The 49,087-nt window shown below is 67.3% G+C and carries 43 protein-coding genes, 1 pseudogene and 1 riboswitch (1 of these 45 cut by a window edge); of the genes and pseudogenes, 19 read left to right on the forward strand and 25 right to left on the reverse strand.

Annotated features, from left to right (window positions below; all coding sequences use genetic code 11):
* The 6 genes from QSJ19_RS05295 to QSJ19_RS05320 form a co-directional block, all read left to right on the forward strand.
* Window positions 1-878, forward strand: the 3' portion of a protein-coding gene (locus QSJ19_RS05295; protein WP_286318793.1) for a wax ester/triacylglycerol synthase domain-containing protein. Its footprint begins 646 nt before the window's first position; 878 of the gene's 1,524 nt are visible here — the last part of the coding sequence; the start codon falls outside the window, past its left edge; its stop codon occupies window positions 876-878.
* 69 nt (window positions 879-947) lie between these two features.
* A complete protein-coding gene (locus tag QSJ19_RS05300) occupies window positions 948-1,514 on the forward strand; it encodes a DUF6912 family protein (protein ID WP_286318795.1) in 567 nt (188 codons plus the stop codon).
* 110 nt (window positions 1,515-1,624) lie between these two features.
* Window positions 1,625-2,755, forward strand: a complete 1,131-nt coding sequence (locus tag QSJ19_RS05305) for a ferredoxin reductase (protein WP_286318797.1) — start codon at window positions 1,625-1,627, stop codon at window positions 2,753-2,755.
* 40 nt (window positions 2,756-2,795) lie between these two features.
* Window positions 2,796-3,872: a GNAT family N-acetyltransferase gene (locus tag QSJ19_RS05310; RefSeq protein WP_286318798.1), complete on the forward strand. Its 1,077-nt coding sequence runs from the start codon at window positions 2,796-2,798 to the stop codon at window positions 3,870-3,872.
* 168 nt (window positions 3,873-4,040) lie between these two features.
* On the forward strand, window positions 4,041-5,354 hold the full coding sequence (locus tag QSJ19_RS05315) for a fatty acid desaturase family protein (protein ID WP_286318800.1): 1,314 nt from the start codon (window positions 4,041-4,043) through the stop codon (window positions 5,352-5,354).
* 70 nt (window positions 5,355-5,424) lie between these two features.
* Window positions 5,425-6,624: a fatty acid desaturase family protein gene (locus QSJ19_RS05320; protein WP_286318802.1), complete on the forward strand. Its 1,200-nt coding sequence runs from the start codon at window positions 5,425-5,427 to the stop codon at window positions 6,622-6,624.
* Window positions 6,625-6,628: 4 nt separating this feature from the next.
* Here QSJ19_RS05320 and QSJ19_RS05325 read toward each other — a convergent pair whose 3' ends face one another.
* Window positions 6,629-7,891 (reverse strand): MFS transporter, encoded by a 1,263-nt coding sequence (locus tag QSJ19_RS05325; protein WP_286318803.1) that lies wholly within the window; start codon window positions 7,889-7,891, stop codon window positions 6,629-6,631.
* Window positions 7,892-8,028: 137 nt separating this feature from the next.
* On the opposite strand from QSJ19_RS05325, the gene QSJ19_RS05330 reads away from it, so the two are divergent.
* Entirely contained in the window at window positions 8,029-8,928 is a 900-nt protein-coding gene (locus tag QSJ19_RS05330; RefSeq protein ID WP_286318805.1) for a LysR family transcriptional regulator, read from the forward strand.
* Here QSJ19_RS05330 and QSJ19_RS05335 read toward each other — a convergent pair.
* Both QSJ19_RS05335 and QSJ19_RS05340 read right to left on the reverse strand, forming a co-directional pair.
* Complete coding sequence (locus QSJ19_RS05335; protein WP_286318806.1) at window positions 8,909-9,691, reverse strand: TIM barrel protein; 783 nt, start codon at window positions 9,689-9,691, stop codon at window positions 8,909-8,911. The two genes, QSJ19_RS05330 and QSJ19_RS05335, sit on opposite strands and share 20 nt — an antisense overlap.
* Window positions 9,691-10,815, reverse strand: coding sequence for a Gfo/Idh/MocA family oxidoreductase (locus QSJ19_RS05340; protein ID WP_286318807.1), 1,125 nt, complete (start codon window positions 10,813-10,815; stop codon window positions 9,691-9,693). The genes QSJ19_RS05335 and QSJ19_RS05340 overlap by 1 nt, the downstream gene beginning before the upstream one ends.
* Before the next feature lie 92 nt (window positions 10,816-10,907).
* On the opposite strand from QSJ19_RS05340, the gene QSJ19_RS05345 reads away from it, so the two are divergent.
* The gene (locus QSJ19_RS05345; RefSeq protein WP_286318808.1) at window positions 10,908-11,912 is read left to right on the forward strand and encodes a LacI family DNA-binding transcriptional regulator; all 1,005 of its coding nucleotides are present in this window, start codon (window positions 10,908-10,910) and stop codon (window positions 11,910-11,912) included.
* A gap of 84 nt (window positions 11,913-11,996) precedes the next feature.
* Here QSJ19_RS05345 and QSJ19_RS05350 read toward each other — a convergent pair whose 3' ends face one another.
* Window positions 11,997-13,463: a sugar porter family MFS transporter gene (locus tag QSJ19_RS05350; protein WP_286318810.1), complete on the reverse strand. Its 1,467-nt coding sequence runs from the start codon at window positions 13,461-13,463 to the stop codon at window positions 11,997-11,999.
* 219 nt (window positions 13,464-13,682) lie between these two features.
* On the opposite strand from QSJ19_RS05350, the gene QSJ19_RS05355 reads away from it, so the two are divergent.
* Window positions 13,683-14,699, forward strand: coding sequence for a Gfo/Idh/MocA family oxidoreductase (locus tag QSJ19_RS05355; RefSeq protein WP_286318812.1), 1,017 nt, complete (start codon window positions 13,683-13,685; stop codon window positions 14,697-14,699).
* A gap of 175 nt (window positions 14,700-14,874) precedes the next feature.
* On the opposite strand, the gene QSJ19_RS05360 is transcribed toward QSJ19_RS05355, so the two are convergent.
* The 6 genes from QSJ19_RS05360 to iolC all read right to left on the reverse strand — a co-directional run bounded on the left by QSJ19_RS05360 (window position 14,875) and on the right by iolC (window position 22,383).
* Window positions 14,875-16,368, reverse strand: coding sequence for a CoA-acylating methylmalonate-semialdehyde dehydrogenase (locus QSJ19_RS05360; RefSeq protein ID WP_286318813.1), 1,494 nt, complete (start codon window positions 16,366-16,368; stop codon window positions 14,875-14,877).
* A gap of 71 nt (window positions 16,369-16,439) precedes the next feature.
* Window positions 16,440-17,537, reverse strand: a complete 1,098-nt coding sequence (locus QSJ19_RS05365; RefSeq protein ID WP_286318814.1) for a Gfo/Idh/MocA family protein — start codon at window positions 17,535-17,537, stop codon at window positions 16,440-16,442.
* A complete protein-coding gene (gene iolD / locus QSJ19_RS05370) occupies window positions 17,534-19,561 on the reverse strand; it encodes a 3D-(3,5/4)-trihydroxycyclohexane-1,2-dione acylhydrolase (decyclizing) (protein ID WP_286318815.1) in 2,028 nt (675 codons plus the stop codon). Before iolD ends, QSJ19_RS05365 begins: the two co-directional genes overlap by 4 nt.
* Window positions 19,562-19,588: 27 nt before the next feature.
* Window positions 19,589-20,458, reverse strand: a complete 870-nt coding sequence (gene iolB / locus QSJ19_RS05375) for a 5-deoxy-glucuronate isomerase (RefSeq protein ID WP_286318816.1) — start codon at window positions 20,456-20,458, stop codon at window positions 19,589-19,591.
* Window positions 20,459-20,462: 4 nt separating this feature from the next.
* Complete coding sequence (locus QSJ19_RS05380; RefSeq protein ID WP_286318817.1) at window positions 20,463-21,404, reverse strand: Cgl0159 family (beta/alpha)8-fold protein; 942 nt, start codon at window positions 21,402-21,404, stop codon at window positions 20,463-20,465.
* Entirely contained in the window at window positions 21,397-22,383 is a 987-nt protein-coding gene (gene iolC / locus QSJ19_RS05385) for a 5-dehydro-2-deoxygluconokinase (RefSeq protein WP_286318818.1), read from the reverse strand. Before iolC ends, QSJ19_RS05380 begins: the two co-directional genes overlap by 8 nt.
* A 193-nt stretch (window positions 22,384-22,576) precedes the next feature.
* Here iolC and QSJ19_RS05390 point away from each other — a divergent pair, with 193 nt between their 5' ends.
* The 6 genes from QSJ19_RS05390 to QSJ19_RS05415 all read left to right on the forward strand — a co-directional run bounded on the left by QSJ19_RS05390 (window position 22,577) and on the right by QSJ19_RS05415 (window position 29,585).
* Window positions 22,577-23,833 (forward strand): Gfo/Idh/MocA family protein, encoded by a 1,257-nt coding sequence (locus QSJ19_RS05390; RefSeq protein ID WP_286318819.1) that lies wholly within the window; start codon window positions 22,577-22,579, stop codon window positions 23,831-23,833.
* A gap of 71 nt (window positions 23,834-23,904) precedes the next feature.
* Window positions 23,905-25,233: an MFS transporter gene (locus QSJ19_RS05395; protein WP_286318875.1), complete on the forward strand. Its 1,329-nt coding sequence runs from the start codon at window positions 23,905-23,907 to the stop codon at window positions 25,231-25,233.
* Between the two features lie 120 nt (window positions 25,234-25,353).
* A complete protein-coding gene (locus QSJ19_RS05400; protein ID WP_286318821.1) occupies window positions 25,354-26,379 on the forward strand; it encodes a substrate-binding domain-containing protein in 1,026 nt (341 codons plus the stop codon).
* A 19-nt stretch (window positions 26,380-26,398) separates the two neighbouring features.
* A complete protein-coding gene (locus QSJ19_RS05405) occupies window positions 26,399-27,457 on the forward strand; it encodes an ABC transporter permease (RefSeq protein ID WP_286318823.1) in 1,059 nt (352 codons plus the stop codon).
* Window positions 27,458-27,465: 8 nt separating this feature from the next.
* On the forward strand, window positions 27,466-28,278 hold the full coding sequence (locus tag QSJ19_RS05410; RefSeq protein ID WP_286318825.1) for an ATP-binding cassette domain-containing protein: 813 nt from the start codon (window positions 27,466-27,468) through the stop codon (window positions 28,276-28,278).
* Between the two features lie 149 nt (window positions 28,279-28,427).
* A complete protein-coding gene (locus QSJ19_RS05415; RefSeq protein WP_286318827.1) occupies window positions 28,428-29,585 on the forward strand; it encodes a LacI family DNA-binding transcriptional regulator in 1,158 nt (385 codons plus the stop codon).
* 9 nt (window positions 29,586-29,594) lie between these two features.
* Here the strand turns inward: QSJ19_RS05415 and QSJ19_RS05420 are convergent, their stop codons facing one another.
* From QSJ19_RS05420 to QSJ19_RS05445, 6 genes are all read right to left on the reverse strand, one after another.
* The gene (locus tag QSJ19_RS05420; RefSeq protein WP_286318829.1) at window positions 29,595-30,986 is read right to left on the reverse strand and encodes an NAD(P)/FAD-dependent oxidoreductase; all 1,392 of its coding nucleotides are present in this window, start codon (window positions 30,984-30,986) and stop codon (window positions 29,595-29,597) included.
* Window positions 30,987-31,011: 25 nt separating this feature from the next.
* Window positions 31,012-31,093: riboswitch (ZMP/ZTP riboswitch) on the reverse strand.
* A gap of 49 nt (window positions 31,094-31,142) precedes the next feature.
* The gene (locus tag QSJ19_RS05425) at window positions 31,143-32,141 is read right to left on the reverse strand and encodes a Gfo/Idh/MocA family protein (RefSeq protein ID WP_286318831.1); all 999 of its coding nucleotides are present in this window, start codon (window positions 32,139-32,141) and stop codon (window positions 31,143-31,145) included.
* Window positions 32,138-33,028: a sugar phosphate isomerase/epimerase family protein gene (locus QSJ19_RS05430; RefSeq protein ID WP_286318832.1), complete on the reverse strand. Its 891-nt coding sequence runs from the start codon at window positions 33,026-33,028 to the stop codon at window positions 32,138-32,140. Before QSJ19_RS05430 ends, QSJ19_RS05425 begins: the two co-directional genes overlap by 4 nt.
* Window positions 33,029-33,057: 29 nt before the next feature.
* Window positions 33,058-34,134 carry a Gfo/Idh/MocA family protein gene (locus tag QSJ19_RS05435; RefSeq protein ID WP_286318833.1) on the reverse strand — a complete coding sequence of 359 codons (1,077 nt, stop codon included), beginning with the start codon at window positions 34,132-34,134 and terminating at the stop codon, window positions 33,058-33,060.
* Window positions 34,134-34,913, reverse strand: a complete 780-nt coding sequence (locus tag QSJ19_RS05440) for an SDR family oxidoreductase (RefSeq protein ID WP_286318834.1) — start codon at window positions 34,911-34,913, stop codon at window positions 34,134-34,136. The genes QSJ19_RS05435 and QSJ19_RS05440 overlap by 1 nt, the downstream gene beginning before the upstream one ends.
* A 19-nt stretch (window positions 34,914-34,932) precedes the next feature.
* Window positions 34,933-36,108, reverse strand: coding sequence for a phytanoyl-CoA dioxygenase family protein (locus QSJ19_RS05445; protein ID WP_286318835.1), 1,176 nt, complete (start codon window positions 36,106-36,108; stop codon window positions 34,933-34,935).
* 143 nt (window positions 36,109-36,251) lie between these two features.
* Between QSJ19_RS05445 and QSJ19_RS05450 the strand changes: the two genes are divergently transcribed.
* Together QSJ19_RS05450 and QSJ19_RS05455 are read left to right on the forward strand one after the other, a co-directional pair.
* Window positions 36,252-37,271 carry a LacI family DNA-binding transcriptional regulator gene (locus QSJ19_RS05450; RefSeq protein ID WP_286318836.1) on the forward strand — a complete coding sequence of 340 codons (1,020 nt, stop codon included), beginning with the start codon at window positions 36,252-36,254 and terminating at the stop codon, window positions 37,269-37,271.
* 65 nt (window positions 37,272-37,336) lie between these two features.
* The gene (locus tag QSJ19_RS05455; protein WP_286318837.1) at window positions 37,337-38,074 is read left to right on the forward strand and encodes a GntR family transcriptional regulator; all 738 of its coding nucleotides are present in this window, start codon (window positions 37,337-37,339) and stop codon (window positions 38,072-38,074) included.
* Between the two features lie 19 nt (window positions 38,075-38,093).
* Here QSJ19_RS05455 and rsgA read toward each other — a convergent pair whose 3' ends face one another.
* From rsgA to QSJ19_RS05480, 5 genes are read right to left on the reverse strand one after another with little or no spacing between them, the layout of a single operon-like run.
* A complete protein-coding gene (rsgA, locus tag QSJ19_RS05460; RefSeq protein WP_286318838.1) occupies window positions 38,094-39,146 on the reverse strand; it encodes a ribosome small subunit-dependent GTPase A in 1,053 nt (350 codons plus the stop codon).
* A gap of 1 nt (window position 39,147) precedes the next feature.
* Window positions 39,148-40,413: a 3-phosphoshikimate 1-carboxyvinyltransferase gene (gene aroA, locus QSJ19_RS05465; protein WP_286318841.1), complete on the reverse strand. Its 1,266-nt coding sequence runs from the start codon at window positions 40,411-40,413 to the stop codon at window positions 39,148-39,150.
* 57 nt (window positions 40,414-40,470) lie between these two features.
* The gene (locus QSJ19_RS05470) at window positions 40,471-40,851 is read right to left on the reverse strand and encodes a VOC family protein (RefSeq protein ID WP_286318842.1); all 381 of its coding nucleotides are present in this window, start codon (window positions 40,849-40,851) and stop codon (window positions 40,471-40,473) included.
* Between the two features lie 2 nt (window positions 40,852-40,853).
* A complete protein-coding gene (locus QSJ19_RS05475) occupies window positions 40,854-41,093 on the reverse strand; it encodes a hypothetical protein (RefSeq protein WP_286318843.1) in 240 nt (79 codons plus the stop codon).
* Window positions 41,094-41,146: 53 nt separating this feature from the next.
* Window positions 41,147-42,850: a nucleobase:cation symporter-2 family protein gene (locus QSJ19_RS05480; RefSeq protein WP_286318845.1), complete on the reverse strand. Its 1,704-nt coding sequence runs from the start codon at window positions 42,848-42,850 to the stop codon at window positions 41,147-41,149.
* 115 nt (window positions 42,851-42,965) lie between these two features.
* Between QSJ19_RS05480 and QSJ19_RS05485 the strand changes: the two genes are divergently transcribed.
* On the forward strand, window positions 42,966-43,475 hold the full coding sequence (locus QSJ19_RS05485; RefSeq protein ID WP_286318847.1) for an NUDIX hydrolase: 510 nt from the start codon (window positions 42,966-42,968) through the stop codon (window positions 43,473-43,475).
* 67 nt (window positions 43,476-43,542) lie between these two features.
* Here QSJ19_RS05485 and QSJ19_RS05490 read toward each other — a convergent pair whose 3' ends face one another.
* Both QSJ19_RS05490 and QSJ19_RS05495 read right to left on the reverse strand, forming a co-directional pair.
* Window positions 43,543-44,172, reverse strand: a complete 630-nt coding sequence (locus QSJ19_RS05490; RefSeq protein ID WP_286318876.1) for a TetR/AcrR family transcriptional regulator — start codon at window positions 44,170-44,172, stop codon at window positions 43,543-43,545.
* Window positions 44,173-44,214: 42 nt separating this feature from the next.
* A pseudogene (locus tag QSJ19_RS05495) lies at window positions 44,215-45,882 on the reverse strand (hydroxysqualene dehydroxylase); the annotation flags it as partial.
* A gap of 81 nt (window positions 45,883-45,963) precedes the next feature.
* On the opposite strand from QSJ19_RS05495, the gene QSJ19_RS05500 reads away from it, so the two are divergent.
* Window positions 45,964-47,019 carry an alcohol dehydrogenase catalytic domain-containing protein gene (locus QSJ19_RS05500; protein WP_286318849.1) on the forward strand — a complete coding sequence of 352 codons (1,056 nt, stop codon included), beginning with the start codon at window positions 45,964-45,966 and terminating at the stop codon, window positions 47,017-47,019.
* On the opposite strand, the gene QSJ19_RS05505 is transcribed toward QSJ19_RS05500, so the two are convergent.
* Window positions 47,003-48,541 carry a PH domain-containing protein gene (locus QSJ19_RS05505; RefSeq protein ID WP_286318850.1) on the reverse strand — a complete coding sequence of 513 codons (1,539 nt, stop codon included), beginning with the start codon at window positions 48,539-48,541 and terminating at the stop codon, window positions 47,003-47,005. The genes QSJ19_RS05500 and QSJ19_RS05505 overlap by 17 nt on opposite strands.
* The gene (locus tag QSJ19_RS05510; RefSeq protein ID WP_286318852.1) at window positions 48,528-49,028 is read right to left on the reverse strand and encodes a PH domain-containing protein; all 501 of its coding nucleotides are present in this window, start codon (window positions 49,026-49,028) and stop codon (window positions 48,528-48,530) included. The genes QSJ19_RS05505 and QSJ19_RS05510 overlap by 14 nt, the downstream gene beginning before the upstream one ends.
* Between the last annotated feature and the right edge of the window lie 59 nt (window positions 49,029-49,087).

The raw sequence follows: 49,087 nt of genomic DNA on the forward strand, positions 1-49,087 counted from the left end.
ATCTGGCGCTCGGTGCCCTCGCCGAGGCGCTGTCGCGGCCCGGCGATCTCGTCGACTCGGTGGTGCACGGCAACTCGATCATCGCCGACATCCGCGGTACAGCAGAGGGTGCACTGCGCCGGGTGGGTAACGTGGTCCAGCAGATCACCGATTCGGCCCCGTCGAGTCCGCTGAACAGCGCCACGACGTCGACGCGCAGCTTCGCGGTGGCATCGGTCCCGCGACGGGGCTGTGCCAAGATCGCCGATCGCTACGACTGCACCGTGAACGACGTCGAGCTCGCGATCATCTCCGGTGTCATGCGCCGCTGGATGCTGTCCTACGACGAGTCGGTCCGTGCCGGCGACACGGTACGTGTGGTCCTGCCGCTGTCGGCGCGCGACCCCGCCGTGGAACGACGAGCCGAGTCCGACGGACGGTGGATCACCGTCGGCAAGCCCAGCTTTGTCACGGATCTTCCTGTGGGGGAGGATAATCCGACTGTGCGGCTGGCCCAGGTCGCCGGACTGGCGAATCGGTATGCGCAGTCGTCGCGGCGACTATCGATGGGACCACAACCGCTGCTGCCCGAGCTGGGTGTGGTGCCGTTCCCGGAGCTGAGTTCGAGGGCGTTCCGCAGTCTCAACCGGCGGAACTACAACGTGCCGGTCGCGATGGGCACTACCCCGGTGGCCGCAAAGTACGTCGGCAGCTGCGTGGTGACTCAGATGTATGCGATCCCGACGCTCATGGCCCAGCGTGCTCTCGCGATCACCATCACCGACTATCACGACAACCTGCAGTTCGCGTTCATCGCCGACCGCGGCGTGATGAGTGATCTCCCCGCGCTCACCGAGTATGTGACCGAGTCGTTCGAGGAACTTCTCGTCACGAAGTGACGTGCGCGGGGCGCGACGGCTGCGGCGGCTAAGGTTGGCGCTGGAGTCGATGGTGAGGGGATGGGTGCGATGAGAGTGTATCTACCGGCGACGCTGGCGATGCTGATGCAACTCACCGAGACGGGTGAGTTCCGGGCGCGCGGTGGCACCGGATTCGCGCTGACGCCGACGCTGCGGGAGTCGTTCCGTTCGGGTGACGACGAGGAACTGTCCGAGGTGGCCATGCGCGAGGCGGCCCGCGCATCACTGCGGTTGCTCGCCGGCGAGGCGCCAGAACCGGGCGACGCCCTCGCCGACGCCGAGCTGGTCGCCGACGAGGCGACCACGAAACCCGGTGACACGCCACGCCTTCCGCCACGTCGGGTGGTCGTCGCCGCTGACGTCGACACCGTGACCCTGCATCCGGAACTCGATGATGCCGTCGTGCGGATCGGGGGGCCCGTGCCGATCGACGACATCGCGTCGGTGCACGTCGACGTCGCCGAGGCCGAGGACAAGGTCCGGGCCGCGGTCGTCGTCATCGACGCCGCAGATCTCGGCGACCAGGACGCCGAACTCGCCGTCGGTGACGTCGAGGACTTCGATCTGGCGTGGTACGCCACCCAGGAACTGCCCTTTCTGCTCGAACTGCTCTGACGAACCGTCCCACTGCCGGGGCGATGTTGCACTCCGCCGACGGTCGCGTAACCTACGGAAGCGTAAGTTGGCTGTCCGCCGCATCCGGCGGTGAGTGAGGTGGTGCTCAAGTGGGTTGGCTCGAGCGTTTCGAAGAACCGGTGGCCGACGTCGCCGCCCGCAGTCGCGCCGCGCACTGGGCGCGAGCGGCGTTCTCGCGCATCACCACCCCGCTCCTGCCCGACGACTACCTGCACCTCGCGAACCCGCTCTGGTCGGCCCGCGAACTGCGCGGCAAGGTCGTCTCGGTCACTCCGGAGACGGAAGACACGGCCACGATCCGTATCCGTCCCGGATGGGGATTCTCGTTCGACTACGAGCCCGGGCAGTACGTCGGCATCGGTGTGCTGATGAAGGGCCGCTGGACCTGGCGCTCGTATTCGCTCACGTCGGCGCCGGGCGTGGAACGCGCCACCGGGGACTCCGCCACGCGAACGATCTCGATCACGGTCAAGGCGATGCCCGAGGGCTTCTTGTCATCCCACCTGGTGAACGGTCTCCGAGAGGGCACCGTGGTACGGCTGGCCGCCCCGCAGGGTGAGTTCGTCCTGCCCGACCCGCTGCCGTCGAAGATCCTCTTCGCCACAGCGGGTAGCGGGATCACCCCGATCATCTCCATGCTGCGCATGATCGAGCACCGTGGGCAGTCGACCGACATCCGCGTGGTGCACTCGACTCCGACGCCCGCGGATCTGATGTTCGCAGAGGAACTCTCGGAGCTGGCGTCGGCCGGGGTCATCGATCTGCACATCCAGTACACGAGGGCAGACGGCAAGATCGGCCCGGACCGCCTCGCGCAGCTCGTCCCCGATTGGCGTGAACGCCAGACCTGGGCCTGTGGCCCCACCGGGTTCCTCGATGCGGTACACGGCATGTACACCGATGCCGATGTGGCGTCGCACCTGCACATCGAGCGGTTCGCCCTCGAACGCGGCGCCGTCGGCGCCCAGGGTGGGACCGTCACCTTCGGCCGGACGGGTCAGGCCGCCGAGGTCGACGGTGCGACCACCCTTCTCGAGGCCGGCGAACAGGCCGGGGTGCTGATGCCGTTCGGGTGCCGGATGGGCATCTGTCAGAGCTGCGTCGTCATGCTGGACAAGGGCTGTGTCCGCGATCTGCGGAGCGGTGTCGAGCACGTCGAGGGTGAACGCATCCAGACATGTATCAGTGCTGCTGCGGGGGATTGCACTCTCGACGTGTGAGTACCGTGCGCCAATCGCGCCTGCCGATAAGCTGTGTCGGATGTGCACCGATGTTCCCGTTCTACGAGATGACGTCGTGACGCTGCGCGGGCACCGCGCCGGCGACGTCGACCGGGTGCTCGAGATGGCCTCGGACCCCGAGATGGGCCGATGGACAACGGTTCCCACGCCCTATACGCGGGCCGATGCCGAGAAGTTCGTGTTCGAGAGCGTCCCGCGGGGATGGTCGGGCGGATCGGCGATGAGCTGGGCGATCGAGTACGACGGTCGCTTCGTCGGCAACGTCGACATCCGTGGTGAAAGCGTGGTCGCCGACATCGGATTCGCGCTGCACCCCGATGCGCGCGGCCGAGGACTGATGCGCCGGGCGGCCGAACTGGCTCTGGCGTACGCGTTCGAGCGGGCGGGCAAGCGGGTTGTGCACTGGAAGGCGCCCGTCGGAAACCTCGCAAGTCTACGGGTGGCCCACGCATGCGGCTTCACCCTCCACGCGCGGGTCCCGGACCTGCTCGACCTGCGCGGCGACCTGCGCGATGCCTGGTGTGGCTCGATCCGTGCGGACGACACCGCTGATCCCAAGAGCGCCTGGTGGGCAACGACATTCGAGACCGAACGATTCCGGCTTCGACCTCTCGCGGAGAAGGACGACGAACGAATCCGCGAGACCCTCGACGATCCGGTGTCTCGCAAGTACCTCTTCGGTCGCCCCTCGCCGCTGACCATCGAGCACGCGGCCGCCGAGCGGACCCGCAAGTGGTGGACCGCCGCGCGCGGGGAGACGTGCACGTGGGCCGTCACCGACCCCGCCGACGACGTGTACCTCGGTGACATCACGCTCCTCGACATCGACGAGGTGACCGGGGCGGAGGCGGGCTTCTACACGCATCCGGACTCGCGGGGGGTCGGAGCGCTCGGCGAGACGTTCCCGGCCGTCGTCGAGCACGCCTTCGATGTGCTCGGTCTCCGGCGGCTCACGCTGTTCGCCGCCGACAGCAACACCGGTAGCAAAGCGCTCGCCGAGGCCGCCGGATTCCGCTGGTTCGGCACCCAACCGCTCGCCGCACGATCGGACGGGGTGTTCGAGGACCTCGTCGGCTACGAACTCCTGCGACCCTGATCGCACTCCGATCTGACCGCTTCGCGAGCGTGTCGACACGCGATCGCGCCCGCTGCAGTGTCATGGGTCACATTCGTCGGTCCGTATCGTCGAAGGGTGGACAGGCGCAGCCCAAGCAACCTACGCTTGCGTAAGTTACGGAATGGTAGGTCGACCCGAGGGAGCTATATGGCCATCACGGACATCCCCGAATACGCGCATCTGTCCCCGGCGGACGTCGAGGCGCTCGGTGCCGAGCTCGACGCCATCCGCGCCGACATCGAGGCGGACCGAGGCGAACGCGACGCGCGATACATCCGGAACACGATCCGGTTCCAGCGCGGTATGGAACTCGCCGGACGTGCCCTGATCTTCGGCTCCACCAAGCGATCGGCCTGGTGGGCCGGTGCCGGCGCCCTCGGCGTCGCGAAGATCGTCGAGAACATGGAACTCGGCCACAACGTGATGCACGGGCAGTGGGACTGGATGAACGATCCCGAGGTGCACTCGACGACCTGGGAGTGGGACAACACCGATCCGTCGGCGCACTGGAAGCACACCCACAACTACATCCATCACAAGTACACGAACGTGCTCGGCATGGACGACGACGTGGGCTACGGCCTGCTGCGGGTCACGCGCGACCAGCGCTGGCGTCCGTTCTATCTGGGTAATCTCGCCTACAACACGATCCTGGCCCTACTCTTCGAATACGGTGTCGCCGCACAGCATCTCGAGCTGGCGAAGAAGAGGAAGACGCCGGAGGCCAAGGAGCAGTTCCGCCGCGACCTCGCCGATGTCGGCAAGAAGGTCGGCAAACAGGTGGCCAAGGACTACGTGGTCTACCCCGCGCTGGTGAGTGCTGCGACCGGCCGTCGGGTCGGGTTCGGCCGGGCCTACCGCAAGGCCGCCACCGCCAACGTCATGGGCAACATCGTCCGCAACCTCTGGACGAACGCGGTCATCTTCTGCGGGCACTTCCCGGACGGCGCGGAGAAGTTCACCAAGCAGGATGTGGACAGCGAGACGCAGGCCGAGTGGTACCTGCGGCAGATGCTGGGCAGCGCCAACTTCCACGCCGGTCCGGTGATGGGCTTCATGAGCGGCAACCTGTCGTATCAGATCGAGCACCACATCTTCCCGGACCTGCCGAGCAACCGGCTTCCCGAGATCTCCGTGCGGGTCCGTGCGCTGTGTGAGAAGTACGACCTCCCGTACACGACCGGGTCGCTGCCTGTGCAGTATGCGAAGTCGTGGCGCACCATCGCGAAGCTGTCGCTGCCGAACAAGTATCTGAAGGCGACCGCCGACGACGCGCCCGAGACGGCGTCCGAGCGACGGTTCAAGCAGGGCCTGCCCGAGGGGGTTCGGCTGCAGTCCGAACTCGATCCGGCCACCGGTCGGCGCAAGGGTCTCGTGTCGGCGATGACCGCCTTACGTGGTCGCGGACGTCGACGGAGCGCCCGGGTGGCAACGGACAGCGAACAGCGGCGGGCCGCCTGATCACCTGCACCATCTCCCGACGCGACGGTCCGCGGACCGTCGCGTCGGGGTGCGGGCATAATGGGGTTCAATGGCCATAACCGACATCAATGCCTACGCCCACCTCAGCGATGCCGACGTGGAGGCGCTGGGCGCGGAACTCGACGCGTTGCGCCGCGAGATCGAAGCCGACCGGGGAGTGCGCGACGTGCGCTACCTGCGGCGGACGATCTTTGCGCATCGCGCACTCGAGGTCGCCGGACGCCTGGCGCTGTTCGGCAGCCACAAGCGGTCGCTCTGGTTGCTGGGCACCGGCGCACTCGCCCTCTCGAAGATCATCGAGAACATGGAGCTCGGCCACAATGTGATGCACGGGCAATGGGATTGGATGAACGATCCCGAGGTCCATTCCACGACGTGGGAATGGGACATGGTCTGCGCGTCGCCGCACTGGAAGCACTCGCACAACTACATCCATCACAAGTACACGAACGTGGTCGGGATGGATCACGACGTGGGCTACAAGATCCTGCGTGTCACCCGGGACGAACCGTGGGAGCCGCGACGCGCGCTGCAGCCCTTGTTCAACGTCCTGCTGGCCGCCACCTTCGAATGGGGTATCGGACTGCACGACCTCGCCCTCAAAGAGGTCATCGCGGGGGAGAAGCCCAAAGAAGAGGCGATCCCGCAGATCAAGTTGTTCCTGCGCAAGATCGGCCGCCAGGTGGGCAAGGACTACGTCCTGTTCCCGGCCCTGACCGGTCCCAACTTCCGCCATGCGCTGACCGCGAATCTGAGTGCCAACCTCATCCGCAACCTGTGGGCGTACGTCGTCATCTTCTGTGGGCATTTCCCGGACGGCGCAGAGAAATTCACCGTCGACTCGCTCGACGACGAGACACCGGGACAGTGGTACCTCCGGCAGATGCTGGGTACCGCCAACTTCGACGCCGGGCCCGCCATGGCGTTCCTGAGCGGCAACCTCTGCTACCAGATCGAACACCACCTGTACCCCGATCTGCCCAGCAATCGGTACGCCGAGATGTCGGTGCGGATTCGCGAGCTGTGCGACAAGTACGACCTGCCGTACACGACCGGTTCGCTGTTCGTGCAGTACATGCAGACCTTGCGGACCATCAACAAGCTCGCGTTGCCGGATCGGTTCCTCCGCGACACCGCCGACGACGCACCCGAGACCGCGTCCGAACGCCGGTTCGCCGGGATGCCGGCCACCCGCGGCCTCAAGACGGCCATCGCGGAACTGCGTCGGAAGAAGTTGTCGCGGAACTGATCCGTCAGCCGCGCGCCATCGCCCGCAACTCGGCGTGCGCGGCCCGGCCCTGGATCGGATGCGCGCGCTCGGTCCACGAGAACACCGCCCAAGCGGCGAATCCGACGACGGCGGAACCGATCCCGATCTCGCAGACCAGGGTCCACCCGCCGCTCTGGTACGCCCAGCCGCCGATGGATGAGCCGATCACACCGCCGGCGAAGTAGGAGACCATGTAGGCGGTGGTCAGCCGCGAGCGTGCCTCGCCGTCGAGCGAATAGACCCCGGTCTGGTTGGCCAGTTGGACGCCCTGGACGCCGAAGTCGAAGACCAGCAACGCGATGACGAGCAGCACGACCTGATGGCCACCGGCCCGGAGCAGCAGCCAGCCGACGATCTGTGCACCCCACACCCCGTACTGCGTGTGCCGCAGGAAGCCCCGGTCGGCGAGCTTGCCGACGACCGGGGCGACGAGGGCCCCGGCGACTCCGGCGAGACCGAACAGCCCGATCTCCGCTTCGGAGTACGTATAGCTCGAGTCGCCCGCGCCGGCGAGCAGGAAGGCGATCGTCGTCCACATGCAGCTGAACGTCGCCATGCTCAATCCGCCCAGGAACATCCGGTGCCGCAGCACATCGTGGGTTCCGACGAGGGTGAGGATCGACCGCAGGACCTGCGGATAGCTCTGTCCCGAACCAGCTGCCGCAGGGCGTGCGCCGGGGGCCCGGAACCACACCGCTGCCGCCATCGTCAGCTGGAGAACTGCCGCGACGAACAGGATCGCTCGCCAGCCGCCGACCTCGGCGACGAGGCCGCTGAGCACGCGGGACAACAGGATTCCGATGAGCAGTCCGCTCATCACGTTCCCGACGACGGCGCCGCGCTCCTCCGGCGCGGCGATCGCCGCAGCCCAGGGGACGACGATCTGCGCGGCCGATGCCGACACCCCAACCGCGAACACCATCGTCAGCAGACCGCCGTAGGCGGGCATCAGGCCGGCGGCGACCAACGCCAGGCACGACACGGCGAGGAGGCCCGTCACCAGTCGGCGCCGATTGACGAAGTCGCCCAGCGGCACCACGAACGCCAGTCCGAGCAGGTAGCCCACCTGAGTCACCGACACCAGGAGACCGGCGGTCGCCGTCGAGATCGAGAAGTCGACGCTGATCTCGTGCAAGAGCGGCTGCAGGTAATAGAGACAGCCTGCCGACGACCCCGCGGTCACGGCGAACAGGAACACCACGAGTCGACTGAGCCGGGTGGAGTCCTTCGCGACAGGAGAGGTCATCGTCGTCATGATCCCATCCTGCGCATGTCGGACCTTCAAGAAAAGCGATAGATTTCGATACCGACATCACTGCTGGAGATAGCCCGCGGATTCGGACGCTTGGGAGTCGGGATCGTGGGAGTCGGGATCGGAGCGCCATGGAGCTGCGGCACCTCGAGTACTTCCTGGCCTGCGTGGACCAGGGCACGTTCACGGCGGCGGCGCGGTCGCTGCGCGTTGTGCAATCGGCGGTGTCGACGGGTGTCGCCAAGCTCGAGCGCGAGGTCGGTGAGCGCCTGTTCGACCGGACGCCGACGGTTCTGGTGCTCACCGACGCGGGACGGGCGGTGGTGGGCCCGGCCCGCGCGGCCCTGCGGTCGAGGGAAGACGTCTTCGATGCGGTCGACGGCGTCCGTGGCGACATCCGCGGCGAGGTCGCCGTGGGGGCGTTGGTGAACGTTGTGTCCATCGATCTCGCGGAGGCCTTTGCCGAGATCCACCGTCGGCATCCGGGCATCACGATCGCGATGCGGCAGAACCCCCGCGGAACCTCCGGGAACATCATCGGCGTCCGCTCCGGGACATTGGATCTGGCTTTCCTCGGCGCTTATCCGGCCGACCTCCCCGGGCTGTCGGTCCATCGGCTCGCGCGGGAACCACTGGTGCTGGTGTGCGCCCCTGATCATCGACTGGCTCTCGCCGGTTCGTTCACGACGAGCGATCTGGCCGACGAGCGGATGATCGACTATCCGCCGGGATGGGGCACGCGCGCGGTCGTCGATCGCGACATACCGCACCGTCGGACGGTGATCGAGGTAGCAGACCAGTTCTTCGGGATGAGTCTGGCGGCCAAAGGCTTCGGTGTGACACTCGTTCCGCTCGGGGTGGCACACATGTGGCCCGGGGCGACCATCGTGCCGTGCACCGACAAGCCGTTGATGTGGGATATCGCGATCGCGCACTCATCGACGAGGACGCCGTCGCGGGCAGCCCGAGCCGTGCTCGACGCGGTGCTCGAGCTGGCTCGGCCCGTCGGTGTCAGGCGAACGCCGCCGTGAAGGCGTCGAGAGCGGCATCCGGGTCCGACTTCGCCCAACCTTCGAGTCCGACCACCCCGGTGTAGCCGACCTCTTTCAGCACGGCGGCAATCGCCGGGTAGTTGATCTCCCCGGTACCCGGTTCGCATCGGCCCGGGACATCGGCGACCTGGATCTCGCCGACGAAAGGCAGTGCGGTGCGGCAGAGTTCGATGAGGTTCCCCTCGCCGATCTGCGCGTGGTAGAGGTCGAGGTTCATCCGCAGGTGCGGGGAATCGACCGCACGCACGAGAGCCATCGTGTCGGCAGCAGTCGCGAACGGGGTGCCGGGGTGGTCGACGGCCCGGTTGAGGTTCTCCACCGTGAACACGCGATCGTGGCGTTCGCCGATGTCGGCGAGGCGTCGAAGGGTGTCTGCGGCGGTCAGCCACATGTCCGGGGTCACCACCTCGACCGGTTCGACCGGTAGTCCCTCGGGGCCGAGCCCGGTGCCGTGAACGTTGAGGCTCGGGCAATTCAGGCGAGCCGCGATCTTCGCGGACTCCTCGGCCGAGTCGAGGAACGCCGAGATGCCCTCGGAATCGGTGAGGGTGCCGGTCACGTAGCCGGTCATCGAGACGATCTCGGCGCCGGTGGACGCCAGGGCATCGATGTCCTTCGTGGTCCAGTCCCAGATCTCCACCAGGAGACCACGGTCGTGGATCGCCCGTACCCGATCCACGAAAGGACGGTCTACATAAAGCATCTCGGCGCTGGCGGCCAGCCGATACGGCGCGGCGCCCATCAGCGGACCTCGTCGATGCGGACGGTGGTGCCGGTCTCGACACTGCGGATGGCGGCCAGGGCGATCTGGAGGGCGGTTCGTGCGTCGGCGCCGGACACCGCGGCGGCCGAGCCGGTCCGGACGGCGGCGGCGAATGCGGAGAGCTCGCCGACGTAGGCGTCGTGCAGCAGGATCGTGTCGCGACGAGCGGTGTCGATCTCCACCCCGGCAGCGCCGTAGAACGTCATGTCCGTGGTGCGGCCGCTGCCGGCGGTGGCCATGCCGGCCGAACCGAAGACCTCACCGCGCACGTCGTATCCGTACAGTGCGGAGAAGCTGGCCTCCGCGGTGGCGATGGCACCGTTGTCGAAGGCGATGGTGACGATCGCGGTGTCGAGACGCCCGGACACATTTCCCGTCGCTTCGCTCGCCCCGGACACATTTCCCGTCGCTTCGCTCGCCCCGGATTCTTTCGCGTCCGGACGGATCAGGGCATCGGCGAACGCGTGCACCGACACCGGGAGCGCGCCCGGGTTCAGGAAGCACAGTGTGTCGAAATCGTGGATCAGGGTCTCCAGGAAGATCGTCCACTGCGGTACTCGCGCCGGATCAGCCTGCCACGGACCGGGATCCCGGGTGAGGGACCGCAGCAGCTGCGGGGTGCCGACCCGGCCGTCGTCGACGGCCCGACGGGCCGCGGCGAACCCGGGCGCGAATCGCCGGTTGAACCCGACCTGCAGGATCACCGCGGCGTCGGCGGCCGCGGCGATCGCCCGATCCGCCTCGTCGAGGGTCACCGCCATCGGCTTCTCGCAGAAGACGTGCTTCCCGGCCGCCGCCGCACGGCACACCAGATCACTGTGGCTGCGAGCGGGTGCGGTGATGAGCACGGCGTCGACGTCGGGCGACCCGAGCACATCATCGATCTCGGTGGACGCGAATCCCGCGCCGACGGAGGCAGCGAGGCGCTCCGCGGCACCGTCGACGGGATCGGCGACCGCCGTGACGACGGCATCCGGCACATGTCGGGCGATCAGGGCGGTGTGGCTGCTGCCGATTCGGCCGGCGCCGATGGTGGCGACGCGGACCGGCGCGGCGATCCCGGCTCCGGACGCGAGCGCGGACGGTGAGGTGCTGGTGGTCATGAAGGCTCCGAGGTCTCGAATACTAGAACGTTATAGTAGAACGTTCTAGGTTAGAGTAGTGCCCTGACTCACACACGGTCAAGGAGGAAGCGATGGGTGCGAGACGGGGTGGGCGGGTGACTCTCGCCGATGTCGCGCAGGCCGCCGGGGTGTCGACGGCCCTGGTATCCATCGTGATGCGCGGAGTGGCCGGTGCGAGCGACGAGACCCGCGAGCGCGTGCTGTCGATCGCCGACCAGATGGGGTATGTCCCGGATCAACGCGCCCGGAAATTGCGGCAGGCGTCGTCGCGCCTGTTGGGGGTGACGTTCGAACTCCGCGAGCCGTTCCACGGCGACCTGGTGGAGGAGACCTACCGAGTGGCAGGCGGCGTCGACTACGACGTGGTGATCAGTGCGGTCGCGCCCAGTCGATCAGAGGCTGCCGCTCTCGACACCGTGGTGCGGGAGCGCTGTGAGGCAGTAATCCTGCTGGGTTCCCGTCTGTCCGACGACGCACTCGCCGGACTCGCCGATCGCCTTCCCGTCGTAGTGGTGGCCCGCGACAGCAACGTGCCCGGGGTCGGTCATGTCCGCAGTGACGACACCGCAGGTGTTGGACTGGCCGTCGATCATCTTGCGGGACTGGGCCATCGGCGGATCGTGCACATCGACGGCGGGGATGCTCCCGGTGCAGCGGACCGTCGTGCGGGGTTCTCGTCGGCGATGGGAGAGCGAGGCCTGTCGTCCGAGTCGTCGATCGTCGCGGGCGGTCTCTCACAGATCGACGGTGCCCGTGCAATGCGTGATCTGTTGGCCGCCGACGAGTCGCCCACCGCTGTCGTCGCGTTCAACGACGAGTGCGCCACCGGCGTGATCGATGTGCTCATCCGAACCGGATCACGTGTGCCGGACGATGTCTCGGTCATCGGCTACGACGACGCGAGACTCGCATCCCGCGCGCCGGTGCCGCTGACGACCGTATCGCAGGATGCGGGCGAGTTAGCCGCGGACGCGGTCGCGGGTGCGCTGGGGATGATCGACGGCGGCCCGCCGCCTCGCATCGTCCGGCGGCCTCGGCTTGTCGTGCGGGCGACGACAGCGCCTGCGCGCGGCTGACGACCGGCCCTGATACTGCAGGAGGAATTGCCGCGCCGCAAAGGCGCTCTCCCATGGATGCGCGTCGCGGGTACTCCTTCGGGATCAGGCGTCGGTCTTGGCGCGCAGGTGGTGCGTGTAGATGGCGCCGGTCGTGACGTCGTCCTCCACCTCTTCCAGTGTGCGGCCACGTGTTTCGGGTGCCTGGGTGTACACGAAGAGGATCGCGAACAGGCCGATCACGCCGAACATGAAGAACGTCCCGGTGATGCCGACGGCCTCGACGATCGTCGGGAAGAACAAGCCGAGGAACGCATTGGCGATCCACAGGCAGAACACCGAGATGCCGATGGCCAGCCCGCGGATCTGCAGCGGGAAGATCTCTGAGAGCAGCACCCAGGTCGCGACGTTGAGGAAGGTCTGCATCGAACCGACGAACGCCACGATCAGGACGAGCAGTGCCCACGGGCGCCAGGAGTTGCCCTCCGGCAACACGACCGAGGCGATGCCGATGAGGAAATGGAAGAGCGTCGTCAGGCTGTAACCGATCAGCAGTGTGGTCCGGCGGTTCATGTGCTGAGCCAGCCACAGGGCGACCGCCGACCCGATCACCGCGATCACACCGGGCGCGATGTTGGCGATGAGCGCGGCCTTCGATTCGAAACCGGCGTCCTTGAGCACCGACTGGCCGTAATACATGATCGCGTTGATGCCGGTGAGCTGCTGGAAGACGCCGAGGCCGATGCCGACGAGCACGATGCGGCGGACCCACCGGCTGTCGCGAATGGACGACCAGCTGCCCTTGACGCGGTTCTTCTCCATCTCGGCGATCTCGGTGATCATGTCCACTTCGGCACGCGCGCGCTGTCGGGACCGGATCGTGGACAGGACCTCGGTTGCCTCCTCGACGCGGCCCTTCGAGATCAGCCAGCGGGGCGATTCGGGCACCGTGACCATGCCGACCATCAGGCAGATCGCCGGTAGGGCGGCGACCGCGAGCATGTAGCGCCAGACGCCGTCGTGATCACCCCAGACGTTGCCGATGATGGCGTTGATGACGAACGCGGCGAGCTGACCGATGACGATCATGAGTTCGTTGCGTCCGGCCAGCGATCCACGGATCTCGTAGGGCGCGAGCTCGGCGAGGTAGACAGGCACGATGGTGGAGGCGCCGCCGACCGCGAGGCCGAGGATGACGCGTCCGAGGACCATCACGCCGAACCCGGGGGCGAACACACAGGTGAGGGCGCCGAGCAGGAACAGTACCGCCAGGCCGATGATCGTCTTGCGTCGACCGAGGGCGTCGGAGATCCGTCCGCTGATCATCGCGCCGACCGCTGCCGCGAACAACAGGGAACTCGTGACGACACCTTCGGTGAATGCGGTGAGGCCGAGGTCCTCCTTCATCGGCTCGAGCGCACCATTGATGACACCGGTGTCGTAGCCGAAGAGCAGACCGCCGAGCGTCGCGATCAGCGCCACCGCGTGCAGTCGGCGACGGAATGGCCCCGTTCCGAGTGGCGGCAGCGCGACCCGTTCTCGGGCCAGATCCGGACTCTTGGCAGTGGACATGAGAACTCCCTTTGGTGCGTCGATCGAGGTGTGTCGATCGGTTGCGCTACATCGTGCCGCGGTACGTGATGGTGGTCACGCGCGAACTACGTCGATACTGTCATAATGTCCTAACAAATTGTCAAGGGTCTGTCGGCTCGTATTTCAGTAAGGCGTGCCAGTATCCGGTATTTTCCCAGCTCGGAACGCTTAGAATGTCCTGACAAATAAGGAGAGATCATGAGGCTTGGTCTGGTCGGGTATGGAGCCGGCGGGCGTCTGTTCCACGCGCCCTACATCGCGGCGGTGCCCGAGATCGACCTGGTGGGTGTGGTGACGCGCAACCCGGAGCGCCGGGCGGAGGTCGCCGCCGACCTGCCGGAAGTCGGTGTGTACGACTCGCTGCCGGACCTGCTCGACGCGGGTGTGGACGCCGTCACGATCACCACGCCGCCGGACACCCGACGCGATCTGGTGCTCGATGCGGTGGCCCGAGGAGTGCACGTGGTCGCGGACAAGCCGTTCGCGCCGAACGCCGCCGGTGGCCGAGAACTCGCCGATGCGGCCGACCGCGCCGGAGTGTTGCTCAGCGTGTTCCACAACCGACGCTGGGACACCGACGTGGAGACAGTCCGACGGATACTGCCTCGGCTGGGCGAGGTCTGGCGGGTGGAATCCCGGTTCGACCTCGACGAGCCCGGCAGCCTCGACGCCGGTCCCTCGGGCGGCCTGCTGCGGGATCTGGGTGCGCACCTGGTGGACCAGGTGCTGACGCTGTTCGGGCCCGCGGTATCGGTGACGGCGCATCTGGACCGGATCGATCAGCCCGAGGGAGCCACCGACTGTGGGTTCATCGTCGGGATCGATCACCGCAGCGGCGTCCACTCGACCGTGAGCGCGAGCAAGATCAACCACCTCTCGGCGCGGCAGTGGCGGATCCACGGTTCGGAGGGCGCCTACGTCAGCGACGGCACCGATGTCCAGATCGATCAGATCAAGCAGGGTCGCCGACCTGCCGATGACCTGGCGTCGTGGGGCTACGAACGACCGGACCGGCTCGGCACGTTGCACACCGCGCAGGGCGTCGAGTCCGTGCCGTCGGCGCAGGGCCGCTACGACGAGTTCTACCGGCAGTTCGCTGCTGCGGTGGAGCATCAAAGCGCCCAGCCTGTCCCGGCGTCGGACGGCGTAGCGACCCTCGCGGTCCTCGACGCGGCCCTCCGTAGCGCTGACCTCGGCGAGACCGTGCGTCTCTGAACGTCGCCGCGGACAAGTTCGCCCCTCGCCCGGTCGGAGGAGGTCCAAGGTCCAACGCCATTCAGGCTGCCGACGAACCTCCACAGACGGCGACCGGCCGTTGCTCCCCGCGCCAGGGGAGCAACGGCCGGACGCGTCAGTGCTCAGATGAGCAGTGATTCAGATGTTCTGTGCCTCAGGCATTCTGGGGGAAGCCGAGGTTGAGGCCGCCGTGGCTGGGGTCGAGCCAGCGGGTGGTGATGGCTTTGGCGCGGGTGAAGAAGTGGACGCCTTCGGTGCCGTGGGCGTGGGTGTCGCCGAACAGCGAGGCCTTCCATCCGCCGAAGCTGTAGTAGGCCATCGGAACCGGGATGGGGACGTTGATGCCGACCATGCCGACCTCGACCTCGTTCTGGAAGCGTCGGGCGGCGCCGCCGTCGTTGGTGAAGATGGCGGTGCCGTTGCCATAGGGGTTGGAGTTGATCAACTCCAATGCTTCGTCGTAGGAGTCGACGCGCACCACCGAGAGCACAGGACCGAAGATCTCGTCGGTGTAGATGGACATGTCGGGCGTGACGTTGTCGAACAGGGTCGGGCCGAGCCAGAAACCCTGGGCGTCGCCGTCGGGGTCGACCTCGCGGCCGTCGAGCACGACGGTGGCGCCGTCCTTGGCCCCGGCGTCGACGTAGGCGGCGACCTTGTCGCGGTGGGCTTTGGTGACCAGCGGCCCCATGTCCGAGTTCTTGGTGCCGTCACCGGTCTTGATGGTCGTGGCGCGGTCGGTGATCTTGGTGACCAACCCGTCGGCGACATCACCGACGGCCACGGCGACCGAGATGGCCATGCAGCGTTCACCGGCGGAGCCGAATCCTGCGTTGACCATGGCGTCGGCGGCGAGGTCGAGGTCGGCGTCGGGCAGGATGATGGCGTGGTTCTTGGCGCCGCCCAACGCTTGGACGCGTTTGCCGGCGGCGGTGCCGGTGGCGTAGACGTACTGGGCGATTGGCGTCGACCCGACGAAGCTGATCGATTTGATGGCCGGGTTGGTCAGCAATTCGTCGACGGCGGTTTTGTCGCCTTGGAGGACGTTGAACACGCCATCGGGCAGGCCGGCTTCCCTCCACAGTTCGGCCAGCCAGATGGCGGCGGTGGGATCCTTCTCCGACGGTTTGAGCACGACGGTGTTGCCGGCAGCGATGGCGACGGGGAAGAACCACATCGGCACCATGGCGGGGAAGTTGAACGGGGAGATGATGCCGACCGGCCCCAGGGGCTGGCGCACGGAGTGCACGTCGACCTTGGTGGAGGCATTCTCGGTGTAGCCGCCCTTGAGCAGGTGCGGGATGCCGCAGGCGAACTCGGCGACCTCCTGGCCGCGGCTGATCTCGCCGAGTGCGTCGGAGAGCACTTTGCCGTGCTCGGCGGTGATGATGGCGGCCAGTTCGGGCTTGCGGGCCTCGAGCAGTTCGCGGAACTTGAAGAGGATGGCGGTGCGCTTGGTCAGGCTGGTGTCGCGCCACGCGGGGAATGCTGCGGCAGCGGCATCGATCACCGCGCGGGCGTCTTCGATGTTGGCCAACGCCACCTCACCGGACAACGCGCCGGTGGCGGGATTGGTCACCGGGGCTGTCGCACTCGAGGTACCGGGATAGGACTTGTTGTTGACCCAATGGGAAATGGTCGTGGGCATGGTGATTCTCCTGTGGGGTGACCAGCGGTTGACTGATGCGGGGGTGGGCGGGCTTCTCGTACGTCGACTCGTCAGGCGCCGGGAATGGAGGCGCGCGAGACCATCTCGACGTTCTGCGGCTTTCCCGTCTCGAGCGCTTTGACACCGGCCGCACATACTGCGGCGGCGGCATAACCGTCCCAGGCTCCGGGGCCGTCGACATTGTCGCCGCGGCGGACCGCGTTGACCCAGCGCTGGATCTCGACGTCGTAGGCGACACCGAAACGCTCGACGAAGGACGGTGTGATGTCACCCGTCGCGATCCCGGCGATCTTGCGGCCGTCGACCGTGTCGGACTGCACCGGGTTGCGCTGCTTGCGGATCAGACCCTGATCCAAGCCGATGAACGCCGATCCGAGCTCACCGACGAGTTCGGTGCGCACCTCGTAGGCGACGCCGGTCGTGACGAAGCACTCGACGTCGATGTGCCGGCCGGACTCGGTGGTGAAGATCGCGATCTGCGGATCCTTCAGTCCTTCCGGGGCATTCGGGTTCGCGCCCGGAGCGATGATCTGTACCGACGCGATCTCCTCGTCGAAGAAGAACCGCGTCGCGTCGACCTCGTGGACGAGGGAGTCCTTGACGATCATCGAGCTGTCGAAGCTGGGTGGTACCGCAGGGTTGCGATGGACGAAGTGCGCCATCAGGGCCTGGCCGAAGGTGCCGTCGTCGATGAGTCCCTTCAGCAGCTCGTACTCATGATCGAAGCGACGCATGAACCCGACCTGGATCAGCTTGCGGCGCGATTCCGCCTCGCGCTTGACGACCTCGAGCGAGGTGGCGACGTCGGTGGTGAGCGGCTTCTCGCACATGACGGGCTTACCCGCCTCGAGACAAGCGAGCAGCTGCTTCTCGTGCGTCGGACCGGGAGTCGCGAGAATGACCGCGTCGACCTCGGGGTCGGCGATGGCGTCCAGCGGATCGTTGATCACCCGGCAGCCCGGGATGGTGGCCGCGAGTTCTTCTGCCTTCTCCGGGAGGTAGTCGTTGAGCACCGTCACCGTGGCGCCCTTGGTGCGCTCGGTGATACGGGCGACATGGTCGGCGCCCATCATCCCGACGCCGAGGACGGCGATGCGCAGGTCTCGCCCTGAGGAACGAGTTTGCGAGTGTTGCGAAGGGTCTGTCATTTCTTCTCTCCCTCACTCGAGGTGGACTGTGCGGATCCGGTGTCGGCAGGACTGAGATACGGACGTTGCACGGCCTTCCACTGCGCGTAGACGTCATAGGCCTGCTGGGTGGACTCGAGCGTCGATACCGCGGACACCGGTACGTCCCACCATGATTCACTGTCGGGCGCACCGATCAGCGGATCGGTCTCCACATGGATGACCGTGGTGCGCTCGGCGGCCTTCGCCGCCTTGATCGCATCGGTGAACTCGGCGGCCGAGGTGGCGCGGATGACGTCGGCTCCGAGGGAGGCGGCGTTGGCTGCGAGATCGACCGGCAGGGTGTCTCCCTCGAGGCGTCCGTTGTCGCCGCGGTACCGATAGTTGGTGCCGAACCGTTGCGAACCGAGCGACTCCGAGAGTGATCCGATGGATGCGAAGCCGTGGTTCTGGACCAGGACCACGATCACCTTCAGATTCTCCTGAACGGCCGTGACGAGCTCGGTGGCCATCATCAGATACGAGCCGTCGCCGACCATGACGAACACGTCGCGGTCGGGGCAGGCCATCTTGACGCCGAGACCGCCGGCGACCTCGTAACCCATGCAGGAGTACCCGTACTCGACGTGGTAGCCCTTGGAATCACGGGTGCGCCAGAGCTTGTGCAGGTCACCGGGCATGGATCCGGCCGCGCAGACGACGACATCGCGTGGATCGGAGGTCTCGTTCACCAGCCCGATGACCGCACCCTGGGTCAGCGCCTCGTCGCCGGTGGCGATGTTGGTGCCGACCGAGGTCGGGGAGTAGGCCTGCTCGACGATCGTGTCCCATTCCCGGGCGAGCGTGCCGACGCGCTCGCGATATGCGGGGTCGACCGCATACCCGGAGAGGAGGTCGTCGAGGGCCTCGACGGATTCGCGTGCATCGGCGACGACGCTGTAGCCGCTGTGCTTGACCGAATCCAGGGACGCCACATTGATGTTCACGAATCGCACACCCTCACCGGTGAACGCGGTGCGGGAGGCGGTGGTGAAATCGCTGTAGCGGGTACCGATGCCGATGACGACATCGGCCTCGGCGGCGAGTGCGTTGGCGGCGGTCGTACCGGTGGAACCGATCGCCCCGACGGACTGCGGATGGTCGTAGGCCAGCGATCCCTTGCCGGCCTGACTCTGTCCGACGGGGATGCCGGTCCGCTCGCAGAACGTGGCGAGTGCCTCGGTGGCGCCGCTGTAGATCACGCCGCCGCCGGCGACGATGAGCGGTCGCCTCGCCGAACGGATGATCTCCGCGGCCTCGGCGATGACGTGGCGCTCCGGCAGAGGCCGGGCAACATGCCAGGTGCGCTCCGCGAAAAGTGATACCGGCCAGTCGAATGCCTCGGCCTGCACGTCCTGGGGGATCGCAACGGTCGCGGCGCCGGTCTCCACCGGATCGGTCAGCACCCGCATTGCGCCGAGCAGCGCTCCGGGCAGTTGCTCGGGTCGCCAGACGCGGTCGAAGTAGCGCGAGACCGGTTTGAACGCATCGTTGACCGTGACATCACCCGACGAGGGGAGCTCGAGCTCCTGCAGCACCGGAGACGTCGAACGAGTGGCGAACGTGTCGGCGGGCAGCAGCAGTACCGGCAGGCGGTTGATGGTCGCGAGCGCCGCACCGGTGAGCATGTTGGTCGAGCCGGGTCCGACCGATGCGGTGACCGCCCACGCCTCCAGTCGGTCCTTCATACGTGCATAGGCGACGGCCGAGTGCACCATGGCCTGCTCGTTACGACCGAGCACGTACTTGAGCGACAACTCCCGGCCGGCGTCGACATCGTCGATCTCGTTCTGCAACAGCGCCTGACCGAGACCGGCGACGTTGCCGTGACCGAAGATGCCGAAGCAGCCGGCGAAGAACTTGGTGCGCACGCCGTCACGCTCGACGAACTGGTTGGCGAGGAAACGCACCGTCGCCTGTGACACGGTGAGGCGGACGGTCGATTCACCGTGGGGGCTGCGGACGCCGGTGATTCCGCCGGCGCGTCCCTGATTGATCGGTGCCACGATGGCTTCTTTCTCGTCGGTGGGTGGTCAGGAATTCTCGTGCAACGGAAGTCGGGGATCGACGTCCTGGTGCTCCCAGCTGCCGCGCAGCCAGGTGTGGGCAGGGTCGTCGCAGATGTTCCAGGCGCGTTCCTCGCCGGGTCCGGCCATCACGTTCAGGTAATACATGTGATAGCCGGGGGCGGCGATCGACGGTCCGTGGTACCCGTGCGGCACGAGGACGACGTCGCCACTGCGGACCTCCTCGAGCACCTCGATCGGGCGTTCGGGCGTGCCGTAGACCCGGTGATAGCCGAATCCCGGTGAGCCGTCGGGTCCGTCGGCGATCTCGAAGTAGTAGATCTCCTCGAGCTGCGATTCGTTCTCGCTGTTCTCGTCGTGCTTGTGGGCCGGGTAGCTCGACCAGTTGCCACCCGGGGTGATGACCTCGCAGGCGATGATCGAGTCGGCCTCGAAGACACCGGCCGTCCCGAAGTTGTGCACCTGCCGGCTGCAGTTGCCCGCACCCCGCAGCTCGACCGGGACGTCGGCCGCCGGAACATACCGGAAGGGAAGACGATTCCGCGCCCGCGCCCCGCACAGTGCGAAGCGTCCGCCCTCGGTGCTCGTCACGCTGAACTCGGAATCGATTCCCACATAGGCGAAGTCGCTCGGTCCGTCGAACACGCTCGAGCGGCCGGCGAGATCGAACGAGGTCCCCCCAGAGCTGACCGTCGCCGACCCGGACAGGGGTACGACGATGATCTCGTCGTCGCCGGAGTGGCGGGTGACCGATTCGCCTGCCCCGAGTTCGACGACGAAGAGCGACGATTCGGTCCAGCCGGCCGACTCCGGCGTGACGTCGACGGTGAGCGGCGCCGGGGCCGATCGCGCGGGGATGTAGTACTTGGAGTTCATCGGCTCACCTCACCAGGTTGACCGCGGTGTCGACCGCGGTGGCGACGTCGTTGTCGGCCGGGTACAGCAGAGTACGTCCGACGATGAGTCCGCGGACCGACGGGATGCGCAGTGCGCGTTCCCAACTCGCGAAGGTCTCGTCGGGGGCGGTTTGCGGGTCGCCGCCCAGCAACAGGGTCGGCAGGGTCGTCGCGTCCATGACGCGTTCCATCTCGTCGACGACCGGCAACTTCAACCACGTGTACGCCGATGTCGAACCCAGGCCCTGGATGATGTGCATCGACTTGATCACCGCATCGGCCGACAGGTCGTTGCGAACCTTTCCGTCGACCCGCGACGACAGGAACGGCTCGAGCATGGCGATCGAACCGCCGGCGGCGAGGTCGTCGACCGCCTCGGCGCACGCCGTCATCATGTTCAGCGTGCCCGGGTCGGCAAGATCGACGCGGCACAGCATCTTGGCGCCGTTCAGTCCGGCGTCGATGGTCCACTTCGCTGTTGCGGCGGTCATCCGGTCGTCGAGTTCGAACGACGCTCCGGCGAGGCCGCCACGGTTCATCGAGGAGAAGACGACCTTGTCCTCCAGGGCGCCGAGGAGGAGGAGGTCATCGAGGATGTCCGAGGTGGCGAGCACGCCGTCGACGCCGGGGTTGGCCAGTGCCGTGCGCAACCGGTCGAGCAGATCGGAGCGACTGTTCATCGCGGTCGGGTTGGAACCGACCGACAGGGCCCCGCGTGCCGGGTGGTCGGCGGCCACGATCATCAGACGGTCGGAACCGGTGACGGTCGAGCGACGTCGCCGACGCGCCCAGGCCTCGGCGATCGCCTGCGGGTGGGTGGCGCGCACGGCGGTCACCTCGGCGTAGGTCGAACAGGTCGAGACGGAGACCCCGTTGGGGCTGATCGTCGTGGCCGACGGACCCGCCGTCGTGGCGACCTCAGACATTGATCTTCTCCTGTGCTGTCGGTGCGGATTCGGCCAGAGCGGCGACCTCGTCGGCCGTCGGCATGGCTGTCGAGCATTCGAGTCGGCCGGCGACGATGGAACCCGCGGCGTTGGCGTGACGCAGGATCTTCTCCAGTGGCCAGCCCTCGAGCAGTCCGTGGCACAGGCTGCCGCCGAAGCTGTCACCCGCACCCAGTCCGTTGACGACATCGACCGGAATCGGCGGGACCTCGATCGACTCGGACCGGGTCTTGCCGAGTACACCACGGGGTCCCTGCTTGACGATCGCCAGCTCGACACCCAGGTCGAGCAGGGCGTCGGCGGCGGCGTGGGGATCGGTCTCGCCGACGGCGATCTCGCACTCCTCGCGATTGCCGACAGCGACCGTGACGTGCGTCAGTGCGCGTCGGACCTGCTCGGTGGCAGCGTCCGGCGACGACCAGAACATCGGCCGGTAATCGAGGTCGAGAACCGTCAGCGACTGTCGGCCACGAGCCTCCCATGCGGCGAAATGTGCACTGCGCGAAGGATCTTCGGACAGGCCGGTCACCGTCGACCAGTACAGCCGGGCGTCGTGGACCGCCGTCGTGTCGAGCGCGGCGGCCTCGATTTGAAGATCCGGTGCCGTCGGCTTGCGGTAGAAGTAGAGCGGGAAGTCGTCGGGAGGGAAGATCTCGCAGAATGTCACCGGGGTGGCGTACACGTCGTCGACGCCGACGAAGCGGTTGTCGACCCCGAGTCGCTCGAGCTCACCCCGGACGAACCGGCCGAACGGGTCGTCGCCGACGCCGGAGATGAGCGCGCTGCTGTGTCCGAGGCGGGCGGCGGCGACGGTGACATTCGCGGCACTGCCGCCGAGGAACTTACCGAAGCTGGTGACCTCTTCGAGTCCGACGCCGATCTGCTGCGGATAGATGTCGACACCGCAGCGGCCGATGGCCAGCACATCGAAGGCGGGTGTCTCGCGTTCTACGCTCACGTACTGCTCCCTGCTCGTGGTCGAAGGGTGGGGGACCCGTTGTTCGGGGGACTGTCGGGTCGTGACTTCCACTGGCATCCACTGTGCGTCAGTTCACAACCCAATGTCAAGACTTTGTCCTGACATTCTTACCTGGCATAGTCAGTGTCAGAGCTCACACGGGCCGTGCGGCCTCTGTCGAAAGGAATTCGAGATGACTGTGGACACCGCTACGGCGGCCGGCGCCACCTCGCGGGACGACGCAGGCGTCGTGCTGCCCGTCGGCATCATCGGCTTCGGCTGGATGGGACGCGCCCACGCGCAGGCGTATGCACGTATCCGACACCACTATCCGCACATCTCGCCGGTCCCGCGACTCATGGTGATTGCTGACGAGGTGACTGATCGCGCGGCGCAGGCCGCTGCCCAGTTCGACGTGCCGTCGACGGTGGCCGACTGGCGGCAGGTCGTCGACGACCCGACGATCGGTGCGGTCAGCGTCACTGCTCCCAACTTCCTGCACCGTGACATCGGCTGCGCCGTGGTGTCCGCGGGAAAGCACCTGTGGATCGAGAAACCGGTGGGGTTGTCGGCCGGGGATGCACGTGCCGTCGCCGCCGCGGCCGCCGACGCCGGGGTGCAGACCGCGGTCGGCTTCAATTACCGGAACGTACCGGCCGTCGCGGCGGCCCGTGAGTTGATCGCGGCGGGTGGGATCGGTGAGGTCACCCACGCGCGCTTCCGTTTGTTCAGCGACTACGCGGCGCATCCGGACGGCGCGCTCAGCTGGCGTTTCCAGCGTGATCGGGGCGGTAACGGAGTGCTGGGCGATCTGGCGTCGCACGGTGCCGACCTGGTCTGGTTCCTGCTCGGGGAGATCGATTCGCTGGTGGCCGACACCGCGATCTTCGTCGCCGAGCGGCCGAAGCCGACGGGCGCCACGGCCGGCCATCAGCTGGCGTCGGGCGGCGAGCGCGGCCCTGTCGAGAACGAGGACTACGTGTCCGCTCAGATGCGCCTGGCCTCCGGCGCCCGCTGCGTTCTGGAGGCGAGTCGGATGTCGGTCGGCGCGCAGAACTCGTATGGCTTCGAGATCCACGGCACGTCCGGGGTCGTGCGGTGGGATTATCGACGTATGGGTGAGCTCGAGGTCGGCCAGGGCTCCGACTATCAGGATCTCGCGGTGTCGACCCGATTCGTCGGCCCGGGGAGCGGCGACTACGCAGCGTTCCAGCCCGGTGCCGCCAATCCGATGAGCTATGACGATCTGAAGGTGATCGAGGCGGCGCGGTTCTGCGAGTCCATTGCCGACGCCGGGAGCGCAGTGAGCGGGTCGGGTGTTGCCGACGCCGGGCGCGCGCCGAGTGCGGGCGCGACGATTGCCGATGCCGTGCGTGCGGCGGAGGTACTGGACGCGATGACGACGTCGGTCCGTGAGGGGACCTGGGTCTCCCCGGCCTCGATGAGGTGATCGGTCGGCGGCGAATCGGCGGCGACGGTTTCCCGTATGCGCTGGCGCTGCTCGGGGCCGGGGCGATGTTCATGGAGATCCTGGACGCGACGATCGTGGCGACCGCTTTGCCTGCCATCGCCGCCGATCTCGGTGTCCGCCCGCTCGATGCGGCGGTCGTGGTCACGTCGTACCTGATCACCCTGGCGATCCTGATCCCGTTGTCGGGGTGGGTGGCGGATCGGTTCGGTGTCCGTCGGGTGTTCTTGATCGCCGGCGCCGTGTTCACCGCGGCATCGGCCGCGTGCGCCGTGGCGCCGGACCTGACGACCCTCGTGGTCATGCGGGTGCTGCAGGCCGCCGGTGGGGCGATGATGGTGCCGGTCGGGCGGCTCGCGGTGTTACGCACGGTCGAACGGGGGCAGTTGGTCCGGGCCATCGCATACCTGACCTGGCCTGCATTGATCGCACCGGTGGTGGCGCCGCTGATCGGCGGTCTGATCGTCACGCACACCGACTGGCGGGTGATCTTCGCGATCAACATCCCGATCGGGATCGTCGGGCTCGGGGCGGCGGTGATCTGGTGTCGCCCGTCGGAGACCGGCGACGCGCGCCGGCGTCTTGATCTCCTCGGGGTCGCGTTGACCACGTTGGCGGTCGCCTCGGCGATACTGGCGGCGCAAGAGGTCTCGGCGGACCGGCCGCGCGGGGTCGTGGTGGCGGCATGGCTCGTCGGTGCGGTCATCGTGGGTGGGCTGGCTGTTCGACGGATGCGGACGTCGTCGTACCCGTTGCTGAATCTGGACGTGCTGCGGGTGCATTCATTTGCGTCGGTGGTGGGGTTCGGGACGGTGTACCGCCTGGTGATCAGCGCGGTGCCATTCCTGTTGCCGTTGATGTTCCAACTGCAGTTCGGCTGGTCCCCGGTCGCCGCGGGTGCGATGGTGACGGCCCTGTTCCTGGGCAACGTGGTCATCAAACCGTTGACGACGCCGATGATGCGCCGCTGGGGAATCCGGCGGGTGCTGATGGTGGATCTGCTGGTGTCGGTCATCGCCTTCGGGGCGATCGCCGGACTCGGGCCGGACTCCGCGGGGGCGATCATCGCGATCGTTCTGGTCGTGTCGGGCTCGCTGCGGTCGATCGGCTTCTCGGCGTACAACACGCTCGCGTTCGCCGACGTCGAGTCGTCGGAGTTGAGCGATGCGAACGCCCTCCACGCTGCCGTCCAGGAACTCGGTTCGGCGTTCGGGGTGGCGCTCGGCGCCGTGGCCGTCTCGGCGTTCGCCGCGCTCGATGTGCTACCCGCGGGCGCATATTCGGCTGCGTTCCTCCTGCTCGCCGTGCTGATGCTGGTGTGCGTCGTGGGCGCGTTCCGTCTGCCGGACCGGGCTGGGGAGAGGGCCGTCGGACCAGCCTGAATGAGCGTCCACATCAGAATGTCTTGACAAAGTCTTGACAGCGATGGTGTGACGGGTATTACATCATCGCAGGAGAGTGTCCCCTCGAACACTCTGCACATCGAGAGGAAGAGACATACGATGCATTCCACGACAGGTCGCCGTCAGGGGCGTCGCGGGCGGTGGATCGCGGTGGCCGCCGCGCTGACGTCAGCGGTACTGATCGTCGCCGGGTGTTCCAGCACCGGCGGTGCGCCGGAGGGCAACGACAACGGTGGCGGAGGCGCAGGCAACGCCGGCACGCCCGAGAAGACCGTCGCGATGATCACACACGAGGTCCCGGGTGACTCGTTCTGGGATCTCATCCGCAAGGGCGCAGAGATGGCGGCCAAGAAGGACAACATCAAACTGCAGTACTCCTCTGACCCCGAGGCCCCGAACCAGGCCAACCTGGTGCAGACCGCCATCGACAGCAAGGTCGACGGCATCGCACTGACCCTGGCCAAGCCCGACGCGATGGCACCGGCGGTCAAGAAGGCGATCGACGCCGGTATCCCCGTGGTGGCCTTCAACTCCGGCTACGACAATTGGAAGCAGATGGGCGTCCAGCAGTACTTCGGCCAGGACGAGACACTCGCCGGCAAGACCGCGGGTGAGCGTCTGACCCGGGACGGGCGCAAGAAGGTCCTCTGCGTCATCCAGGAGCAGGGTCAGATCGCGCTCGAATCCCGGTGTGCCGGCGTCAAGCAGGGCTTCACCGGCGGTGGATTCGAGATCCTCAACGTCAACAGCAAGGACATGCCGTCCGTCGAGGCGACCATGACCGCGAAGCTGCAGCAGGATCCGTCCATCGACACCGTGGTCACCCTGGGCGCTCCGATCGCGCAGACCGCCGTGCAGTCGAAGGGCAACGCCGGCTCGCAGGCCGAGATCGTCACCTTCGACACCAACGCCGCCTTGGTCCCGCTGATCCAGAGCGGCGATGTGAAGTGGGCCATCGACCAGCAGCCGTACCTGCAGGGCTACCTCGCGATCGACTCGCTGTGGCTGTACATGGCCAACGGCAACACCATCGGCGGTGGCCAGGCCGTTCTGACCGGACCCGCCTTCATCGACGAGTCCAACATCGACGCCGTCGCCGACTACGCCAAGAACGGCACCCGCTGACCGGCGGAAGGAACCCCTCATGAGTACACAACAAGACCTCGACCTGTCGACGCACACCATCGTCACCGACGAGCGGGTGAAACGGCAGAAGCCGTTGCAGCGCTTGCTGGTTCGTCCGGAGATCGGAGCGCTGGTCGGTGCCATCGCGATCTTCGTCTTCTTCTGCATCGTCGCGGCGCCGTTCCGGACGCCGGAGGCTCTGGCCACGATCCTCTACGCCAGCTCCACCATCGGCATCATGGCCTGCGGTGTGGCCGTGCTGATGATCGGCGGTGAGTTCGACCTCTCGACCGGCGTGGCCGTGACGTTCTCGTCCCTGGCCGCATCGATGCTCGCCTACAACCTGCACCTCAACGTGTGGTTGGGTGCGGTGCTCGCGCTGGTGCTCGCCCTCGCCGTCGGCTTCTTCAACGGCTATCTGGTGATGAAGACGAAGATCCCGTCGTTCCTCATCACGCTGTCGACGTTCCTGATGCTGACCGGTATCAACCTCGCGGTGACCAAGCTGGTCACCGGGCAGGTCGCCACGCCGTCGATCTCAGACATGGCCGGTTTCGACTCCGCGCAGAAGGTGTTCGCGTCGTCGTTCACGGTCCTCGGTGTGTCCGTGCGCATCACGGTCGTCTGGTGGATCCTGTTCACCCTCGTGGCGACCTGGGTCCTCATGCGCACCCGCATCGGCAACTGGATCTTCGCCGTCGGCGGCGGCCAGGACTCGGCACGCGCCGTCGGTGTCCCTGTCACCAAGGTCAAGATCGGCATGTTCATGTTCGTCGGCTTCTGCGCCTGGTTCGTCGGCATGCACCTGTTGTTCGCCTTCGACACGGTGCAGTCCGGTCAGGGTGTCGGCAACGAGTTCTTCTACATCATCGCGGCGGTGGTCGGTGGCTGCCTGCTCACCGGCGGTTACGGAACCGCGGTCGGTGCGGCCATCGGTGCCTTCATCTTCGGCATGGTGAACCAGGGCATCGTCTACGCGGGCTGGAACCCCGACTGGTTCAAGTTCTTCATGGGCGCGATGCTGCTCTTCGCGGTGATCGCCAACAACAGTTTCCGCAACTACGCGGCGAAGAGGTGAGCAGAGAAATGAGTTCAGCAATCGAGGCGCGGCCCGAATCGGAATCCAGCGGCGGCAAGGTGCCCCTGATCGAGCTCCGCAACGTCGGCAAGTCCTACGGCGCGATCATCGCACTCAAGGACATCAGTCTGCGGGTGAACGCCGGTGAGGTCACCTGCGTGCTCGGCGACAACGGTGCGGGTAAGTCCACCCTGATCAAGATCATGGCCGGACTGCATCAGCAGACCGAGGGGCAACTGCTCATCGACGGCGAGGAGACTCTCCTCGAGTCACCCAAGCACGCCCTGGAGACCGGGATCGCGACGGTGTACCAGGATCTCGCCGTCGTCGGCCTGATGCCGGTGTGGCGCAACTTCTTCCTCGGCCAGGAACTGCGCAAGGGGCCGTTCAAGTCGCTGGACATCCAGGCGATGCGGGCGACCACCAAGGAAGAGCTGTTCAAGATGGGCATCGACCTGCCCGACGTCGACGCGCCGATCGGATCGCTTTCCGGCGGTCAGCGTCAGTGTGTGGCGATCTCGCGGGCCATTTACTTCGGCGCCCGGGTGCTGATCCTCGACGAGCCGACGGCCGCCCTGGGCGTCAAGCAGTCCGGCACCGTGCTGCGCTATATCTCCGCCGCGCGTGACCAGGGCTTCGGCGTCGTGTTCATCACCCACAACCCGCATCACGCGCACATGGTGGGCGACCACTTCGTGCTGCTCAACCGCGGGCGTCAGAAGCTGGACTGCACCTACGACGAGATCACTCTCGACGAGCTGACCCAGCAGATGGCCGGCGGCGACGAACTCGACACGCTCAGTCACGAACTGCGCCGCTGACCGATTTCGCGGACGACCACCCGCCCGGCTCCGCAGGGGCCGGGCGGGTTCCCATTTCGGGTGCATGGCGTGAGACGTCGGGATACGTTGTCCCGGAGAAGATCAGCGGCGGCGGGGATCTCGGTGTCCGTCGCGGGAGAGGATGTGGGATGACTGACGATCATCGCCTGGTCGGAGTTGTCTTCGGGGCATCGAGCCCGTTCGAGGCAGACCTGATCGATGAGCTCTACCTCGCAGCCGAGAGCGCCGCCTACCGGGTGGCCCTCGGGCTCCACACCGGCCGACGGACGCGGGCGCGCGCGGTCGCAGACCTGGTCGGCCAGGGATGTCAGGTGGTCATCGTCGTCGGTGCCGAGTACGGCGACCGCTTCGATGTGCCGGTGCCCATCGTGGTGATCGGCGAACGCATCCCGGACGTCACCGCGGTGACCATCGGCACCGACGAATGGCGCGGTGCGCATCTCGCGGTGCAGTACCTGATCGATCTGGGCCACACGACGATCGCCCACGTCGAGGGCGGCGACCACCCGTGCGCCTCCGAGCGGCTGCGCGGATACCTGGGTGCGATGACGGCGGCGGGACACCGCGACGAGTGCCGCACTCTTGTCGGGGACTACACGGAGGAGGCCGGTGCACTGGCCGCCGAACGGCTTCTCGCCGAGGGCAATCTACCGACCGCCACGTTCCTGGCCAACGACCGGATGGCCGTGGGGTTCATCGATGTGATGCGGCACAACGGTGTCCGCATCCCCGAGGACATGTCGGTCGTCGGCTACGACGACGGGCCGCACGCGGTCCTCGGACACGTGAACCTGACGACGATCCGTCAGGACGTCGTCGGACTCGCGCGCGCCGCCGTCGAGGCCGTCGCGTCGCTGGTGGGGGATTCACCCGAGGCGGCGAACACCGGCGGGTTCGGCTTCTACGGATCGTTGGCGCTCGAGCCCGAACTGATGGTGCGGGGCACCACATCGCCGCCCGACGGGTACGACACCGATCACGGTGCCGCGACACCCGTGCGATGGGGTCTGCTCGCGGACTCGTGCAGCGACGAACTCGTCCGCGAACTCGGCACTCCCGGAACGATGTCCGGCGCGATCGAGGTCGTCGCCAGCGCCTCCACGGCTGTCGCGTGGGAGATCGCCGATCGTCTCGGGATCATGGTCAGTTACGGCATCTACGAGGACCTGATCGACGACCCCGACATCGACGCCATCCTCATCGCCCTGCCCGCCGACGCGCGGGAGGTGTGGGCCACCAAGGCACGCGAGGCGGGCAAGGTCGTACAGGTGTCGACGACCGGCTGAGCAGACCCCTTACGCCGCCTCGTCCATCCTGGTCCGCTCCTCCAACTCGTCGATCGCATTGCGCGCGAACACCTGCTGCTCGGTGATCGCGAGTTGGGTGCGGCTGCGCGTGGTGAACGCGAAGAGCCAGTCGACCAGCGTGGTGAACCGGTTACGGAAGCCGACGAGATAGACGAGGTGCAGGACCAGCCAACCGACCCATGCGATGAAGCCGGCCATCTCGATGCTGCGCGAGGTCCCCGGGATCGGGATCTTGGCGACGGCGCTGAAGCGTGCGATGGTGGCCATCGAGCCCTTGTCCCAGTACGAGAACGGCTTTCGGCTCTCCGGGCCGGAACCCGAGAGTCCGGCCGTGATGGCCGAGGCGGCGTACTTCGCGCCCTGGATGGCGCCCTGCGCCATTCCGGGTACGCCATCGACGGCCATCATGTCGCCGACGACGAAGACCTCCGGGTGATCCGGCACCGTCAGGTCCGCACGCACCTTCACCCTGCCCGCACGGTCGAGTTCGACGCCGGACTGCTCGGCGAGCTGACGTCCCAGCGGACTGCCGGCGACGCCGGCCGACCAGACCTTGCACTGGCTCTCGATGCGGCGGCGTGTGCCGTCGCCGTCCTGGACGACGAGACCGTGGTAGTCCATGTCGACGACCATGGCGCCCATCTGGATGTCGACGCCGTTCTTGGCCAGCCGCGCGGTGGCCCGCTCGCTGAGCTTGCCGCCGTACGGCGGGAGCACGACCGGAGCCGCGTCGAGCAGAATGACCTTCGCGTCGGTCGGATCGATGTTGCGGAACGCGTCGCGCAGCGTCTTCGTCGCCATCTCGGCGATCTGACCGGCCATCTCGACGCCCGTGGCCCCGGCGCCGATCACCACGAACGTCAGCAGTCGCTCCCGCTCGACTTGGTCGGTCGACAGTTCCGCCTGCTCGAACGCGCCGAGGATGCGACCACGCAACTCCAGGGCGTCGTCGATCGTCTTGAGTCCGGGTGCGAACTCGGCGAACTGATCGTTGCCGAAGTAGGACTGGTCGGCCCCGGCGGCGATGATGATGCTGTCGTAGCCGGTGACGGTGACGCGCTCGAGCAGACGTGAGGTGACCGTGCGTGATTCGAGGTCGATCTGTTCGACGTCACCCAGCACCACCCGCACGTTGTCCTGCTTGCGCAGGATCACCCGCAGCGGCGGTGCGATCTGGCCCTCGGAGATCACCCCGGTCGCCACCTGATAGAGCAGTGGCTGGAAGAGATGGTGGGTCGTGCGTGCGATCACCGTGACGTCGACGTCGGCCTTGGCGAGACGGCGGGCGGCGGTCAGCCCACCGAAGCCCGAACCGATGACGACGACCCGATGACGTGACGAAGCGTCGTGGACATGCGTGATCGGTGATTGAGAATCCATGCGACTACCCTCCAGCGGTTCACCTCCGGGACACCCAGGCGGTCGATGTCCGGAGTCGCTTCGCTCCACGCCGGTCGATCCCGGCCACGCCAGTCGCGTTGATGATGCTACCCACCTCAACGGTCCCGGCGCGAGTCGATATTCCCCTCGATCTCCTCAGCGTGGGTCGAGTCCGATGGCGCGGTAGGCGTCGTCGAGGTAGCGCATGTTCTCCACGGCGTCGTCGAGCCCGTTGGGCAGCGATGTCCCGTTGCGCACCGCGTCGGCGAACGCCTCGAGCTGATACGTGTAGGTCGATCGCGTGCCGAGATGCTCGACGGAGACCGTGCCACGCGTCGCCGACACCACCGTGAGCCGATCGTCGCGGTTGGGGCCGAGGTAGTCGTGCAGGTAGAGGCTGCCCTCGTCGCCGACGATCCGAAGGCTGAACACGAACTCTCCGGCCACCATCGAGACCGCCTGGGTTCCCTTCGCCCCGTTCGGATATCGCACATCGAGAATGCACGACTCGTCGATCTGAGGGCTCCGGAGCACCGCGCGTCCGCCGGTGATCTCTGGGTTGCCGCCGCACCACTTTCCGAGCACCCGCGAGACGTGCAGCGAGTAGCAGCCGAGGTCCATCAGCGCACCGCCGGCGAGGTCGTACGACCATCGCGGGTCGTCGTCGCCGGGTGCCGGCATCGCCATCACGACCTCGACGTCACGGATGTCGCCGATCGCGCCGGCGTCGAGTAGTTCGAACGTCCGGTCCATCAGCGGATGGAACAGGTAGTGGAAGCCCTCGAGGATGCCGACGCCGGCCTCTCGTGCGGCGTCGGCGACCTCGCGGGCCTCGAACTCGTTCCGCGCGAAAGGTTTCTCGGACAGAACGGCCTTGCCGGCGCGTACAGCGGCGAGGTTCCAGGGTCCGTGCAGCGAATTGGCGAGCGGGTTGTAGATGACGTCGACCTCGGGGTCGGCGATCACCTCGTCATACGACGCCAGGACTCGTTCGACCCCGTACTTGTCGGCGAAGGCGGCCGCACGCCCGCGGTCACGCGCGGCGACGGCCACCAGGCGGTGGCCGAGTGTCTGTGCCGGACCGATGAGCGCGGTCTCGGCGATCCGTGATGCGCCCAGGATCCCGATGCGCAGAGGCGTGCCGGCGTCTGTCATACCTGCACCGGGCGCTGGGCGACCTTGCGCAGGAACGACATCGACACCGCGACGTTTCCGGCGGCAGCGTCACCGTCGACCTCGTCACCCAGGATCGTGTCCTGTTCGAGCACATACCAGCCACCGAATCCGGCGTCGACGAGCGTGCCGACAACACGGGCGATGCGCGCCTCCCCGGCACCGAGTGGGACGTACATGCCCTGGGCGACAGCGTCGGTGTAGGTGAGCTCTCCACGCTGCACCTTCTCGGCCAGCTCGACCTTGACGTCTTTGAGGTGGGCATGGGTGATGCGGTCGGTGAACGCCTGCGTGACCTCGAGCGGGTCGGTGCCGCCGATCAGCAGATGGCCGGTGTCCAGGCAGAGTCCGATGGAGGAGTTCTCCAGCACGCGGTAGACCTCGTCGCGTTTCTCGATCATGGTGCCGACGTGCGGGTGCAGCGCCGCGGTCACACCGCGACTCTCGGCGAGATCACCGAGGCGGTCGAGGTTCGCGAGCAGCGTCGTCCACTCGGCCTCGCTGAGGTCGGGGCGGTCGTCGTACCCGTCGACGCCGGTCGCCGCGGCCAGTACCAGTACATCGCCGCCGGAGGTCTCCAGGCGGTCGAGGACCTCGCTCACCGCGGGCGTCGGGTCGTGGTCGGCCTTGTGCAGCACCACAGGGACGAAGGACCCGACGCACCGCAGGTCGTAACCCGCGAGGGTGTCGCGGAGTGCGGACGGCGAACTCGGGAGGAAACCCTCGGGGCCGGTCTCGGCGGCGGTGACGCCGAGTTCCCGCATCTCACCGAGAACACGCTCGGGGCTGAGCTGATAGCCCCACCCGGGGACCTCGCACACGCCCCACGAGATGGGGGCGGCGGCGATGCGGAGTTCGGTGGTCGTCATGGTGGTCCTCACTGTGGTGCTGTTCACGATCATGGTCGTCGGATGGATGTGTGGCGGGTCGTCGTCGAAAGGTGTTCGCCTGCAGCGTGTGCCGTTCGCACCTCATCGATGTGGACGGGTCTGCGCAGGGCGACCGACTGCGTGGCCGCCTCGGCGATCAACGCGACCTCGAGGGCGTCCTGTGCGGTGCACAGCTCGTTCGGAGACGGCGTTGCGCGCACCTCGTCGCAGAAGGCGCCCAGCTCCGCCCGGTAGGCGGCGGCGAACCGGTCCATGAAGAAGCGATGCGGCGCACCGGTCGGGAAAGTCGAGTCCGCCTGCAGGTTCCGGACCGGCGTGCCGTCGTCCCACCCGGCGACGACGGAGTCGGTGCTGCCGTGAGCCTCCAGCCGGCAGTCGTAGCCGCGCCCGTTATAGCGGGTCACCGAGACCACGCCGATGGTGCCGGAGGCGAAGGTGAGCAACACGGAGGCGGTGTCGACGTCGCCGACGTCGGCGAAGATGGGATCGCCCTGGTTGCCGCCGGTCGCATACACCTCGACGACCTCGTCGCCGAGGAGCCAACGGACCGTGTCGAAATCGTGGACCGCGCAGTCCCGGAAGATGCCACCCGACGCCGCGATGTAGCCGGTGGGGGGCGGTGCCGGATCCAGCGTGGTGGAGCGGACAGTGGTGATGAATCCGAGGTCGCCGGAGACGACGGCGGCGCGCGCAGCGGCCATCGCCGGATCGAAACGCCGGTTGTATCCGATCCGGACGGGTACTCCGCTGTCGCCGACACGTCGGACGACCTCCGCGGAGTCGGCCACCGACAGCGCGATCGGCTTCTCGCACAGTGTCGGGATACCCGCCGCGACGGCCTTCTCGATCAGTTCCGCGTGCGTCGGTGTGGCGCTGGCGATCACGACCGCGTCGACGCCGGACGCGAGTAGCTCATCAGTATCGGCGGCAGGCCGCGCCGACTCCAGGCGGTCGAGCGTGGCGTCGACGGCGGCCGGCACGGCATCGGTCACGACGAGCTCATCGACCCAGGGCAGAGCCGCCACCGTATCGGCGTGGAACGCGCCGATACGCCCGAGCCCGATGACACCGATGGTCAACCCCATCAGTCGATCCCTCCCATCACGATCTGATCCCAGTCGATGACCGAGCCGGTCACCACGCCGCTGCGTTCGGACAACAGGAACACGACGAAGTCGGCGATCTCGTCCGGCTGCCCCAGCTTGCCCATCGGTACCGAGGCGTTGGCGTCCTCGATCCAGTCGTCGCCGGCGCCGTGGAACGTCTTCTGCACGTCGCCTTCACCCTCGGTCTCACTCCAGCCGATGTTCAGGCCGTTGATGCGGATGCGATCCCAGCGGTGGGCGTGCGCGGCGTTCTTGGTCAGGCCGACCAGGCCCGCCTTGGTCGACGAGTAGGGGGCGAGGTAGGCCTGTCCGCCGTACGACGACATCGTGATGATGTTGACGATGCTCCCGGGGGCCTTGCGGCCCAGCATGTCCCGCACCGCCGCCTGCATGGTGAAGAACGGTGCGCGCAGGTTGATGGCGACGTGGCTGTCGAACAGTTCGGGCGTGGTGTCCAGCAGGCTTCCACGGGAGGTGGTGCCCGCGGCGTTGACCAGGCAGTCGATCCGCCCGAACTCGGCCACGGTCGCCGCGACGGTGTCGGCGGCGGCGCGCGGATCGGTCAGGTCTGCCTGGACGAATCGCACGGGCAGTCCGTCGAACTCCGCGGCGAGCCGCTTGCCCTTCTCGGCGTTCCGGCCGCTGAACACCACGCGTGCACCGGCACCGGCGGCGGCGCGAACGATCGCCGCCCCCAGGCCCTGTGTCCCGCCACTGACCAGCAGTACCTTGTCGATCAGGGCCGCTTGATCGGTCATCGTCGGTGAATCCTTTCGGTCACGGGATGTGACGTGCGTCGAGCGCGGTGAGTTCGGTGTCGAAACGGTCGGGATCGACGTCGTCGGCGATGGCCCGGGCGAACAGTTGCGCCTGTGATTCACCGGTCAGGCCCGTGATCGGCTGATCGAGGTCGAGGTTGCTGGGGAATGCGTAACCCTCGGCGGCGGCGGCGATCACGTTCGCGACCCCACGACCGTCGCCGCTGGCGGCCAGTTCCCGCACCGCGGGATAGATCCGGCGCATGATGGCCGATCGGTCGACCGCGTCCATGGCCCGTCCGAACGCGGAGGAGACCTGCAGGAGGTTGGCCATGCGCTTGATGTCGGCCGACGTGTTGTGGCCGGCCGCATGGAACAGGGCCGGGTTGAAGAACACCGCGTCGCCCGCCGACAACGGCAGCTGCACGTAGTTCTGGGCGAAGTAGTCGCGGAACTCGGGAAGGTTGAAGGCCAGGTAACCCGCCTCGTAGGTCTGGGAGAACGGCAGGTACATGGTCGGGCCGGACTCGATCGGCATGTCGACGTGGGCCACCGCACCCTGCAGGGTCAGGGCCGGAGACAGCCGATGGATGTGCGCGCGGAAGGTCGCGGCGGTGTCGGTCGACATGAATCCGAGGTGATAGTCGCGGTGTGGATTCTGTGCCTCACCACCCGGGTTGACGACGTTGATCGCGGAGGTCACCTGATACCAGGGGCCGAGCCAGGCCTCGCTGATCAGATTGAGGACGTCGTTGGAGTAGTACCGGGTGAACAGTTCGGGATCGCGTTCGGCGAACTTCTGCAGCGCGTTCCAGATGCGGTCGTTGGCGCCGGGTTTGGCGAAGTGGTCGCCGTTGGAGACGCCTGCGGCGCGCTGATCGGCGATGATCTCGGTGAACGCGGCTGTGGAGTCGGCGAGTCCGTGGCGGTCGTCGAACGCACCGGTGAACACGACGATCCCGGGGCCGTTGAGCAGGGCGTCGGCCAGTTCGTCGGCGAGCACCTCGCGGGCGTCGCCGGACAGTGCGGTCACGGCGCCCGAGTCGTAGAACAGGACGCCGCGCTCGGCGCTCGCCGCGTGCGGATATTCGGCGAGGTCGGTGATGCGCTGGGTGAGCGCGATGAACTCGTCGAGGTCGCATTCGGCGGCGGAGATGCGGCTCGCTCGGGGGGTGATGGCGCTGCGCAGGGTCATGTGCGTGCGCTCCTCTCTGAAGGCGTCGGGTCTATGGAGGTGTGGGCCCTCGGCGATTCCGCCATGATCACATACTCAGAATGGCAAGATCCTATTGTCCGGACAAGGTCAGATTTCCATCAAGAATCCCTCAGGAGTGTTCCGTGCCACATCGCTATCCGGTTCGCGAGATCGCCCGACAGGCAGGCGTGAGCGAGGCGACCGTGGATCGGGTCCTGCACCGACGGCCGGGTGTCCGGGAGGGCACGGTGCTTCAGGTGGAGCAGGCGATCGCCGATCTCGACCGGCAGCGCAGCCAGCTGCGCCTCTCCGGCCGGCGCTTCCTCATCGATCTCGTGATGGAGACCCCGCGACGGTTCTCCGACCTCGTCCGAGAGGCGCTCGAGCTGGAACTGCCCGGCCTGCGACCTGCCGTGATGCGGGCCCGCTACCACCTGAGGGAGACGTGGGAGGTCGACGAACTCGTCGCCGAGCTCGACTCGATCTGTCGGCACGGGAGCCACGCCGTCGTGCTGAAGGCGCCGGACACACCGGAGGTCGCAGCGGCCATCGGCCGGCTGACCACGGCCCGGATCCCGGTGATCACGCTGGTCACCGATGTGCCGATGAGCACGCGGATCGCCTACGTCGGGATGGACAACCGGGCGGCCGGTGCGACCGCCGCGTATCTGATGTGCCAGTGGCTGCGACATGTCGACGCGGACGTGCTGGTCATCACCAGCAGCGAGATGTTCCGCGGTGAGGAGGAACGGGAGATGGGGTTTCGCTCGGCGATGCGCACCTACGATCCCGGCCGGACGATCGTGGAGATCTCGGAGTCGGACGGTCTCGACGAGACGAGCCGCGCCCTCACCGCGCGTGCGTTACGAGAGCATCCGGGCATCGCGGCCGTCTATTCGATCGGCGGGGGCAACCGCGGCATCGTCGCCGCGTTCGCGGCGGCCGACCGGACCTGCGAGGTCTTCGTCGGGCACGACCTGGGCGATGCGAATCGTGATCTGCTGCGCAGTGGGCACGTCACCGCCGTGCTCCATCATGATCTCCGTGACGACATGCGGCAGGTGGCGCAGTCGGTGATGGGCTTCCACGGTGCCCTGGCAGGCGATCAGCGGCCCCGGGCGTCGGGCATCCACATCATCACCCCGCACAATCTGCCCGACTGAGGGGCCCGGGATCTATTCTTGTCTTTACATATTAATGTCCAGGTTTCTGGTGTTAGTGTGTCGTCGTGATCACACCCATCCCGGTGGAGCTGGACCGATCGACTCCGGTGCCGCTCTACCATCAGCTGGCGCAGGCCATCGAGGCCGCCATCGTCCGCGGTGATCTGGCTCCCGGCGACCGCCTGGAGAACGAGCTCGACATGGCCAGTCGACTCAAGCTGTCGCGGCCGACGATCCGGCAGGCCATCCAGGAGCTCGTGGACAAGGGTGTGGTCGTCCGCAAACGCGGAGTCGGGACACAGGTCGTGCAGAACCCCGTGCATCGTTCTGTCGAACTCACCAGCCTGTACGACGATCTGACGACTGCGGGTATGCATCCGAGCACCCAGTTGCTCGAATATCGGATCGGCGTGCCCGACGACGAACTGCGCACCGAACTCGGACTCGCCGTCGGTGCCGAGGCGGTCACGGTCAAACGGCTGAGATGTGCCGGCGGAGAACCGTTGGCGCTCATGATCAATCACCTGCCCGCCGAGATCTGCCCACCGGCCGGCGAGCTCGAGACCGGCGGCCTCTACAAGGGTCTGCGCGGGCGCGGCGTGCACATCCGGCTCGCCCGCCAGCGGATCGGCGCGAAGGCCGCCGACGAAGACGAGGCGACACTGCTCGGTGATGCGGTGGGCACTCCGCTGTTGACCATGCAGCGCACCGCTTTCGACGACGCGGGACGTGTCGTCGAGGTGGGTCGTCACGCGTACCGCGCAGATCGCTACTTCTTCGAGACGACCGTCGTCGACCGCTGAGATCCGGTCATCGCCGGTATCAGACGTCGTTCTGTGCCGACTGGTCGGTCTCGAGATCGGTTGTGCTGTCGGAGGTCTGGCCGGTCACCGCGACCAGGAGGGCCCGAACTGCCATCGCCCGACGATACGACTGCCCGGTCAGCTCGTCGAGAGCGCACTCGGGATCGGCGGGCGGACCGAGATGCGTGCACCCGCGCGGGCAGTCCTCGATCGCATCGCGTAGATCGTCGAAGGCGTCGACGATGTCGTCCGGGGTGACGTGAGCGAGGCCGAACGAGCGGATGCCCGGGGTGTCGACGACCCATCCGCGACCCTGGCCGGTCTCGGGCAGCGGCAGTGCCACCGACTGGGTCGAGGTGTGTCGGCCCTTGCCGACGCCCGACACGACTCCGGTCGCCCGATCGGCATCCGGCACAAGGCGATTGACGAGGGTGGATTTGCCGACACCGGAATGTCCGATGAGTGCGGTGATGTGGCCGGCCAGCCGCGACGACGCGTCGTCGAGGGGGTCGTCGCGGCCCGCGAGGACGATGGGCAGGTCGAGGTCGGCGAACGCCCGGGTGAACTCGGCCGGGTCGGCGAGGTCGGACTTGGTCAGGCACAGGAGAGGGGTCAATCCGCCGACGTAGGCGGCGGCCAGTGCCCGCTCCACGAATCCGGTGCGCGGTGGGGGATCGGCCAGCGCGGTGACGATGAGCAGCTGATCGGCGTTGGCGACGACGATCCGCTCATACGGGTCGGTGTCGTCGGCGGTGCGACGCAGGACCGTGGTGCGGTCGGCGACCTTCACGATGCGCGCCAGCGTGTCCGGACGCCCGGTCAGGTCGCCGACGACCGCGACGTGATCGCCGACGACGACCGGTGTGCGGCCGAGCTCACGGGCGCGCATGGCGACCACCCGACGATCAGGGTCGCCGCCGATGACGCAGCCCCACCGGCCGCGGTCGACGGAGACGACCATCGCGTCCTCGGCGTCATCGTGGCTCGGACGTTGCTTGGTGCGTGGCCTACTGCCCTTGCCGGGACGTATCCGGACGTCGGATTCGTCGTAGCTCGAGGCGCGGCGCGACACGTCAGATGTGCCCGATCATCTTCTGCCACATACCCGGAAAGTCCGGGAGGGTTTTCGCCGTGGTCTCCACGTCGTCGACGGTGACACCCTGGGTGACGAGTCCGATCAACGCACCCGCGGTCGCCATCCGGTGATCGGCATAGGACTCCCAGACAGCCCCGTGGAGCGCCCGCGGGACGATGCGCAGGCCGTCCTCGGTCTCGGTACAGTCGCCGCCCAACCGGTTGATCTCGGTCGACAGCGCCGCCAGACGGTCGGTCTCGTGCCCCCGAAGGTGCGCGATCCCCGACAGCACCGACTCACCGTCGGCCAGCGCGCACAGCGCGGCGACCGTCGGCGTCAGCTCGCCGACATCCCGCAGATCGACACTGATGCCGGTCAGTTTCTCGGGTCCGCGGACGGTCAGAGATCCATCGGCCCGCTCGACCGCGCAGCCCATCTCGGCCAGGATGCCCACGATCTCGGCTCCGGGCTGGGTGGTCGTCTCGGGCCAGCGGGGAACGGTGACGGCGCCGCCGGTCACCGCTGCGGCGGCGAGAAAGGCTGCTGCGTTGGACAGATCGGGTTCGACCTCCCGGTCGACCGCGCGAATCGGGCCGGGGGACACCTGCCAGGTGTCGGGGCCCGGGCGGTCGACGGACACACCGGCCGTCGTCAGCATGTCGAGGGTCATGTCGATGTGCGGCGTCGACGGGACCGGTGCTCCCCGGTGCCGCACGATGACGCCCTCGTCGAAGCGCGCAGCCGACAGCAGCAGCCCGGACACGAATTGCGAGGAGGCGGACGCGTCGATCGTCACCTCACCACCGCGCGCCGAGCCGTGACCGACGACCGTGAAGGGCAGACGGTCTCCGGTGACGTCGACCCCGAGGTCACGCAGGGCGTCGAGGATGGTCGTCAGCGGGCGGGTGCGGGCCTGATCGTCGCCGTCGAACGCCACGACGCCGTCGGCGAAGGCGGCCACCGGCGGCAGGAACCGCATCACGGTGCCGGCCAGTCCGCAGAAGACGTCGGCGTCGTGCATGGGCTGCGGGTCGATGACCACCGTGGTCTCGTCGTCCGGATCGACCCGCACGCCGATGCCCAGACCGCTGAGTCCGTTGAGCATGAGATTCGTGTCCCGGCTGCGCAGTGCGCCGCGGACCGTCGACGGGCCGTCGGCGAGCGCGGCGAGGATCAGGGCGCGGTTGGTGATCGACTTGGAGCCCGGTGACGCGACGGTGGCCACCACCGGCTCGGTGACCCTCGGAGCACTCCAGATACTCATGGGGTCCAGTCTGTCATGCCGAAATACGCGCTCTGACCGCGATCTGGGCGGACGGGGTCACCGTGTGTCCTTGCGCAGCGGATGGTCGGCGGGGATCTCGACGACGATGATGGTGCGGTGGTCGGGGTCGGCGACGTGCATCTCGATCAGTCCCCACGGCTCGGTGCGGGCCTCGCGCACGATGTCGACGCCCGCCTCGCGGAGTTCCTTCTCCGCGGCGCCCATGTCGCGGACCTGGAGCCACAGCACCGCGCCTGCGCTCGAGGTGGCGTCCTCGCTCATGTGCCCGGGGACCTCGATCAGTCCGTTGCCGGCGTGGAAGACCATGCCACCCGGGTACTCGCGCGCGACGGCGAGTCCGAGCCGATCGCGGTAGAACGCTTGCAGGCGTTGTGGATCCCGGGTACGCAACAGGACCCGGCTCGCAAGGATCTCCATCCCTACTGGCCTTCGGTGCTGCCGTCGCTCCCGCCGAGCGCATGGCCGCGATTGACGTCGTTGCCGTGCCGCGCCGCCTCATAGGCGGCCATCTCGCGGGCGATGCGATCGGTCTGGCCGATGGGCTTCGCGTCACCGAACGCGAATGTCGGGTCGTGCTCGTACTCGTGCGGCTTGTCGGGGTCGTCGTCGTCGGTCATCGCATCGGCCGGATGGTGGTCGTCCCGTGGGCTGTCGGACATGTCTCAACTCTAGGCGTCCGAGGCCGTCGGCACGGCGCACCGAGGAACACCGGTCACGATCCACGACGAGAGAACCCGCCGTCGGTGTAGCCGTCCCAGGTCTCGACGACTCTCGTCACCTTCGGGTCGCCGAGGTCCTTGATGTGATCGCACAGATCCTTCGGGGCCGACGGGTTGGTGACGATGAACGGATGTAGACCCGGATCCTGCTCGGCCAGGTAACGCAATATCTCGGGTGGCGTATCCGGGTCGGCGGCGGCGAGCGCGTCGCGGGGATCGAAAGCGGCATTGCGCATCGCGTCGGAACCCGACAGGCCCAGTCCGTCCTTCGTCACGACCTCGATCTCGCCGGTGTTGTGATAGTCGACCGGATCGGGCGAGGTGCTCCGAGTGTTCAACAGCAGGTTGAGCAGGATGGCGGTCAGCGCTCCGGCGGAGATGCCCGAGTGGAAGATCGTCTGGAACCAGTCCGGGAACTGGTGATACAGGTCGAGCGAGACGTTCACCGGGGCGTCGCCGAGTTCACGATTCGTGTAGTACAGCTTCGCCTCGGTCAGCATCGCGACGCCGACTGAGATGGCGACGACCAGGATGTTGGTGTTGTTGAACTTCACCTTGGTCAGGGTGCGTACGCCGCTCGCCGCCACCATGCCGAACAGGGCGACGCCCGCGCCGCCGAGCACCGGCAGCGGGATGCCCTCGACGACCGCCGCCATCTTGGGGAGCAGGCCGAGGATCACCAGGATGATGCCGGCGCAGGTCGCCACATGGCGGGTCCGCACGCCGGTGATGGCGACGAGTCCGACGTTCTGGGCGAACGCGGTGTACGGGAACGTGTTGAAGACACCACCGAGGACGGTCCCGAGGCCGTCGGCACGCATGCCGTCGGCGAGCTTCTGCGGGGTGATCTTCTTGTCGACGATCTCACCGACCGCGACGATGTCGCCGGTGGTCTCGGTCATGATGACCAGGGCGACGATGATCAGCGCGATGATGGAGCTGATCTCGAAGGTGGGCAGGCCGAACTGGAACGGCTGCGGAATCCCGACCCAGGGGTTCTCGCCGACCGCCTCCCACTTCGTCATGCCGAACGGGATCGAGATGACGGTGCCCACGACGAGACCGATGAGGATCGACACGCGGCGGATGGTGTCGGGGGCGAAGCGCTCGATCACGACGATGATCGCGAGGGTGAGGAAGCCGAAGGCGATGTTCTTCGGATCCCCGAAGTCCTCGCCCGACGCGGTGCCGCCGCCGAACCAACCGGCGGCCACCCGCATCAGCGAGACGCCGATGATGAGGATGATCGTGCCGGTGACCAGCGGTGGGAAGAAGCGGATCAGTCGCCCGATGATCGGTGCGGCGGCGATCATGAAGATCCCGCAGGCGATCACCGACCCGTAGATCGCGGTGATGCCGTGACTCGTGCCGATGGTGATCATCGGTCCGACGGCGGCGAAGGTGACGCCCTGCATCAGGGGGAGCCGGACACCGAATCGCCAGAATCCGACCGCCTGCAGGATCGTCGCGATACCCGCCACGAAAAGGTCGGCCATGATCAGGTGGACGATGTCGCCCTGCTCGAGTTGACCGACGCTGACCATCGCGCCGCCGACGATGAGCGGCACGGCGACCGCGCCGGCGTACATCGCCAGGACATGCTGGATGCCGAGGGGGAGCAACTTGGCCAGGGGTGGGATCTCGTCCACCGGATGCGGGGTGGACCTGCCGTGTCTGATCGTGTCGAGAACCGCCATATGCAGTGTTTACGAGTCCGGCGTTTCGGACATGACGCTGCGGTGTGACGGTGGTGTTTCGGTCCGAATATATTCGGTCCCTGCCGGTGTTGGCCGCCCGTGCAGAATGGGTCGGGTGGCGGCGCAGACCGGGAAACGGCAACCGAACAAGCGGAGTGCGGGATTGTTGCTGTACCGGCGTCGGGCCGGCATGACGGAGGTATTGATCGCTCATCCCGGCGGCCCTCTGTGGGCGCGGAAGGACGACGGCGCGTGGTCGATCCCGAAGGGGCTCTACGAGGCGGGCGAGGATGCGGAGGCGACGGCGCGTCGGGAGTTCGCCGAGGAACTGGGGAGTCCGGCACCGCACGACCCGGTCGTCGAACTCGGTGACGTGCGGCTCGCGAGCGGCAAGGTGGTGACCGGTTTCGCCGCGGAGGGCGACCTGGACGCCGCCGGCGTCGTCAGCAACACCTTCGAGATGCAGTGGCCGCCCCGATCCGGGCGCATGCAGGAGTTCCCGGAGATCGATCGTGCCGAATGGGTGTCGCCGGACGTCGCGCGGGTCAAGTTGAACCCGGCGCAGGCAGCGTTCGTCGATCGGCTGATGGAGGTGCTCGACGGCGACCGACCCCCGCAGACGTAGCGGGAATCGTCGTCGGGAGACGGTTGCGGCTACGTCTGCGGCTAGGTCTGCGGAGTCGGAGTCGCGCTCAGAGCAGGTAGGTGCGCGTCATCGCCTTCCACAGGTCGAGATGAGGATCGGTGGTGGGATCTCGGCGATCGATGAGATAGGTCGCGGCAACCCCACGCATGCTCGACAGAAGCAGCGGATACAGCTCGGGATAGCGTGGGCGCGAAGTTAATTCGGGACCGAGGAATCCGGCCACGGCCTGCCGAACGGTCGGTCCCAGACGTCGCTCGGTGGGAACCAGCGCGCTGCGGAGTCGTTCGTTGGTGCGCGCCGCCGTCCACAGTTCCATCGACGCCACGAAGTACGGCTGGTGGAATGTGCTCCAGCCGAGGTCGATCGCCGGACCGATCCGGTCGGCGGGGTCGGACGGCCAGTCGATCTGGGACGGCATCTCCTCGATCCGCGTACGGGCAAGATGGTCGACCGCGGCCATGAGGAGTTTGTCGCGCGACGGGTAATGGTGCAGAAGGCGCCCCCGCGTCACCCCCGCCTCGGCCTGGATCGCGAGCGTGCTCGCTCGGGCATATCCCTGGTCCACCAACACGCGGATGGCGGCATCGAGGATGCGCGTGCGCGTTCGGTCGCCACGGAGTTGCGTTGCGACCCCGGCCGGATGCGATGCAGCGCGCGGCTCGGTCCACTCGACGATCCTACCTTTGCGACCGTGTCGTCGGCCGGGGTAGAGCGCGCATCAGAAGTCCAGGAAATGCGGCTGCCCCGCCTTGTAGCGCTTGCGGTCCTCGGCCTTGAACGGCTCGAGCATCGGCAACTCCCAGAGTGGAAACACCGTCGCCGGGCGAGCGGAACTGTCGGCGGCGGCGAGGATGGCGTTGGCCGCACGGCGACCGGATTCGTTGGCTCCCTCCATCGTCGCCAGATCGATGTTGGTGCGGACGTGGTCGCCGCCGATGAAGAAGTTCGGGATCCGGGTGTGGGCGGTCGGGCGATTCCGATACGAACCCGCCGTGTTCACCATCAACGGTGTCGCGTTGGCGATCTGAGGAGACCAGGTCACGCTCGGATCGAGGGACCAGGTCACGATCTCCTCGCTCCTCAACAGCTTCTTGCCGCCGGAGTTCATCGCCCGGCTCATCTGCGCCCACACCTCACGAGCGATCTCCTGCTTGGTGCAGCGTTTGGCAGGCTTGCCGTACAGGATCCCTGGCTTCTCCCAGTCAGAGATGTCGATCGACAGGCAGTCGCGGACGCTTCCGTCGCCATAGGTCGTGGCGAAGTCGACGTTCCAGGGCCGGGCCTGGAACAGGCCGGTGAGTGCCCACGGCGTGCCGAGGGCGGCGATGTGGCTGGGCGGGATGTCGGAGCGACGCGACAAGAAGTACTGGATACCGACCATCCAGTCGTCCTCGAGCCCCCGTATTCCCGCCAGCAACGGATCGGCGCCGACCAGTCCGGGCGTCACCAGAGGCTTGAGACGGTCGAGCGGCATCGCGGCGACGTACCAGTCGGCGTCGACGGTGCCGCCCGACTGCAGTCTCGCTCCGCTGATCCGGCCGCCGGACACCGCGAAGTCGGCGACCCCCTCGTTCATCACGAACCTCACACCGCGGGTCCGAAGATGCGTCACCCACGGGTCGATCCACGCATGGTTGGTGGGGGCGTTCAGTATTCGGTCGACCCCACCGTTCACGAGCCCGGCGTCGTACTGGCCGATCAACCCGGTCGCCGACGTCGCGAGCGCGAGTCCGATCTGTCCGATGGTCCGCGCCGACGCCGTGTGCGACTTGGCGGCCACCAGCGCACGGGTGAGGGCCCCGGCCAGGTAGCGCTCGTAGGCAGGCGATTTGCCCTTCGCCTTCACGAACTGGATCCACGGGGTGTTCTCCCATTGGCCGAGTCGGCGTTGCTGGCAACTCGTCGCGATGATCAGTTCGCGGCTGACGAAGTACGCCAGTTCGTGCGGCGGAATGTCGACCACGAACTTCAGCCCGGTCATCAGCGCGTTGCGCAGGTTGTCGAGTTCGACGATGTCGGCGGCGTGGTCGACGAAACCCATGATCGACGCGGGGGCGGTCGTCGGCGCGTACCCAGCCTCGTCGAACGCGATGACCGCGGTCTCCACGTTGATGAGGTGACGATCCTTGACATTTCCACCGCCGCGCAACGGAATTCGCTCCATCGACTCGGTCACGTGCTGATAGCAGCCCGGGAAGAATCGGAACCCGTGCTCGCCCGGCAGGGCCATCCGTCCGCCACGGGCCGTCCCCGGCACGTCATGACTCCGGGCCTTACCACCGAGGTAGGCGGGCTCGTAGACCGTGACGCGGAAGCCGCGTTCGATCAGCTCGTGTGCTGCCGACAGGCCGGCCATCCCGCCACCGAAGATGGCGACCTCCCGGCCAGCACGGAGGTCTCAACGTGAGACGGCCGGGGAGGGCCGCCCCGCTTACGCTTGCCGGGTACCCCAACGGAGGAGTCGGCGATGAAAGCTCTGGTGTACCACGGTCCGGGTCAGAAGACGTGGGAGGACGTGCCCGACCCGGTGCTGCAGGAACCGACCGACGCCATCGTGAAGATGGAGGTGACGACCATCTGTGGGACGGACCTGCACATCTTGAAAGGCGATGTCCCTGCAGTGACGCCCGGCCGGATCCTCGGCCACGAGGGGGTCGGCGTGGTCACCGAAGTGGGACCAGGGTGTGACCGGGTGCGGGTCGGGGACCGGGTGATTGTGTCATGTGTCAGCAAATGCGGCACCTGCGAATACTGTCGTGCCGGTCTCACGTCGCATTGCCAGACCGTCGGCGGCATCGGATGGATCTTCGGTCACCTGATCGACGGCACCCAGGCCGAATACGTCCGGGTTCCGTTCGCCGACAACGGTCTCATCCCACTTCCCGACGGAGTGACGGCCGAGCAGGGGACGATGCTCAGTGACATCCTGCCGACGGGCTACGAGATCGGGGTGCTCTACGGCGCCGTCGGCGAGGGCGATGTCGTGGCGGTCGTCGGGGTCGGTCCGGTCGGACTCGCGGCCGTGATGACGGCAGCGGCAGCCGGTGCGTCGAAGGTGATCGCCGTGGACGGCAACAAGTTCCGGCTCGAACAATCCCGCGATTTCGGCGCCACGGACACGATCGACGTGAATGCCGGCGGAGATGTGGTCGCCGAGCTCAAGGACCTCAGTCGCAACGGGCTCGGGGTCGACGTGGCGATCGAGGCCGTCGGCGTGCCCGCGACCTTCGGCGTCGCTCTCGACTCGGTGCGGCCGGGCGGCCATGTGGCCAACGTGGGCGTGCACGGCGAGAGCGTCACGTTCCCGATCGAGCGGGACTGGATCAACAACCTCACCATCACGACGGGACTGGTGAACGCGACGACCGCCCCCGAACTCCTCGAGGGGATCGAACGCGGCGAGATCTCCCCGGAGAAGTTCATCACCCACAGGTTCACGTTCGATCAGTTCGACCAGGCGTACGACACGTTTGGCAACGCGGCCGACGAGCACGCCCTCAAGGTGATCATCGCGGTCGGGTGACGTCTCGCGGCGCGCGGGTCTGGGCGATGAACGGGGCCACCAGATCCGGTGAGACGGTGGCCATCAGAGTGGCGGCGGCCGCAGGCTCGAGGTCGACGGCGACGTAGGCCTCGGCGCCTGCGGCGGTCGCGAGGATCGCGGTCTCGACACCGCGCCGGCGCTGGAAAAACGATGCGCGCGATGCCCAGCCGACGACACCGTCGCGATCGACGACGTGTCGATGGCGAGCGACCCGCGGCGGCGCGACGATCACCGACCGGTCGGTGACCCGGGTGCCGAGGTTGCGGAAACGGACCACGCCGAGCGCGGTGGACACGATCCCGGCGACCGCGGCGACGATCAGCCAGGGCCAGGTGAGCGGACCGATGACCGCGACGATCCCGATGAGCGCGAAGACGAGTCCGCCCCAGAAACCTCGCGTGAGGCGTCGCATCAGGGCGGCGCGGCCGTGGTGGTGCAACGGCGTGGTGAGTTCGTCGCCGTCGTGTGCCACCAACTGGCCCACGCGCAACGCCTCGGCCAGCGGTGCCGGCGGAAGCAACAGCGGCTGCTTCGACGATCCGGTTGCAATGGCATTGAGGCGTGCACCGCCCACAGGACGCATCAGCACGGGTTCGTGAAAATGCACTCCGCGGATTCGATGCTCGTCGAGGCTGGTCGCCGTGGTCGTCAGCAGTCCGCGACTGATCCGCAGGGTCCCGTCCTCGGGGTGACGGACCAGTCGGAAGTTCCAGTAGCCCAGCACATATCCGCTGACCGACAGGACGACGCCGACGACGATCACGGCCACCACCGCGACCACGACGACGGTCGGCAACGGGATGTCGCGGATTCGGTCGTATACGTGCTCCGCGGTGGCGGCTCCCTGCCTGAACAGGCCTGCCTCGTTGGCTATCTGGGCGGCCAGCCCGGCCAGGGCGGCGGCCGCGGCGAAACCGGCCAGGGAGAACGGGGCGAATCGCAGCCAGGACAGCTGCAGCCGGGACAGTTCCTCCGGCGACGCCGCGGCGATGTCCGGGGCGTCTTGGGGCCTCCCGGGGCGGGTCGCGGCGCTGCGCACCACGGTCGCCATCAGGTTGCCGTGCAGCGCATCGGCCTCGGATGCCGTGATGGCGTTGAGCTCGACGACCGAGGACTCCTTGTCGCCGCCGGTACCGATGCGGACCTTCTTGAGGCCGAGCACGCGATGCGGCAGGGACGCGGTCAGATCGACGCTGCGGATCCGATCCCGGCGCGCGGTCGCGACCTTGCGGGTGAACAGGCCGGACCGGACCCGGACATGATCATCGGTGACCTGGTAACGGGTGACCAGCCACGGGACGATCGTGACCAGCGGCACCACGATCAGCGCCAGGATGATGCTGATGTCGGGGGCGCCGCGGCCGGCGAACACGATGGCGATGATCACCGGGATGAGTTGAGGGAGTTGCTCGATCGGTCGGACAGCCATCATCCACGGGGACAGTCGGTGCCAGTCGTCCGGTCCGTCGCCGCCGAATCGGGTGGCCTCAGGTCGCGTCATCGGTGTAAGCCTGGGTACGAGCGGTGAGGTCGGCGGCTGCGCGACGCGCGGTCTCGGCGTCGAGTCCGACGACGCGCACCGTGCCTGCCGACGACGCCGTGGTGACGGTCAATGTCGCCAGGTTCAGCAGCTGTTCGATCGGGCCGGCGGCGGTGTCGACGACCTGGATGCGCGCGATCGGGATGATCACGCGGCTCCTGACGAACCAGCCGGATTGGGTGTACACGGCGTCGTCGCTGACTTCCCAGCGATGGAACCGGTAGCGCCAGATCGGGACGACCGTCACGAAGAAGACGGTGATGACGACGCTGAGGATCCCGACCGCCAGTGCGGGCCACCGGGCGGCATCGGCGAGTGCGGCGACGACGATCGCCGCGGCCAGGACGGGAATCCCGCTGAGCAGCGGCGACATTCGCCACATGGTGACCGCGCGGGGATCGACCTGGTGGGCGGGCTCGCGCAGGAGCAGCGGCGGTGTGGAGTCCATCGACGTCCACTCTAGGCGAGGCCACCGGGGATTCGTCCCCGCGCAGCGCCGACGAGCAA

The sequence above is a fragment of the Gordonia sp. ABSL11-1 genome, assembly GCF_030315685.1.
Taxonomy (GTDB): Bacteria; Actinomycetota; Actinomycetes; order Mycobacteriales; family Mycobacteriaceae; genus Gordonia.

Coding starts and splice junctions, on each gene's coding strand:
- QSJ19_RS05300 (WP_286318795.1), top strand. CDS start 948: ATGAGAGTGTATCTACCGGCGACGCTGGCGATGCTGATGCAACTCACC.
- QSJ19_RS05310 (WP_286318798.1), top strand. CDS start 2,796: ATGTGCACCGATGTTCCCGTTCTACGAGATGACGTCGTGACGCTGCGC.
- QSJ19_RS05315 (WP_286318800.1), top strand. CDS start 4,041: ATGGCCATCACGGACATCCCCGAATACGCGCATCTGTCCCCGGCGGAC.
- QSJ19_RS05320 (WP_286318802.1), top strand. CDS start 5,425: ATGGCCATAACCGACATCAATGCCTACGCCCACCTCAGCGATGCCGAC.
- QSJ19_RS05325 (WP_286318803.1), bottom strand. CDS start 7,891: ATGACCTCTCCTGTCGCGAAGGACTCCACCCGGCTCAGTCGACTCGTG.
- QSJ19_RS05330 (WP_286318805.1), top strand. CDS start 8,029: ATGGAGCTGCGGCACCTCGAGTACTTCCTGGCCTGCGTGGACCAGGGC.
- QSJ19_RS05335 (WP_286318806.1), bottom strand. CDS start 9,691: ATGGGCGCCGCGCCGTATCGGCTGGCCGCCAGCGCCGAGATGCTTTAT.
- QSJ19_RS05340 (WP_286318807.1), bottom strand. CDS start 10,815: ATGACCACCAGCACCTCACCGTCCGCGCTCGCGTCCGGAGCCGGGATC.
- QSJ19_RS05345 (WP_286318808.1), top strand. CDS start 10,908: ATGGGTGCGAGACGGGGTGGGCGGGTGACTCTCGCCGATGTCGCGCAG.
- QSJ19_RS05350 (WP_286318810.1), bottom strand. CDS start 13,463: ATGTCCACTGCCAAGAGTCCGGATCTGGCCCGAGAACGGGTCGCGCTG.
- QSJ19_RS05355 (WP_286318812.1), top strand. CDS start 13,683: ATGAGGCTTGGTCTGGTCGGGTATGGAGCCGGCGGGCGTCTGTTCCAC.
- QSJ19_RS05360 (WP_286318813.1), bottom strand. CDS start 16,368: ATGCCCACGACCATTTCCCATTGGGTCAACAACAAGTCCTATCCCGGT.
- QSJ19_RS05365 (WP_286318814.1), bottom strand. CDS start 17,537: ATGACAGACCCTTCGCAACACTCGCAAACTCGTTCCTCAGGGCGAGAC.
- iolB (WP_286318816.1), bottom strand. CDS start 20,458: ATGAACTCCAAGTACTACATCCCCGCGCGATCGGCCCCGGCGCCGCTC.
- QSJ19_RS05380 (WP_286318817.1), bottom strand. CDS start 21,404: ATGTCTGAGGTCGCCACGACGGCGGGTCCGTCGGCCACGACGATCAGC.
- QSJ19_RS05390 (WP_286318819.1), top strand. CDS start 22,577: ATGACTGTGGACACCGCTACGGCGGCCGGCGCCACCTCGCGGGACGAC.
- QSJ19_RS05395 (WP_286318875.1), top strand. CDS start 23,905: ATGGAGATCCTGGACGCGACGATCGTGGCGACCGCTTTGCCTGCCATC.
- QSJ19_RS05400 (WP_286318821.1), top strand. CDS start 25,354: ATGCATTCCACGACAGGTCGCCGTCAGGGGCGTCGCGGGCGGTGGATC.
- QSJ19_RS05405 (WP_286318823.1), top strand. CDS start 26,399: ATGAGTACACAACAAGACCTCGACCTGTCGACGCACACCATCGTCACC.
- QSJ19_RS05410 (WP_286318825.1), top strand. CDS start 27,466: ATGAGTTCAGCAATCGAGGCGCGGCCCGAATCGGAATCCAGCGGCGGC.
- QSJ19_RS05415 (WP_286318827.1), top strand. CDS start 28,428: ATGACTGACGATCATCGCCTGGTCGGAGTTGTCTTCGGGGCATCGAGC.
- QSJ19_RS05420 (WP_286318829.1), bottom strand. CDS start 30,986: ATGGATTCTCAATCACCGATCACGCATGTCCACGACGCTTCGTCACGT.
- QSJ19_RS05425 (WP_286318831.1), bottom strand. CDS start 32,141: ATGACAGACGCCGGCACGCCTCTGCGCATCGGGATCCTGGGCGCATCA.
- QSJ19_RS05430 (WP_286318832.1), bottom strand. CDS start 33,028: ATGACGACCACCGAACTCCGCATCGCCGCCGCCCCCATCTCGTGGGGC.
- QSJ19_RS05435 (WP_286318833.1), bottom strand. CDS start 34,134: ATGGGGTTGACCATCGGTGTCATCGGGCTCGGGCGTATCGGCGCGTTC.
- QSJ19_RS05440 (WP_286318834.1), bottom strand. CDS start 34,913: ATGACCGATCAAGCGGCCCTGATCGACAAGGTACTGCTGGTCAGTGGC.
- QSJ19_RS05445 (WP_286318835.1), bottom strand. CDS start 36,108: ATGACCCTGCGCAGCGCCATCACCCCCCGAGCGAGCCGCATCTCCGCC.
- aroA (WP_286318841.1), bottom strand. CDS start 40,413: ATGAGTATCTGGAGTGCTCCGAGGGTCACCGAGCCGGTGGTGGCCACC.
- QSJ19_RS05470 (WP_286318842.1), bottom strand. CDS start 40,851: ATGGAGATCCTTGCGAGCCGGGTCCTGTTGCGTACCCGGGATCCACAA.
- QSJ19_RS05475 (WP_286318843.1), bottom strand. CDS start 41,093: ATGTCCGACAGCCCACGGGACGACCACCATCCGGCCGATGCGATGACC.
- QSJ19_RS05480 (WP_286318845.1), bottom strand. CDS start 42,850: ATGGCGGTTCTCGACACGATCAGACACGGCAGGTCCACCCCGCATCCG.
- QSJ19_RS05500 (WP_286318849.1), top strand. CDS start 45,964: ATGAAAGCTCTGGTGTACCACGGTCCGGGTCAGAAGACGTGGGAGGAC.
- QSJ19_RS05505 (WP_286318850.1), bottom strand. CDS start 48,541: ATGACGCGACCTGAGGCCACCCGATTCGGCGGCGACGGACCGGACGAC.
- QSJ19_RS05510 (WP_286318852.1), bottom strand. CDS start 49,028: ATGGACTCCACACCGCCGCTGCTCCTGCGCGAGCCCGCCCACCAGGTC.